Source organism: Niastella caeni, assembly GCF_004834005.1.
In the GTDB taxonomy this organism is placed as follows: domain Bacteria; phylum Bacteroidota; class Bacteroidia; order Chitinophagales; family Chitinophagaceae; genus Niastella; species Niastella caeni.
The window spans coordinates 57,672-115,342 of record NZ_STFF01000016.1 but is presented as its reverse complement, the minus strand read 5'-3'; the positions used below and the strand labels follow the sequence as shown (position 1 = coordinate 115,342).

The following is a 57,671-nucleotide window of genomic DNA, read 5'->3' as shown; positions in this document are numbered from 1 at the left end:
TCAAAACGGATCATAGACAAAAATACTGGTATCGCGCAATGGAACTAAATGTTCCTGGAAATACTGGTTCAATACAATCCGGAATGTATTTACCGGCGTTAAGGAATCATGCAGCGACTGATAATTTTTGTCATAAAAATAAATAGCATGTAAGTTCTCAAAGGTCTGGGGGATCTTATCACTGGTACCATAATCCCTGAATCCATGATCACCTGCCACTACGATAATTTTGTTTAAGGTATCTTTTTTAAATATAGTATTGATCGCTGACTTTAAAAGTTGTCTGGCAAAGATCAGTTGATCAAGATATGCTTTTTTTTCGTCGGCAGGTTTCTGTTCGCTATCCTGTACAAACGTTCCATCCCGGTGAAAAATATAGGGACCATGCGGCAACATCAGGTGACAATAAACGAATTTAGGTTTTGTAGAAGGATAGCCGGCGGCGGCTTTGAGCCCATTTAATTTATCGTAAATGTAATCGTTCGAATGCTTTACCATCTGTTTATGGTATTCTTTTGGCGATTGTCCGATAAACGTTCTAACATTCCAGAAAATATCCCGTTGTATTCTTCCCAGGAGCGTTTGACCGCTCAACATTCTTTGTTTCAGGGAATAAAAATAATCAGCACCCTGAACAGGATGGCCGTTTAAATTGAAGATGGAATAGTTGAAAATATTATACCCCTTTCTTTCCAAATAAGGCACCAGCCGGTTAGCGCCAACCGATGTACCGCCCCTTATCCTGTCGCGGGCAGTCATTTCCTGGGCAGTGACTTCATCTTTCAGGTAAGAAAAATTCAGGAAGGAGGCAATAGAATAAGGGGTAACCGGATAATTGCTTTTTGAATTGGTAACAATATAAAATCCTTTCCCGGTTAAAAAGCTGTCTAACCCCGCATTGTCATAATTAAACTCTTTCTTTAAGCAGGAAGAACTTGTAAAAGCATCCAGGATAATAAAATAGATCGATGGAGATGATTGGGTTGAATCATATGCAGGATGTAACTTTTTATCGAAGCTGGTATCGGCAAATAAGATGTTATTTTTATTTTCTTTGGAAACGACATTAAAACCAAGATGTAACAGCTCCCAGATACACAGCACCCCGAATGTAATAAACAGGTACCTGTTTAAGGATAAAAACTCTTTGGCCGACTTTCTAAGAAAAATGATCGAGCCTATTACTATAGCCGATAAAAAAGGCAGCCAGAAACGGTATTGCTTAAAAAGATCAGGAACGGATAGTTTCTTTACAAAATCGTGCATGGCCCCGAAAAATAAAAGAATAATAACAATAAGGGCTGTAAACAACAGTGACTTTGTAGCTTTATTAAAATACCAGGAAGCAAGCAGGAAAATAACCAGGGTAACAAACAGGTAACAAAATGCAAACCATACAGAAAATGGAACCGGTATAAGTCCAAAGTTGGCATTACATTCATGCAAAACAAAATATAGTACGATCAGGAATGGATACAGATAAACGGGGGAAGAGGATAGTTTTTGAAACAATGGAAAATATTTCCTGGTGATAGTATTGTTCACTATTTGTTTTATGGTTTATATTGAAAACGGTATAATTTTATTGCCAAATTTAGCTTTTCCTTATTATAATCGATATGAAAACAGGCATTTTTGAAATGGAGCATTTTGAAGGGTCGTACCCGGTCATTCAATTGTTTGATATGCCTGCCAACAAAGTGGTCATTTTTACCAATGCCGGTACCTATGAGCGCTTTGCCGATCTGTTTAAACAGGATGTAAACCGGTTTCAATGGGAAATATTGGATAATAGCGGCGGCAAATGGCGTTTTTTCAGGCAATTGTACAAAGCGGCCAAAAAACATCAACTGGATCTTTTCTATTTAAATACCATCAGCAATAACCACCTGTTTTATGCCTGGGTGATCGGCCTGCTTCGCATTGCCCGCGTGGTAATAACCGTGCATGATATTAATTGCTTATTCAAATCCCGCTGGTCGTTCCGGGTGCGTGAACTCATTCATCACATTGGGAAAAAAGCCCTGGTAAAACGCGTGAAAGAATTCAATGTGGTATCTGATACCATGGTGGATTATTTACGCGAAACAACACAAGGAAAAAACCAGATCCATAACATTCCCGGCGCCGTGTTTGAAAGCGAACAATGGTCATTGCGCATCGGCGAATATATACACCTGGTAGTACCGGGTTCACTGGATAAAAAGCGGCGGGATTATCAACAGGTGCTTGAACTGCTGAAAACGGCGGAAGCAAGCCAGTTACGCTTGCATATTACGTTGCTTGGCGGGCATTCAGATGATTATGGGAAAGCCATTATACAACAGGCAGCCGCTTTCAAAACGGTTTTCTCAAAAATAACAGTATACGATACCCACCTGGTGCACCAGGATGAATTTGACAAACAGTTGAACAACGCCCACTTTATTTTTATTCCTTCCGTGGTAGATACGGCCATTTGTTTTGCCATTCCCGAAACCTATGGCATTTCCAAATCATCGGGCAATATGTTCGATGTCATTAAGCATGCCCGGCCTTTTATCACCCCGCAATCGTTGCGTATCTCGGCTACACTGGAGAGTAGTTGTTTCCGGTATGCGTCCATCAACCACCTGGTTGATTTTCTACAAGGTCTTTATCAGCAAAAAGAAGATTACGAAAACTGGCAGCAGCATGCGCTGGCCAACTCAAAGGAATATACCATTGCCAAAGTGCGGGCAAGAAATCCTACACTTTTTGCCAGGCATTAATGCCCGCGTGTTGCAGAAAGGCGGCATATACCTCATCAACTGATATGGAATCAATAACAGCCTGTGAAAAATGGGTCTTGTAAAATGACTGTTTTAACAGCGGGCTTACTATTTTTCGCAGGGAGCCGTAATCGTAAATTTCGGCGGGACTGGTACAGTTAAAAATAGCAATGGAGGGAATCTGGTAAGCCATAGCCACGTGCATGGCCAGGGTATCGCCGGAAATAATAAAGCCACAGCCGGCAATATCATCTAAATATTCAGTAATGTTATCCCGCTCTTCAAACAGCCTGCATTCGTATCCCAGGTGCTGCAGCCTGTTTATCAGTGCCGGATAACCGCTCCAGCCTTTATTGGGCCAGCGCGCTCCTACCCTTGTTTCAATGCCAATAAGCCGCTGATCGCGTTTTATTTGAAAGTTGCGGTAAATGCAATAAGGTTCGTTGCTAAACGAAAGCCCGAACATGCTCAATAATAATTGCTGAAAAGTAGCGGTATTTTTCTTCTTGGCCTCATTGGCGGCTGTAGGGCCGAGCGTGGAAACCAGGCTCAGATCGTACCACCCCGCGGCATCATTGGTGTACACGAGATGTTTGTTCTCTACATAAATACCGGTGATCTTTTTGGTAGGTATTTTGCTGGCGAGCAAGGCACAGGCCATGTCTTCTTCGAGGGAAATTGTGTGATCAAAGATTTCATGCTGCAGGGCGGTCTGCGCTTGCTCTAAAGTAACCACCCGGTGCAAATTAGGATGCCGGATTGGTAAAATGGCTTCGTATCTGCTGTCGATTACCCAGGTAACAGCGCCTTGCAGGGCATTCAATAAAACGGTTGTACGAACAACGTCACCGGCAGCTCCAGTCTTGATCAACAATATTTTTGTCATCATGCAACTCAAAAATACACTTCCATTTTATTAATGGAAACACATAACAACAAAAGATAATAACAAAGAATGCAGGCAATTATGCCCGTTTGTGCCTACCTGGCTATTGCAGCCAGGGACACATTGAGTTGACTTAGTTCTTGTTGAGGGATATCTTCTTCCATTTTTTTGAAGATGAACTCATCTTCAAAATGGCTGTGCTGATCAACCAGCTTTATGAAGGCTTTGTATAAATAATAATCTTCGTCGTGGCGGGTGAGGCGTTCAGCCAGCAAGCGAATGGTATCGTGTTCCCGCTTTAATATATTCATGAAACTGTAGGGGAAATGATGCTTCTGCAAAAAAGGAAATAATATCGCCTCTTCTGCATCCACATGCTTTTGCAGCTCATTCTTCCAAAATTGAACAATACGCTGCCGGATGGCGGTCTTATCGCGTTGCTGTTGGATGTCTCGCATTAATTCGCGGCACTTCAGTCTGTCTTCTTTATGTTGCCAGGATAATACCTGTAATGCCCTTGTATGTTCCATAACAATTCCTCCCGGTATATGGAATCAATAATCAATCCACAACCCGATTATGGGGAAAAATCAAGGATTATTTTAACATGGCATTGGCAATTTTAGAAAGCAGCAATTGGAAGTATATCTTACGTATGATATTTTGAGATTTCGGGATTTTGAGATTTTGAGATTAATCGAAAAACTCAAACCAGGGCAAATCCCAAAATCACCCAATCCCGAAATCAGCAATTATTTCTTACTTCGCAAAACTATCATCTGGGAAGTCCCTATTTCAAACTATTGATAATTGTAATAAACTCCCCGGCATTCAAGGAAGCGCCTCCAACCAATCCGCCGTCAACATCAGGACAAGAAAACAATTCTTTGGCATTATTGGCTTTTACGCTGCCGCCATATAAGATAGAAATTTCATCGGCAGTAGCAGCGCCATATTGTTTAGCCAATACACTGCGCAGGTAGGCGTGCATTTCCTGTGCCTGGTCAGACGTAGCTGTTTTACCGGTGCCGATGGCCCAGATGGGTTCGTACGCGATCACGATACGCCTGATATCTTTTTCTGATAAATGGAACAGCGATTCTTTCAATTGGGCTTCAACAAAACTGTTTTGGGTACCACCTTCGCGGATGTTCAACGGCTCCCCACAGCAAAAGATGGGCGTAATATCGTATTGCAGGCAAAGGTCTAATTTCTCGGCCAGCATTTTGTTCGATTCCTGGAAGTATTCGCGGCGCTCGCTATGCCCCAGCACACAGAATTTAATGCCGATGGATTGGAGCATTTCTGCGGACACTTCACCGGTAAAGGCGCCGGATTTTTTATTATAACAATTCTGGGCAGCTACAAAGTAGTTTTTCTCTTCTTCGGTTTCACTTTTTGCCATGATCAAATAGGGAAACGGAACAGCAAAAATGGTTAGCTGATGATCTTTTAATGCAATGTTGGCTGAAAGGATCTCGTCTAATAACTGTTCACCCTGTTGGTAGGTACAATTCATTTTCCAGTTAGCCGCAGCAATTTGTTTGCGCATAGGTCGACGTCTTTTTTAATGTGAAGGCTTTTTTATGATTGCCCAAAAATATGCTTCAATTGATTTATTTCTTCTTCCCCGAGCACCTGATTTTTTAATTTTTTCCAGTTGCTGATATCGGCCAGCGCTTTTTCAAATTCATACAGGCTCAACCCCTTGTTGCCCCAGGTAAAACTGGGCACGAATTTAGGCGGCATGCCTTCTCCAAAAATATTGGCGCAAACCCCCACCACCGTACCGGTATTGAAAGAGGTATTGATGGCGCTGCGCGAATAATCGCCCATCAGCAATCCGCATTTTATGCCAGCCCGAATATATTCCCGGGTTTGATAATGCCATACGTTCACTTCGCTGGCCGTGTTTTTAATATTTGAGTTGGAAGTGCCCGCCCCCAGGTTGCACCACTCGCCTATGACCGAATCGCCCAGGTAGCCATCGTGCGCTTTATTGGAATACCCGAATAGAATGGAGTTTTTGATCTCGCCACCGGCCATACAATACGGACCAATTGTGGTTGCTCCGTATATTTTGGCGCCCATTTTCACCACAGCGCCTTCGCCCAGCGAAAATGGTCCCCGAATGAGCGCCCCTTCCATGATCTCGGCATTTTTACCTATATAAACAGGACCGGTGGAGGCATTCAGGATGCAATGGTTTAAAACAGCGCCCGGCTCAATAAAAATGTGGGCAGCGTTGGCCGTTTGAACGGTCTCCGGTATTGGTTCCGAAGTGCGGTTTTGGGTGATCAGCAGGTAATCTTCCCGCAACGCCCAATCGTTCCATTGAAATATATGCCAGGGGTATTGCAGAATTTTCACCGAACTGTAATCGGGCTGGTTCGTTGCTTCGCCAGCCGGATTAAAGATTGATTTTATAAAGGCGGCGGTTGGAATGATATTGGCGGCGAAGACGATGGCGTCGTTGGGCGGCTCTTCGTCTTTTTTCAGCACTTTTATGGGTTGTTGTAACAGCTTTTCCCATTTTTCGCGGATGGTAAGCATGCCAACGCGGATATCGGCCACCGATCTTGTTTGTGTAAAGGGAAATAAATGATCAGCCACTTCTTTATCAGAAAGAAATACCCGTTTGTTCATAGTTCTTAGTTAGGTGTCTGCAGTCAAACTTAGTTCATTTTCAAAAGAGCATCATAAAACGATTTAACAAAGTTAAATGGGCAGGTATAACCGCTATAAACAAAAATCCCCTTCCTGAGAACAGGAAAGGGAAAGTATAGCCATGAAAAACAAAAATGTTTGTATTGAAATTACGCTTTTTATTTTTTCTTTTCGTAACGTTTCTTGAATTTATCAATACGACCCGCTGTATCTACCAGTACATTCTGACCGGTAAAGAAGGGGTGCGACATATTAGAAATTTCCAATTTAATGAGAGGATATTCATTACCATCTTCCCATTTAATTGTTTCTTTTGTAGGAGAAGTTGAACGGCTGAGGAAACTGTACCCGTTACTCATATCTTTAAATACTACGAACCGATAATTTTCGGGATGAAGCCCCTTTTTCATAACTCTTTGATTTTTAGACTGTACACCGATTTTGCGGTGATAGCTGTTATTGTATTTGTTGTGCTGGTTTTATCAGCAAAGCCGCAAAATTAGCTCTCCCGCATAACTCCGCCAAATTAAATTTTATTCCTGACTTTTTTAAAAATTAATTAAAGAAAAAAGGAAAATTAATAAACTAGCAGGCAAAATTAGATTTTTTCAGGCAAGAAAATAAAAAAAGAAAGCACCGGATCCATTTTATACCTGCTACGAGCACGTATAACCTGTTTACCCAATGCTTTCCACTAATCGCATTGAACCATTTTACTAGTCTACTGCGATTTTCTATTTCTAAGATACATATTATATCACATTTGTTCCAAATTTCAACAGGTCATATTATGCACCTGTTCTGCACCTAATTATCCACATCATGGTTACCAGTTGCCGGGTTTCCAGTTTCCAGGATTGAATATCAATCACCCGAAAAATAATCAGGTGCTCCGAATTTTTTGCCCGGTAACCGGGACCAGGTAACCGGTAACAAAAACATTCACCATCTAACAATCAACTCCGCATATTCTCATACTGCAGCGGAATGCCCAGCGACGAGTTCCGGCAAAGCTGTATTACTTCCTGCAGGTCATCGATCTTTTTACCGGTTACTCTAACCATATCGTCATTGATCTGCGCCTGCACTTTCAAGCCGGATTCTTTGATCATTTTTACGATCTTCTTGGCATCTTCCTGTTTCAGTCCGTTTCTAACGATCACTTCCTGTTTTACTACTTTACCGCTTTGATAAGGTTCCTTGCTCAGGTCAAATGCTTCCGGTGCAATGTTCTGTTTGTGCGCCCGGCTGATCAATACATCAATCAACTGGCGCATTTTCATTTCATCATCGGTTTCAATGTTGATCTTAAACTCTTTTTTGTCGAGGTTGATCGCAACATGTGCCCCTTTAAAGTCGAAGCGATTGGTGATTTCCTTAGTGGTAACATTCACTGCATTGTCCAGTGCCTGTCCATCCACTTTGCTAACAATGTCAAACGAAGGCATAGCATTAGTTTAAAGTGCTGAAAGCACGAATGTAAGCAAAAGTTGAAAAGTTGGGAGGTTAATAGTTAACAGGTTAAAACAATGACCAATATGTGGGTTGCCGGTTACCAGTTTCCCGTTGCCAGGTCTTAAGGATCGGCATTTCTCCAAACAATTAAGGTGTTTTTGTCTTTGCCCCATAACTGGCATCCGGTAACTGATAACAAAAACGCCCCAACGAAATGTGCAAATTTGAAAATTTGAAAATGTGCAAATGAAAGCCCGAAGAATAGTTTTTCGATATAGCTTCCAAAAGGAAAAGTAAATGCCCGCTCAGAAAACTGAAGCGGGCTTGTGTGTTGCACATGAAACGGAGAGAAAGAATTTGCTAATATGCTAATGTGATAATGTGCTAATTAAATACAGCTACAGGCTTCAAGCCACAAGCGAAAAACAAAAAAGAAGCACTGAACAGAAGTTGTATTTGCTTACAGCTTGCAGCGTGCAGCTTGCAGCTTGCGGCTTGCGGCTTGCAGGCTTTCAAATATCACCATTACTGCTGCTGTCCTCCTCCTGCCCTGTTCTGCTCCTCTGTAACGCCACTGTTCCGCCTTCTGGCCTGCGCCACCGAGTTTTTACCAAACCGGTAGCTGAACGTAGCCGTAATATTTCGATTATCCCACCGGTTATGCACCTTCACATCTATATCGCTGTACACGGTATGCCCTTTGAATTGCTGCCAATGGAAAGGATCGCGGAAATTCAACCGCCAGGTACCCTTGCCTTTCAGGACAGTCTTTTGTACCCCCAGGTTTAAAAAGTACATTGGGTCGGCAATGGTTAACTGCTCAATGCTTTTACCCCGGTAAAATCCGCTGACCTCCCCACTCCACCCTTTTTTGAAAGTGAGGGTATTACTAATGTTCACCAATGCCGAAGTATAATTTATATCTATGGGATCGTTCTGGCCGGTGAATGAATTGAAGTAAATGCCTTCATACCGGTTGTTGAATACGTTCACAAACAGGTTCACATTCCAACCCTTTACCGGCAAGAAGGGGGCATTAATGGCCAGACCGATATTCTTAAACCGGGCTACATTTTCCGGCGTCAGGAACGTGATCCTTTTTTCGGTATTCTGTTTTAATAATTGCGATATAACGTCGTTTGTTATGGTATAATTGATGGTCGTAGTAAATCGTCCTTTTAGTGTATGCCGCAATTCAATATTGTTGGCATACTGCGGTAACAGGTATGGATTCCCCTGGCGGTATGTTAATGAATCGAGGAACCAGATAAACGGGTTCAGGTCCTGGTAGTTGGGCCGTTCAATACGCCGCCCATAAGATAAAGTGAACGCATGATTTTTATTGACCTCGTAATTCAGGTACATCGTGGGAAACAGGCTGGTGTAATTCCGTTTAAAGGTTGAATCGTTGGTAACCTGTTGGCCTTTGGCAACTGTATTTTCTATCCGCAACCCGGCTTGTCCGCTCCATTTCTTCCACTTCTTATTAATGCTTACATAACCCGCATTGATGTTTTCTTTATAGATAAAATGGTTGGAACGATCGTCCCTTTTCAGGGTGCCATTATCATCCCGCTCATATAGTACTTCGTTATCGTTCTTTACATAGCTCACTTTGAAACCGGCATCCAGGCGCAGGTTGTTTTTGAGCGGATGCACATAGTCGGCTTTGGCCGAATAAATATTGATGTTGCCGGGTATATCGCCGTATAAGAGCAGGTCTCCCAATTTATTTCCGCCAAAGTCATCATAGATATTAGTGAACAAGGTTGTTTGGGAAGTATTGTTGTACCCGATATAATCCAGGTCAGCGGTCAGTTCACGACCTGTTGAATCGAACGTGTGTTTGTAATTGAAGTTGGCAGAGTAATTAAAGAAATCATTCTTATTGATGGTGCTTGATTCCAGTACCGATTCAATGCTGCCATCAGGGCGGTTGATAGTCTGCACGCTGGTTGGTTGCGGGCGGCCAAAAAATCCAAACCCGTTTAATACTACTCCAAACACGTTCTTTTTATTGGCGTAATAATCAAAGCCACCTTTTACAGTATAGTTGTTATTGCGAAAATTAAAATCGGTATGCGAGAAAGAAGTAGAATTCAATGAGCCATTCTTCTCATAAAAACGGCGGGTAAGATCCAGAAAGCCTCTTCCCTCCCGGTAGTTCTGGTTGAAATTCCCAAAAAGATTCCATTTCCCTTTACGGTAGTTGAGGTTTAAACTGCTGGTAGAACGCACGGGCAGCAACCAGGTATCATTGCGTTTGAAAAATCCGAGTGTGCCACCGAGAGTAGCGCTGCCATTCAATCCTTCGGTTAAACTTTTCTTTGTTTTGATGTTGATGATCCCTGAATTACCGCTGGCATCATAACGGGCCGGCGGATTGGTCATGATCTCTATCTGCTCGAGGGCTGACGCCGGTAGATTTTTTAATACGTTAGCAAGATCGGCCGGTGATAAATACGTTGGCTTTCCATCGATCATTATTCTAACGCCTTGCTTTCCTTTTAAACTGATCTCGCCTTCATTGCTTACGGTAACGCCGGGCGATTTCTCCAGCACTTCCAAAGCCGAAGCGCCGGCATTGGTAGGCGCCGCTTCTACATTCACTACCATGCGGTCGATCTTATTTTCGATCAGCGGTCTTTTGCCTGTAACGGTTACCTGGCCGAGCGTTTTAGCTGCAGCTTTTTGCAATTGAAAAGTGGGTAATTTATAAGGTGAGGTAGCTGAAACAGTAAAACGTTTGCTGCTGTTTTTTGCATAACCAACTGCCGTAACTATGACAAAATATTCTCCTTCTGCCAAATTATCAAAGTCAATCTGTCCGTATTTATCAGACACAGCTACTTTCACCAGGGAAGAATCTTTTGCCCGTTGCAACGATGCGGTGGCAGACTCTACAGGCTGGGCATCACTATCAGTAATTACGCCATGAATTTTACCCGACCTGTTTTGTGCTATTACAACAATTGAAAGAAAAAATAATATACACGTTAACCATGTAGATTTATATTTCATGTGCGATCGTTGAAGGGTTCTAACGGTAGGAATCTCTGGCGAAAGTTCCGATCAATTTCCGGAATTAAAAACAGATTAATGATAATCCGCACAAAGGAATTACAGGGGGGCCATATTCGGTATCAATACACCAGCGGAAAAAATTAAGGAAGAAAGGCATCAGGCAGAATGATTGATCTGGATTACCTTTTTTGAGGCGAATGATCTACATACTTTTCAGCTATTAAAAAGTAAAGGCCCCATAGAAATGGGGCCTCGTTAACCAAAACTAACTGCTTATGAGAAAAACTGTATGACTGCTATTTATGAAGAAAGTTTATGTACTTAATTATTTGCGTTTTACATATAAGAAATTCCACATCCTACCAGGTAAACAAGTGCTATTGCTATTAGTATTATTTTTCTCATTGTCCATTCTTTTTAATTATTGCCGCTTTATATATAAGACGTTTAAACGGTAAAAAGGTTTCATTGAACACTGTTAAAAAAATCTAAATACTCCAAAATGCTTAACGCTTTCTCCCGGATTTGCCTTCCCGCTTTTTTGCGTTGGGCGTTTTGCATTTCGTTTCAAACAGCTGCTATTACTTATTCAGAAATTGTGCCACAATAACAAATCAATTTCTTAAATACTTTTTGTTCTTCTTTTTTCTTTCTCCTCTCGTTCCGGTCGGTTATATGACTGCTGCCGCTTGTAATAGTTTAACGAATGTACTTACTCCATTTGTTAACCACCTGTTATCATCTACGAGAACGGCAGTTAGATAGATTTACCCGTTAATTTCCCATATTAACGCGGTTTTGTTCTTCGCTGGCACTGCCCTTTTTACGCTGGCCGTTCGTGCTTTTTATTGGCTTTCCAAAGCGATAGCTAAACGTAATATTAGCCACCCGCGTATCGCGTGAATTTCTAAATCGCGCCTCGGTGTTTTTAAAGTTGATATCACCATGCGGTATTTGTGTATACAAAATATCCCGCACGTTCACTTTCACCGTTCCTTTTCCTTTTAACACCTGTTTCGAAACACCGGCCGTCAGTTGTCCCATAGGTTGTAACAATATCTGCCCATCTACACCCTTGCTTCGGTACCAGCCGCTTACTTCAGCCCCCCAACCTTTTTTGAATGTCATTTGGTTGTTCAGGTTTATCATCCATATACCCGCTTCCACGTTCAACTCTTCACCATATAAATTACCTGAGTAACGGGTGTAATTGTAATTGGTGTACAACATGCTGGTAAGCCATTTGGCAGCCTTGATCTGTGCATTCACTGCTATGCCGGCATTTTCGCGACGACCAATATTACCGCGTCTTACAATGGTTGCATAGCCCGACTGATCGAACGTTTCATTGAACAGGTCTTTGGTACGACTGTAATTCAACGTGGTTGTAAGCCAGCCTTTATAAATATGGGTTAGTTCAATGTTGTTTGAATACTGGGGCCTTAAATAAGGATTGCCAGATTCATACGTATATTTATCAATGAAGAACATGAACGGGTTCAGGCTTTGATAACCCGGGCGATCGATGCGGCGGCCAAATGACAAACCAAACTGATTGTCTTTATCGGCCCCATAACTGATATACACAGTCGGGAACAGGCTGTTGTAAGAACGTTTAAAAGTAGAATCGCCTTTTTCGGGGTTGCCATGCTGATGCCCTTTGTAATTCGTATTCTCGAAACGTAAGCCGGTTTGCAAACCCCATTTTTTAGTCAGTTGTTTGTTCAGGCTTACATAAGCGGCATTGATGTTCTCATTGTAATCGAAATGATTTGTTTTGCCATAATCCGTTGCCCACTCGCTATTGTCATACAGATAATAATCGGCTTTATTTTGGGTTTCAACATAACTTGATTTCCAACCCGCTTCTATGCGGGCGTTGTTTTTCAATGGATGGGTATAATCTATTTTAGCTGCATAGATGTTCACGGTTACCGGAAGTATGCCTTGTAATTGTTCTTCATACCGCTTGATCCAGTTAGGCTCAAAAGTGGTATTGATAAAATGCTGTTTATTGGTGTTATCATAAACGATATAGTCGAGGTCGGCTGTCAGTTCACGGCCGGCAGAATCATACTGGTGGCGCATATTCAGGTTCACACTGGCATTCTTCCAGGTACCTTTAATATTAGAACCGGCAGTGGCGATGGAGTCAACCGCATAATCGGGGTTTTGCAGGTAACTGGTGTTGGAGTTGATGCTGCTTTCGGGGTTATAATTACCGCTTACTACAATACCCAGGGTGGTTTTGCTGGTTACATAATAATCCATGCCCAGTTTCAGGTTATTGCTCATGTTGCGGCGTTTCATAAACGCTACCTGTTCAAATATGGCATTGGTTGATCCGTCATCATTTTTATACCGGCGAAAGATCTCCAGTTCCTGAAAATTATTATTGCGATTGAAGCTGTAGCTGCTGAAAAGGTTCACTTTTCCATTGCGGTAATTCAGGCTCAGGCTTTCGTTGGTTTTAAAGTATACCCCCTGCCCTATACCGGCGCTTACGTTTCCATTGAAGCCTTTGATCTTATTCTTTTTTGTTTTGATGTTGATGATGCCCGCATTACCTGCTGCATCGTACCTGGCCGGTGGATTGGTCATTATTTCAATTTGTTCCAGTTGAGAGGCCTGCATGCCTTTTAACATGTTGGCCAGTTCAGCGCCGCTTACATAAGCCGGACGGCCATCAATGAGCACTATGACATTCTGTTTGCCTTTAAGGCTGATGTTACCGTCTTTATCAACCTGGATGCCGGGCGATTTTTCCAGGGCTTCCAGGGCATTGGCGCCTGTGTTGCTGATGAACGCATCTACATTTACCACCATACGATCGATCTTTTGTTCAACCAGGGGTTTGCGTGCGCTTACCGTTACGGCTTTCAGGTCCTTCGTGCGCGGGGTGAGTACGATAGTGGTTAATTCTATAGTTGAGCGCTCGGGCGATACGGTGAAGGGGGCAGAATATTGTTTATCGTACCCCACGGCTGATACTACCACCAGGTACCTGCCCTGCGGCGGATTATCGAATGAATACCGGCCTTCCTGGTCTGATACCAACATTTTTACCACGCTCGAATCCTGGGCCTTTAAAAGGGTTATGGTGGCAGCAGATAAGGCGGGTTGGTTGGTTGCGCTTACTTTTCCACTAAGCTTTGCGGCAGTTCTGTTTTGTGCCCTGGCTATAAAAGATACTGTTAAAAGTATGATTATAAACAGGTTGGGAAGCGTTCTCATGGCTTTACTTGGTTGTTAAAATACTTTGTTTAATTAATTACAGTCCAAAAGTAAGTACTATGCAATGTAAAGTACCTTATTTTGTGCTGAATGGTGCATTTTGCTGATGTCTGGAAATGTTCAAAGCGGAACGCAGAAGGCTTAACACTTAACGCTAATGCAGAAAGCGCCATTCTTTCGTCTCCGTCCCCGGGTAGGACGATATTCCTGGCAGGATGTTACAGGAAGATGGGTATATGGGATGGGTGGCAAGGAATACGGGTGAACGGAAGAGCTAATTTGATAATGTGATAATGGAATAATTAATTATATGAAAATGCAAGTCAACTGTGGTGGAATTCATAATTACAGGTAAGGGCAACTGTTATCGCTTAACCCGCGTATAGGAGTAAACGCGTTTCGACTTAAAAAATCAATCTGGCCAATCCGGTATGAACTTTATATTAGCCCCCTGTTTTAATGAACAGGTCACTATTTGTACTTTTTTAAAAAAACTGGAAGAAGTTTTAACCCCACTGAAAGAGGAGTTTCGGGTAGTTATTGTAGATGATTGCTCGCAGGATAATACACTCAATCTGCTTTCTACATTTAACTTCAAGGCTCAGCATATTCAACTCAACGTCCTCCACCTTAAATTCAATATCGGCCATCAGGGAGCTATTTATCAGGGGTTGCTTTATATCGGCGAACAATCGCCGGCGGCTGTAATTATTATGGACTGTGACGGTGAGGATGACCCCGCTGCTATTCCTGAATTGTTACAAAATAAAACTTATGATATTGTTGAGGTAAAGCGGGGCAAACGAAGCGAAGGTATACAATTCAGATGCGCTTACTTCCTATATAAAATGCTCTTCAGGTTTGTAACCGGGAAAACAATTGACTTTGGTAATTACTGTTTGATCAATAAGAATATTATAGAAAGAATAAAACATACATCCTTTGTCCACCTCCCGGCCTACCTGCTCAAACAAAAAGCGTCAACAACTTTTATTACTTACAACAGAGGTAAACGGATCGATGGCCGGTCAAAAATGGGATATAAAGGACTTTTGTTACATGCCTTCAAATCGATGATCGAATTTGCCGAAGACCTTCTCCTGCTTTTCTTCCGGTTGTTTGTTGTGTTAATGATTATTTTCCTGCTCGTTTCTTCTAACGTTCTTTATCAAAAATTCATAACACATACGGCCATTCCCGGATGGTTTAGCACCCTGGCCATCAGTTTAATTATTCTGGCTGTTCTATGCATGGGATTCTTTATTACCGGCATTCTGCTTTTAAATCTGATGCACCAGCAAAATATAAAATCCTTCAAAGAGATATACGCCGTTATTCCAAAAGCCGAATTATGACCAAAGTTTCAGATCCAATACGTAGCAACTGGTTTATTTATCTTATTGTTTTATTTGCTTTCATCCTGAGAGCCTGGAACCTTACCAGCCAAAGTTTATGGCTCGACGAACTGCACAATATGATTGAAGCAGACCCGGCTATTTCCTGGGGCCAGCTATTTTCTTATTTAAAATGTTGCGATCAGCATCCGCCATTATATTTTATTATTGAGCGTTTAGCCTTCACCATTTTTTCACATACAGAAGGAGTAGCCAGGTCAATATCTGTTATTGCAGGAACAATAAGCGTATGGTGTATGTGGCTGTTGGGAAGGGAAGTTTTTAGTAAGCAACTGGGCTATATAGCAGCCATATTAACCTGCGTAAACTATTATAACATCTTTTACTCTCAGGAAGCAAGAGGGTACATTTTTGCTTTCCTGTTTGCAACATTATCCTTCCTGTATTTTATTAAGTTGATCAGATCTCCTGTAAGAAGGAATGTTATTTTATATGCAGTGTTTACCTTGTTGCTGCTTTATAGTCACTACTATAGTTTATTTGCTGTAGCCTCACAAGGGTTGCTGGCATTGCTTTTCATTTTCCTGGAAGAAAAGAGAACCGAAAAAACCAGGCTTTTTAAAGCCTTTTTATTCAGTGGCATTATAATATTGGTTGGATATGCTCCCTGGGTTCCCTTTCTGCTGGAAATGTCCAGGATCAAATCGTTCTGGATTGGCAACGTATCGCATGATTTCATAATTGCCTTTTTCAGGAATTATTTCGGAGACGCTGAAACATTGATACCTGTGCTTACGCTGCTATTGATCGTATATATAGTGCATATTTCTTTGGGCAGTAAAGAGGCAGGCGCCCCTCGCAACATTAAGAATAATCCTTTGCAATTTAGTTTCATCGTTATCCTGGGATGGGTCTTTATTACTTATCTCATTCCATACCTGAGATCAATGCTTGTTGTGCCTATACTTTACCCTCGTTATACCATTGTTGTGTTGCCGGCCATATTGCTGGCATTGGCCTTGGGGACAGATAGTTTTAAAGCGCCGGCCATAAAATACAGCATTGTAATCCTGATTGTAGCGCTATCGTTTATTGACCTTGCTGTTGCCAAAAAATACTATACGGCTGCTCATAAATCCCAATTTAGAGAGATGACCGCCTTCGTGGTTCGTGAAAACAAGGACAATTATCCTGTTGTTAATCAGCTAACATCCTGGCACCAGTCATATTATTTAAAAAAGTTTGGATCAAAGGCTAAATTAATGGCCCGCGATAAAGAAGCACTAGTGGATTCTATTGTAGCAGGCATTGCACCCCAGTGGGCATTAAACGGGTTTTGGATTGTGGGAGCACACGGTGAGCAACCTATTAGTGAAGAACGTTTAACGAGGTTGGATAAAGAGTATATGCTGCTTAAGCAGGAAAAATTCTTTGATGCCTGGGCGCAATTATTTGTTTCAAGGAAAAAATTGTCAGCCAACAATATTATTATCAATTATACAGATTTCCCAACAGGAGAAGGTACTGTGCTAAACGATCAAAAGGCCATCGCCATATGGACAGGAGCTATCTATACAAAGCCCATACATCTTGAAAAGAGAACTTACAAACTTACCATTATTGCAATGGGCACTTCATGTAAAGATGAATTCCCCCATCTGAACATTTATAACTCAAACAAAAAAATAGGTGATTTTTATGCTAAGGATCAATTCGCAAACAAGGAGTTTACGTTTGAGAATGTGAATGACAGTACTATATTGAAAATAGAAATGGATAATGATCTTATGCAGGAAGGTGCAGGCGACAGAAACGCTTTTATACAAAGAATAATGCTGGAAAAGCAATAAGCATAACAATGGGGTTGACTGAAAAGGTTAGCCTCATTATTTTTGGATTGTTTGATGGCTACAGTGCTTGATAGTTGATCGTTGAATAATTAGCTTTTAAGTATTTGCAGGAAACCCCAATACCCTCAGGCCCAGCCATCTGGCCATCTAACCATAAAAAAGAGGCTAACTTTTTGATCAGCCTCATATTTAGTGTTGGGATTTGCAGTTTCACGATTTCACCGGAATAGAACCCGCATATTTCTTCTTGCTAATAAAATACACTGCAGCGCCGCCGATGACCAATAATACAGCGATGATCTCTGCCTGGGTGGGGTGAAACCCGAAAATGGAGTACTTGGTATTCACGCGGATCTGTTCTACAAAAAAGCGTTCTATACCATTAACGATAAGATATACCCCAAATAAAGTACCCGGTACTTTCAGCTTCTTACGCAGCGACCATAAGAACAGGAACAGGAAAAAACTGACCACCGTTTCATAGAACGGGGTTGGAAAAACCGGGATGGGCAATTGATTGCAGAACTGCTCTTCTTTACAACCCGGAATGGGCGCGCCTTCGTTCACCACGTTGTGCGGGTAAGAATAAGCAAACAACCAGTTGGGCAACCAGCCGGGTGCCTTTACACTGGCATGCGGAATTTCCCCAACATTATTAACCTGGAAAGTGCGCAGGTATAAACTGCTGTGCGCCTGTAAAGTATTTTGAAAACGGGCCGTATCGGCCAGTTCAACTTTTGATTCGGAAGCAGGCACCGTTACATAGGCGCTGTTTAAAATACCCCAGTCGCCATCGCCAGCCACCTGGCAACCAATACGACCCAAAGAATAAGCCAGAATAAGTGCAGGCGCAATGGCATCGCACAAATGGCGGAAACCAATTTTATGCTTACGGGAATAAAAATAAATAGCCACGGCAGCGCAGATCAAGCCGCCATAAAAGGTAAGACCGCTGAACGACAACAACGCCTCTATGGGGTTTTGTTTGAAGTCGTTCCAGTTTTCGAGGTTATGAAAGATCTTCGCACCCAGAAAACCAAACAACGCGGCATAAATAACCAGGTCGCCTACCCTGTCGTGCGGCCATATACGAATAGTGCGCTCTTCGGGTTTGTCAAGCTTTTGCTTGTGCTTTTCCCACCATTTTAAACCCGCGAACAGAACGCCCAGCGATAAGCCCATGGGCCAGCTTCCTTCCGAAGAAAATATGAATTGTTGCGGATCGGCCGTTGCGGCGCCGCCCGAAATAAATAAGCCTATTATTTTATACCCCAATAAAAAGCCCAAACCAAAATTCAACAGCAACTCGCTGATGCTGGCCTGCTTTCCTACAACCATCTTCACATCCTGACCTGTCAATAACCCTGCTCTTTCTTTCCGTTTTAACTCCAGCGTTAAAATATAGGCAGCAGCCAAAAAAGACAGCGCTACAAAAAAGCCAAAGGAATTGATAAAACGAAGCCCGTTCCAGCTAACACCAAAAAGATCCTTAAAAGCGTAATAAAGGTTTGGATACATGTATCAGGAATAGATTTTTGTAACTGTCAATATTAAATAAAGGTGCAATGATAAGCATTATTTTGTTTGTAGTTTGTGGTTTATGGTTTGTTGTTCTTTATGTGAATCTTCTACAAACCACTAACCATAAACAAACAAAAAACCCTCCCAGGAATGAGAGGGTTCATCACTATGAACAAAGCTGAATTAATCAGCTAAGAAATTAACAATATTCTTCAAATGCCGCTATCAGGTTGTGAGCGATCAATTGCGCGGGTCTTCCTTCGATCATATGTCTTTCGATGAAGTGAACCAGTTGGCCATCTTTAAACAGGGCTATAGCCGGTGAAGAGGGCGGATAAGGCAATAAATGCTCACGTAACTTCTTTACAGCATCAACATCATAACCTGCGAAGCTGGTAGTTAAATGATCGGGCTTTTTAGCCGAATTGGTTACAGCCATTAATACACCAGGCCGTGCCGAACCTGCCGAGCAGCCACAAACCGAATTGATCATTACCAGTGTTGTTCCTTTTGAACTCAGTTGATTATCAACATCTTCTGGAGTTAACAGCTCCTGAAAGCCATTGTCTGTCAGCTCCTCTTTCATTGGTAGTACTATTTCTGTTGGATACATTCTTCTGTTTTTTAATTGAAACGCAAAACTACGTAAAAAGTTTATCTCTATTCCCGATCGGAATTTATGTCATACCAAAACAACACAAACTGCACTTATGACATATACCAGCATTGATTTTCTGACAATTGGTTACGCTTTTTGGCCTTTTTCGGCAATGGTACACCGTTTGGGAATACTTACCCGAATATCAAAAATTCAAAAAACAATAAAAATTATAATTATGACAGTCAGACTGCACCATCCCGCTCGTAAATCATTCGATTCTGTAGTTGATGATTTCTTCAATTCTATTCCTGGTTTATGGAATGAAGGGTACAGCGGCATTAACCTGGCTCCTGTAAATATTTATGAAACAGCCGAGGGCTATCAACTGGAATTGAGCGTTCCCGGTATCAACAAGGAAGACATTAACGTAAACGTAGAAAAGGGGTTACTCGCCATCAGCTACGATAAGAAAGAAGAAAACAAACAGGAAGGGTACAAGACCATTCGGCGCGAATTTGGCCATCGTAGTTTTAAACGCACTTTTACGGTAGCAGACCAGGTAAATGTGGAGGCTATTCAGGCGAAATACGAAAATGGCATTCTGAAACTGTTCCTGCCGAAGAAAGACCAGGTAAAAGACAACCCCAAACAGGTTATTATACAGTAAGAAAGTAAAAGAATTATTAAAATTTTAGTTTCATAAGCAGTTGGTTTTGGTTTAGAAGACCATCCGTCGGTTGGCGGATGGTTTTTTTTATGGTTTTGTCCTAACTTCGGCCCCCATGAGAGAACTTACTTTCTGTATCCGAAAGACGTTGGGATTGATCGTGCTATGCACCTTTTCGGGTGTATGGTCTTTAGCACAGGATCGGCAACCGGGAGATAGTGCATTTCACAGCCGGAAACATCTTGACACGTTTCCGTTCTTGGTTGATTCTGCCGAAGTTACGCTGAGGATCAAAAATCTCAATCCTTATTTCAGTCTACACGTTGATTCTTCCCTGGCTTATAAATTAGAAATTAATAAGGACCAGTCGAAGTATTATTGGTTCCTGCGCAATCCGCCGGTAGGCCTGCGCATTAATAAAGACAATGGGCTGTTAACTTTTAAAGCCGAAAAGTCCTATTTCCTGTCGGGCAAACTGAAATACGATTACCAGTACAGGGTAAGCGTGGGCGTTCAGAACCTGGAGCGGGCCAGCGATCACATCGACACTTCTTTTTATATTACTTTCTATAATACCGACATCGTTCAATCGAAAGTAAAGCCTACGGTGAATTCAACCCTGGTGATCGATGAAGGCGATACGGTGGCGTTTAAGGTGCAATGCGAGAACGGTAACTTCCCCATTGAAACCATTACTTTTTTCGCCAATATGCCGCTGAAGGGCGTTACCCTGGTAAAAAAATGTGATGATGATTTTATCTGGTCGCCCCCATTTGATTTCGTGAAAGAATCTGATCCGGGCAAGGAAAGGACCGTCATACTGAGTTTTGTTGGCGCCAATAAATTTATGGTACGCGATACTGCGCAGGTGAAGTTAGTGGTAAAGGATGCGCTGAATTACCCGTTGACCGTGGAGGATTATAAACTGACGGTGAATGTCATCAACAGTTATGTATTGCGGTTGAAATATACCTTCCTGCAACTGGATAGAGGGGTTAAAAAAACCAAATCGACCCGCACTACATTTGATATCACAGGTTCTACCACAGCGTTAACCGGTAGTATATTGTCTTCTTCTTCCAGCGCCAATTCGCAAAGCATAGGCAAAGTAATGCCGAGTGTGGGCGTTTCGCTGGTGCCGGTTAAAGAGGCTATAGCGCCGCAGAAAGTAACGGAGCAGAACCAGGCTTCGGGCATCAGAACAGCTATTAAAAGGCTGGAATATATGGTGAGCGATAATGCCCTGGTGGGTGAACGCGATCCGGATATTGCCCGTAAAACCAACAAGCTGAAAGAAGAATTAAAACAAATACAGGTTCAGTTAGTAGATATTCCCATTGAAATTTCCAGTGATATGAGCGAGAAGGAGCTGAATCAGTATTTTAATAGTCCGAAGGTGAATAAGAAGTATCGAACGAAGAAATAGGAATGTACAAATTAGCAAATGTGAAAATGAGTTTCTATTTGCACATTTGCTAATTTTCCCATTTGCACATTGGCTACATTTACCTACCAAGGATCACTAATTACTTAGGGTCACAATTTTTGCGCCTGGTATCCAATAAGTATTGGATCCTCCACCCCTCTTCCAGCCTCACTAATTGAAATGAGTTAACGCCACAGTGGCGGAATTTGCCTTTATAAAAAAACTGATAGGGCGCCCATACCATTGCCATCGGGCCATCGATGCGGATGGTCTCAAACTCAACCCGCTCATCGGCCTCCCCTGCTTTCTGCTGGCCAATAAATTTCACGAAGTTGCCAAACTTTTCGTTTCTGATATAGATCTGCTTTTTCTTATTGGTAGCAACGGTCTGCAATATAGGATCTTCTGCAAAAGCCGATTTCAACAAAGTGGTGTCGGCATTTTTCATACCCTCAAACAACCGGTTAATGATTGCTTTCACCGAATCCTCGGTTGTTTGCGCCTGTGTGGTACAGGCGATGGCTACTACGGTTAATAAAGTTGCAAATCGTTTCATTTGATAAGTTCAGAACACTAATCTACTAATATCCCAGGATCTTCAACATACTTTGAGCGGTTTGCTCTTTTGCATATATCCAGTCTACCAATTTTCCATTTTTATCGTGCCCCACGATCACGTGTTTGGGCGATGGAATAAGACAGTGTTTGATTCCGCCATAGCCACTGATCTGGTCCTGGTAAGCGCCCGTATGGAAGAAACCCAGATACAGCGGCTCGCCATTGTTGATCTTGGGCAGGAACACCTCATTGATATGCTCTTCGGAGTCGTAATAGTCGTGACTGTCGCACGTAATGCCGCCTAACACTACCCGCTGGTATTCCTGGTCCCACTTATTTACCGGCAGCAACAGGAATTTTTCACCAATACCCCAGGTATCGGGTAAGGTGGTGATGAAAGAAGAATCGATCATGTACCAGATCTCGCGGTCATTCTGCACTTTTTGTCCGATAACGCTGTAAATATGCGCCATGCTTTCGCCCACCGTATAGCTACCGAATTCGGTAAAGAGATGCGGCATGGGGACGTTATTCTTTTTGCAGGCTTTTTTGATGTTACCTACAATTTCATTGATCATGAACTGGTAGTCGTATTCAAAACCCAGGGAGTGCTTGATGGGAAATCCGCCACCAATATTAATAGAGTCCAGTTCGGGACAGATCTTCTTAAGCTGGCAATACAGGTTGATGACTTTATTCAGCTCGCTCCAGTAGTAGATATCGTCTTTAATGCCTTTGTTCAAAAAAATATGCAGCATTTTTAGCTGGAAGCGGTCTTCATTGCCTTCAATTTTATCAACATAAAATTCCAGTACATCTCTTGCTCTGAAGCCGAGGCGTGAAGTATAAAAAGGAAACGTTGGTTCTTCTTCTGCTGCTACCCGAATGCCGAGCTTGAATGGACCTTTCACCGACTTTTTATAATGCTGCAGTTCTTCTCTGTTATCCAGGATGGGAATTACATTTTTAAACCCGGTATTCAGCAAATTGGCAATACGGCTGGTATATGTTTTTTGTTTGTACCCGTTGCAGATGATAAAGGTATCCTTGGTGATCTTTTTACGATCGTATAGCTTCTTGATGATCTCTATATCGTACGCGTAAGACGTTTCCAGGTGAATGTCGTGCTTCAGGGCTTCCTCCACAACAAATGAAAAGTGAGAGCTTTTCGTGCAGTAACAATAGTTGTATTCACCTTCGTACCTATGCTTTTTTATGGCATTGGCAAACATCTTTTTTGCCTTTTTGATCTGCATGCCGATCTTGGGCAGGTAGGTAAGTTTCATGGGCGTGCCATACTTGGCAATAAGCGCTTTCAGATCAAGCCCGTTAAAATGAAGGTAACTGTCTTTTACATCGAACCCTTCCTGGGGGAAATTAAAGGTTTGTTTCACCAGGTCGGTGTACGAGTTGTTCATGAACTGGTTCAGGTTGCTGATGGTCGTGAATTTTAATGGTCAGAAAAAAGTTTACCCAAACTGAAAAAGTATTGCAAAAGTAATAGTTTGAACAATTTTTCAAATAAAAAAACATGCCCGAATTAAAATTGTCAATATTGTGTTGATTTATGGTTACCAGTTGCCTGTTACCAGTTGCCGGGTTCCGGTTGCCAGATGCCGGTCACTTACCACTCACCATTCACCTGTATTATCAAATTGTTACCGGAAAAAAGAGGCCCCACACGGTGAAGTGCAGGGCCTCAATATATTGATGCTTTGTAAGCTTACTTTACAGAAACGATCAATTGTTTGAAGGTTTCAGGCTCATTCATAGCCAGATCAGCCAGCACTTTACGATCGAGGCCGATCCCTTTCTGGTTCAGCTTGTGGATGAATTCAGAATAAGTTAAACCTTCTTCGCGTACAGCGGCGTTGATACGAGCGATCCACAGCGCACGGTATTCTCTCTTCTTCAGTTTGCGGCCTACATATTTGTATTGCAGACCTTTTTCCATTACGTTTTTCGCAACGGTATATACATTTTTACGTTTGCCGTAATAACCTTTGGCAGCTTTCAGAATCCGCTTGCGGCGAGCGCGGGAAGCTACGGCATTTACTGAACGTGGCATATCTTAGTGATTTGAAAATTTGAAAATGAATTAATTTGAAAATGCGTCGACTGGCTTTATCTGAAAATGTGATCATTTGAAAATAAAACCAACTGAGATAGTGGTTTTTTATCATTTTCAAATTTTCAAATTTTCAAATTAATGAATTATTTCAGTCTCAGCAAACGCTTTACAAAGTCGACGTTGGATTTGTGAACCACGCCATCTTTGTTAAGTGCCCGTTTACGGCGATTAGACTTTTTGGTAAGAATGTGACGTTTGAAAGATTTCTGATGCGTGATCTTTCCGGTGCCGGTTACTTTAAATCTTTTTTTGGCACTGGAGTTCGTTTTAACCTTTGGCATGTTAAAATACCTTTTGCTGTGATACCCTGCTGGCGCTCCCGAACTGACGGGAAACTTTTTGGGCCTTGTGGGCAATAGTGTTTTATGGGTTAAACCAATAAAACGTAAAATGGAGCGCAAAGGTAATCAAAATTTGAATATGGGCAAAAATGAAATTGCCCGAGGCAGGTTACTATTTTTTATTGAAGCTTAATGAGTTAGCATGTTAACTCGCCGGGTTGCCTGCAAAATTAAGGCATTACCGCCAACCAGTTGCACCAGGAAAGTCAGTATCTTCAGCAAGGCGGTATTAAATAAACAGCCAATTTAACCTTCAAAACAATCTTATATGAGAAAAGCTTGCTTTATGGTAGCAACTACTGCTGCTATCACCATTCTTTCCTGTGGTGGGGAAGTAAAAGTAAAAGACGTAAAAATAACTCCAGTTGATGGAAAGGAGGTAGCAGAAGCAATGAGCAAAGAAGTGGAAAAATCAACGGACCGGTGGCAAGAGCGGCGGGCTAAAGGCGATACGCTGGCTATGCCATATAAAGAGCTGCAGGCTTATCTGCCCGAAATTGCAGGATATACAAAGAAAGGCGGGCCAAAAGGAAACCAGGTGAATATGCCGGGCATGGGCAGCTGGTCGCAGGCTGAACAACGGTACGAGAATGGTGATAAAAGAATAGAGGTAAAGATAGTAGACTACAATGCTTCATATGCTGCTTTTAGCGGTATTACGGCCTTATATAAAATGGGCTTTTCATCGGAGGATGATTCAAAAAAACAAGGTTCAGTTGACCTGGGGATGAAAAATGTGGCAGCCTACGAAACAGTGTATAAACAGGACCCCAAAGCGCAGATAGTGCTGATCGTAGCAGATCGTTACTTTGTAGAAATAGAAAGCAGGGGCAGCAATGAAATGGGGCCTATAACAGACATCGCCAAAGGCATTGCTGCTTCAGGGTTAGCGAGTAAGTAGAAAGTACCGGGTTCCGGTTGCCGGTTACCAGGTCAGGCTCGCCCTGTATTTGTTTTTCTGGTAACCGGTAACTGGTAACGGGTAACCAGGAAATACTTCATAAAAAAAGGGTGGGCCACTTTTGAAAGATGACCCACCCTTTATACTTCAATCTTATAATGACCCCTAAGCCTCTTTTTTCTTCTTCTGGCTTTTGGGTGAAATGATCATCAGCATGCGTTTGCCTTCGAGCTTCGGCAACCCTTCGGGCTGGCCTACTTCTGCCAGGCGTTCTGCAAATTTCAATAATACCAGCTCGCCTCGTTCCTTGAACATAATGGCCCGGCCTTTAAACTGCACATATGCCTTTACTTTATTGCCTTCTTTCAAAAAGCTTTCAGCATGGCGTGCTTTAAAATCAAAGTCGTGATCATCTGTACCAGGTGTAAAACGGATCTCTTTTACCTCAGCCGTTTTACTCTTCGACTTCATCTCCTTTTCCTTCTTCTTCTTCTCGTACAGGAATTTATTATAATCGATGATCTTACAAACGGGTGGATCAGCCTGCGGTGAAATTTCAACCAGGTCAAGCTGTTGGTCCTGCGCCATGCGCATCGCTTCCTGGATTGAATATACTCCTACTTCTACATTATCGCCAACCAAACGTACCTGCGGCACGCGTATCATGTTATTGGTGCGATGTTCCTGCTGTTGTTCTTTTCTGAATCGGGGATTGAAATTACCTCTCGGTTGTCGCGGTGGAAATGCCATTTAAATCTTTTAATTAAACAATTTTTTTGAGTGGTAACCAGGCTACTTCTGAGTTACCGGTTTTTGAATGTTGATTTTGTTTTCGAAATATGGTACTAAATAGTCCTAGATTCTTAGTTCTAAGATATGAAATCTATACGAACTCACCAGCACAATCTTATTCGCCTCTGCGTTCTTTTATCTCCGCTTTTGCCTCATTAATAAATTCTTCCAGGCTCTTTGTACCTACATCACCCTTACCCTGCCGGCGGATCGCCACTTTATTTTCATTCATCTCTTTCTCCCCTACTACCAGCATGTACGGCACTTTCATTAATTCAGTATCACGGATCTTTTTGCCTATTTTTTCGTTCCGATCGTCCACTTCTCCACGAATATCCGCATTTTTCAGTGATTCCAAAACACTATTTGCGTATGGCAGGAACTTGTCACTGATGGGTAAAATTTTCACCTGTACCGGTGCCAGCCATACCGGGAATTTACCGGCATAGTGCTCCAGCAAAAAGCCAATGAAGCGTTCATGGGTTCCCAATGGCGCCCGGTGAATGATCAATGGGGTTTCTGCCGAATTTTCTTTATTGGTGTATTCCAGTTTGAACCGGCGGCCCTGCGCAAAGTCAACCTGGTTGGTAGCCAGGGTGAATTCCCTGCCGATCACACTCCAGATCTGTACATCGATCTTGGGGCCGTAAAAAGCAGCTTCATCCGGGATCTCCACATAAGGGATATTCGATTCTATCAATACCTGGCGAACCATTTCCTCAGTTTCTTTCCATAATTCCGGTTCGTTAACGTACTTCTGTCCCAGTTTGGTAGGTTCATGCAACGACAGTCGCATTACATATTTATCTATACCGAATATTTTAAAATATTTCTGGTACATTTCATTTACCGCCCTGAACTCATCGGCAAATTGTTCGCGGGTGCAATAGATATGCGCATCGTTCATATGTAAACAACGCACACGCATCAGTCCGAACAGCTCTCCGCTTTGTTCGTAACGGTAACAGGTACCATATTCCGCCAGTCGTAACGGCAGTTCTTTATAGCTCCTGGGTTCTGCACCGAATATTTTATGGTGGTGCGGGCAGTTCATGGCTTTCAGGTAGTACTTCTGCCCTTCCAGCTCCATGGGCGGATACATGCTATCCTGGTAGTATGGCAGGTGACCGCTGGTGAGGTACATGCTTTCTTTGGCAATGTGGGGGGTAACTACCCGTTTGTAGCCGGCTGCCTGCTCGGTTTCCTTGGCCAGTCTTTCCAGCTCTTCAATAATGATGGTCCCGTTCGGCATCCATAAAGGCAGGCCCGGACCTACATCATCATCCATGGTAAAAATTCCCAATTCTTTACCCAGTTTGCGGTGATCGCGTTTTTTCGCTTCTTCCAGCAATTGCAGGTATTCATCCAGCTCTTTCTGGGAAGGGAAGGTTACACCATAAACACGGGTAAGCTGCTTATTGTTTGAATCGCCTTTCCAGTAAGCGCCGGCAATGGTGGTAAGTTTGATGGCTTTGATAGGCGCAGTGGACGGAATATGCGGTCCACGGCACAAGTCGGTGAAATTACCCTGGGTATAGAAAGTGATCTCTCCATCGGTCAGGTTGTTCAGCAACTCCAGTTTATATTCATCGCCTTTGTCGGCAAAATATTTAAGCGCTTCGGCCTTGGGCATTTCTTTGCGCACATAGCTGTTGTTCTGTTTGGCCAGCTCGTTCATCTTTTTTTCCAGGGCTGCCAGGTCTTCTTCCGTAAGCTTGCGATCGCCCAGGTCCATATCATAATAAAAACCCTGCGGGTTATCAATGGCCGGACCTACCCAGAATTTTACGCCGGGATACAGGCTTTCAACCGCTTCTGCCATTAAATGCGCAGAAGAATGCCAGAAGGTTAATTTACCGTCTTTGTCGTCCCAGGTTAATAAATTCAGGGAAGCATCGTTGTAAATGGGCCGCGTGGCATCCCACACCTGTCCGTTTACTTTTGCGGCCAATACTTTTCTTGCCAATCCTTCACTGATTGACTTCGCTATTTCCAAACCAGTGGTTCCTTCTTTGTATTCCCGTACATTTCCATCCGGGAAAGTAATTTTAATCATTTTATCACTACCTTTTTTTGTGGCGGAAATACACCTTATATCGGCGTTGTATTTCCGGAAGAACGGCAAATTTAACGAACAATTTGCAGACCACCATTTACGATATGTGTCGTAAAAAACTAATTATTAAGTAATTTGCCGGTTGATGAACTTAGTTTCCCGTTGACAGCATGGAGCGGACAGGGTAAAAAATCAGCAAGTCGGATGAAACGCCCATGAAAAAGTTTTCGATATGTTCAATACAATGAAAGTTTTTGCATGGTAAGCCTGCCTACCGGCAGGCAGGTTCCATCAAGGCTAAGAAAAAATTATATTTTCTGATGAAATCAGTTTTACTTTTTGTGTTTTTGGGCATCAGCTTTTGTGTACAGGCCCAGGATCTCACTGGTATTTGGCGGGGGAATTTCAGAAGAACACCAATCTCTTCCAACGGCCGCCTTATGGAGTTACTGGGTGGCGACGAGCGTTATAAATTTGAAGTACAATTAGATCAAAATAAGAAAAATTTTACGGGCGTTACCTATTCCTACCTTACCACTGTGTTTTATGGTAAGGCCACCTGTAAAGGAACCGTAAATCCCATTACCAAACTGGTAAGGCTGGAAGAATTAAAAATTGTAGAAGTACGCATGGCCGGAGGTAGCGATGCCTGCGTAATGACCCTGAGCCTGAAATATACCAAAGAAAACGATGAAGAATTTCTGGAAGGCACCTACACCAGTTTTAATACAAGGGATTCTACCAACTGCGGTAAAGGCAGTGTTTTCCTGCGCAAGGTCATCACCTCTGATTTTCCCGAAGAACCCTTTTTAGCAAAGCGCCGGCTGGAAAAGCAGCAACTGGCAGAGAAAAAACCGGTGATCAAAAAAGTAGATACCACCGCAAAGACCGAGATTGTAAAAACAACACCTAAAATACCGCCTAAGACAACGCCTAAACCAACTCCCAAAACTACCGTCACTGCTAAAAAACCGGTGACAACAACACCAAAACCAACAACTAAAACCGTTGTCAAAACGCCTGCAACAAAACCCAATGTAAAAATTGTTCCCGTAGATACGGCCAAAAAAGCTGAGGTGAAGGTGAATAAGATCCCGCTTTCTTCCATCCCAACGCCAAAAGTGCTGGTTAATCGTGAAAATGAACTGGTAAAAACAATTACTACCAGCGCCACCGAAGTGGAGATTAACATTTACGACAACGGTACCATTGATAATGATACCATTTCGGTATACCTCGATAAAAAGCTGGTGCTTGCCAAAAAACGGCTTACTGAAAAAGCGCTCTCACTCAAAGTAAACCTCGATGAAACGGCAAACTATCACGAACTCGTGATGGTGGCGGAGAACCTGGGTGAAATTCCGCCCAATACTTCTCTTATGGTTGTAAAAGCCGGCAAGCAGCAATATGAGGTGCGGATTACTTCTACTGAACAGAAGAATGCGGTGGTTGTGTTTAAGTACCAGCAGTGAGTTTAATGTGCAAATTAGCAAATTGGAAAATGTGCAAATTGGAATCACCTAACCCTGCATAAATTCTGATATGCACATGAACTCTGATAGTGCTTGAATTTCGAGGCAAATCAGCATAATCAAACGAAAGTATTTGAACATTAGCATATTTGCACATATGCTAATTCCACTACTATTACCGCTTACATAAATTTTCCTGATGATATGGTTTTCGCATGGTAAATTCCCTTAAAATTGATTCATGCGTTTTTTGCTGCTGCCCATGCTGCTTGCATTAACTATGGTTACCCAAGCTCAACTGCTTACGGGTATATGGGGTGGAATTCGAACGCAAAATGCCGGTGGTTGTTTTCCCGCATATTCTACGGAGTTGCATATCATTCATATGCAAAACAACTCGTTCATGGGCAATGTTTACAGCTTTGATAATGACAAATACACTAAAATAAATTTTACCGGCAGGTATAATCCTCTCACCAAACGCATGGTGATCATTGAAAACGCCGTACTTCAATATAATGTGCCCGATAGTTGCATTCCCTGCATAAAAACATACGAGCTCAGTTTTTCAAAAAATGGCCAGGCCGATATATTGCAGGGCGAATGGCGGGGACATGAAATGGGCAATAACAACAATTGCCAACCCGGCAAAATTTCCTTGTCACGATTGGCAAAATCCAACTTCCCGATAGATGTTTACCAGAATGATACAATGGCCAAAGTGCAGAAGAACCTGAAATTACAGAACCGGCAAAAAGACCTGGTGCAAACCATCAAAACAGATACTGCTTTCATAAAAATAGAACTGTACGATAATGCCGAGATCGATGATGATACGGTTTCGGTTTTTCTGAACAACACCTTGCTGTTATATAAAAAACGCCTGACAGGTAAACCGCTTGTGCTTGATGTAAGTGTATTTCCCAACACAGAATATGAGCTGATGATGTATGCCGAAAACCTGGGTCGCATTCCACCCAACACCTCCCTGATGGTTATAACAGCCGGGCGAAAACGCTACCAGTTGCACCTGTCGTCGAGCGAACAAAAAAGCGCGGTAGTTCGGTTTACCTATGAACCTGGTAAATAGTAACTGGCATAAGCGAAACCGCTTGCTTTGAGTTACAAACAATGGGCTGTAAGCTACAAGCTGTAAGCTGTAAGCTACAAGCTGCAAGCTGTAAGCTACAAGCTGCAAGCTGTAAGCTACAAGCTGCAAGCTGTAAGCTGGCTTAAAGCTTTTTCATTTGCACATTAGCCAATTATCACAGCTTTGTCACGATGAAGTCGGGTTATTACATCAGCACATTATTTCCTCGGTATCTTCTCACTCCGCTGCGCCGCCTGGTAAACAAAAGAAGCAATAATAACGGCGGCCTGCTTCAGATCGCCGGGCTGTAAATGATCATAGGAGTCCATATTGCTGTGATGCGTGCGGGTATCGTATTCAATATCGTCCTGTATAAATTGAAAAGCAGGCACGCCAATAGCGTCGAACGACAGGTGATCGGTGCCGCCTGTTCGCTGCAAGGTAATGGTGGTGGCACCCAGGTCCTTAAATGGTTGCAGCCATTTGGTGAATACAGGCTGAGCGGCCATATTACCCTGCAAATACAATCCTCTTATTTTGCCGGTCCCGTTATCGAGGTTGAAATAAACCGATACTTTATCGCCGGCTGCGTTATACCGTTTGGTAAGCGTATCCATGAAATGCTGGCGTACGTAATTCTTAGAGCCTATCAATCCCTGCTCTTCCCCACCCCACAATGCTATTCGAATAGTACGCCTTAGCTGAATGTTCAACGTTTTAAGAATGCGCACCACTTCCATCATCACGGCACAACCGGCCGCATTATCCGTAGCGCCAACCGATGCATGCCACGAATCGAGATGCGCCCCGATCATTACCAGTTCCTGCTTTAATTTTGGATCAGTGCCTTTTATTTCCGCAATGACATTATACCCCTGCAGGTCATTTGTCTGGAATTGAGTTTTTACATCCATTTCCAGCTTAACCGGAATGTGGTGCTGCGCCATTCGTTGCAGCATCATATAATCTTCGTATGCAAGCATAAGGTCAGGAAAGTTTTCCGCGGCATTGCCAGCCCAGGGCCCGCCCCCTTGCACAAACAAAGTGCCGTCACGACCGCGCGGGTTCGTGCTTAAAATAGCTACTGCCCCTTCTTCCCGGGCAAATTGTTTGAGCCTGCTGTAGGTAAGCGCCCCTTTTCGCATAGCGCCCGATAGTTCGTGCCGGCCGGGAGATGGCGTGTATCCTTTGCCTGGTATGTTGTGGCCGTCAGTCTTGTTTGATTGATTGGCTTCGTTATCACCTTTCCAGTCAGCCATTTCTTTCAGGTCCTCCTCACTGTACCGTGAAGCATCGGCAACGTATGCTGGTTCCAGTGAGTCAATGCGAGGCAGTAAAATTACTTTGCCGGTTAACCTGCCTTTATATAATTCAAGGTCTTTGGCATCGCCAACAGATAACAATACAATATCGGCTGTTTGCAGTCCATTAGTGCCTGCCGTCCAGCTTTTGGGAAAAGCAATGATCGGTTTGTAATAGGGCGCCGACATAGCTACATAGCAACGCTTCAACTCCCAACCCTTTCCCCATTCACCCCAGGGTTCAAGGTGGGCATTGGTGAGGCCCCATTCGCTCAATTTATTTTTTGTGTAATTAGCGGCTCTGCGAAAACCGGGCGAATTATTCAACCGTGGCCCACTCACTTCCGTGAGATAAAAAGCAAGGTCCATCACCTGTGAGTGATTAAACCCTTCCTGCCTGATCTTTTGTATCATGTTCAGGTCCGGTTCATCGTTCTGTGCTACTAAATACCCGAATGGTATACAGGCCAGTGTAACAAGGATGATTTTTTTCATGGGTGTAACATTTCATGGAGTCGGCGGGTTGGTAATACCATTTTCGTGCCGACCGGTACCCCATGTTACAACGCAGATCCCAACCCAAGTACATTGCTTTGAATTGAAACGGGTTATACAATAAGCATTGTTTATAAATAGCTATCTTTAATCATAAATTCAGCAAAACGCAATATTTATTATAAATGAGTTTAAAGCATTTTAAACCGGCTCACTGGTTATATAACCTGCTTCATTACAAACAACTTTTGCATAATAAAAAAGCGTATAAAAAATACAACCTCCATAAATCCCTTATCGCATCCGTTTCCAGCAAAGACTTTCCCGATAAGGAATCACGCGCCTGGCTCGATGTAGGCGACTCGGCCCTGCTGGCGCCGCAAAAAGAAGGCTTTCAACAATTCTCACCCGCCATACAACAAAAGATCATTGACTGGAGCGCGAAGGGCTACATGGTGCTGGAAAACTATTTTTCACCGGCTGTCTGCAATACCATTAATGAAGAGATAGACAAACTGATGAAAAAAGGCAACCTGCAATTCAAATGGGGTAACAAGCTGATGTTTGCCAATAAAAAATCAGCGCTTATCCGCCAGGTAACGCAGGATGCAATGATCAGCCAGGTGCTCAACTTTTTGCTGGATAAGGAAATGGTCCCTTTTCAAACCATCAACTTCTTAACAGGCAGCGGACAACGAGCGCATTCCGACAGTGTGCATATGACCACTTATCCGCTGGGCTACCTGACAGCCATCTGGATCGCGTTGGAAGATGTACATCCCGATAGCGGTCCGCTGTTCTATTACCCCGGCAGTCATAAATTGCCTTACCTGCTCAATAATGACTGGAATGCCGACAGTTCGTTTTTGTCGTTGGGAAAACATGATTACCCCGATTATGAAGACATGGTAGCCGAACTGTTGGAAAAGAATAAATTCCCGCGGGAAGAATTGATCGCAAAAAAAGGCGATGTGCTCATCTGGCATGCCAACCTGGTGCATGGCGGGGCGCCCATTCGCAACCCGGCGCTTACCCGTAAAAGTATGGTGGTGCATTATTATGCCAGCGACGTGATCAAATACCACGAAATAACCGAGCGGCCTTCGCTGATGTCGTAAAACGCAAATGATCAGAATTTGAAATTCCAGGTAACGGCCGGAATGATCGGGAACAGCGACACCTGTTGCGTTTCTATAGATAATGTACCATTGTACGGACTTCCTTCCTGGCTGAAATAAATAAAATACGGGTTCAGGCGGCTGTATGCATTATATATGCTGAACACCCAGCTTTGCTGCCATTTTTGATTAGGCTTTGTACGCGGTGTAAGGGTGGCCGAGAGATCCATTCTATGATAAGGCGCCAGCCGGTATTGGTTTATCTTGCTGTATTCCTGCGTAAGCACTCCGCCAACAACATAAAAACGTTCCGGTAAAGAAACGGCATTACCGCTTCCATAAACAAACACAGCAGAGAGCTTCCATTTTTTATTCAACTGGTAGGTACCCACCACCGACAGATCGTGCCGGCGATCGTATTTGGAAGGATACTTAATACCCTCATTCAGCGTATCGAACTGGCGCCAGGTCCAGGATAAAGTATAACCTATCCAGCCGGTAAGCTTTCCTTTGGTTTTATTGATGAACAGTTCCGTACCGTAACTCCATCCTTTTCCAAAAACAAAATCCTCTTCGGGATCTTTCAACGACGGCGTATATCCTTCGCGGTATTCGATCTGGTTATCCATTCTTTTATAATAAAGCTCCAGGGAAGTTTCCAGCATATTATTGCCGAAATTTTTAAAGAGTCCCGCCGCGTACTGCCAGCTTAACTGCGGTTTTACCCGGTAGGTACTGGGAACCCACAAATCGGTAGGTAATGTTGAGCCGGCATTGCTTACAAGATGAATGTATTGAATATTACGGGTAACGGCCGCCTTAATGGAAGTCTGGTCATTAATGGCGTACCGCAAAGTAAACCGGGGTTCAAAGCCATCATAACTTTTCACCGGTTTATTTCTTCCATATGAAATGCTGTCGGTTTTGTTGCCGTTGAAATCACTTGCGAAGATCTTATAGGGACCCAGTTGCACGAAACGGCTGTACCGGATACCCGCATTTACTTTAATGCGATGACCGATCTCCCAGTCATCCTGTAAGTAAACGCCTGTTTCACCAGCGTACTTTTTAGATTCATTATCGGGGGAGAACCGGGTTTCGCCCTGGTTGCCACTGAGGATATTCGGCGTGAAGGTGTGGTAGTTAAAGGCCGCGCCGAAACGCAGTTTATGCTGCGGCGATGCATAGAAATCGAAGTCGGTTTTGGCGCTCCAGTCGTGAATGCCGGATGATAATTTGATAGTGAAATCGTTTTGCGTGGCGCCAAACGAAAACCCATAATCATTATACACCAGCGTAGTATTGGCAAATAACTTTTGATTGAATACGTGGTTCCACCGCAAAGTGGCAGTAGAATTGCCCCAGGGAATATCGGCTTTGAACGCCCGCCGCGAATTGCGATAGGTAAAAACATCTCTTCCAAAATAACCGCTCAGGTACAAACGGTCTTTTTCAGAAAAGATATAATTCACCTTGGCATTAAAATCATAGAAATAATAACCCGACCCGTAAAAATCACTTTTGGGAGAAATAAAAGGTTTGGTTATCACATCGATGTAGGTACGACGGCCAGAAATGATAAACGAAGATCTATTCTTTTTGAGGGGGCCCTGGATGGAAAGCCGCGAAGCGATGGCCCCTATCCCTCCCTCTACTTCAAACTTGTTGAGGTTACCTTCTTTCATGGCCACATCCAGCACAGAAGAAAGGCGTCCGCCGTATTGCGCCGACATCCCTCCTTTTACGAGGGAGATATTTTTAATAGCATCTGAATTAAAGATGGAGAAAAACCCGAAAAGGTGACCCGTATTATACACGATGGCATCATCGAGCAGGATCAGGTTTTGATCAGGACCGCCGCCGCGCACATACAACCCGGTATTTCCTTCACCGGCGTTGCGTACCCCCGGCAGCAACTGCAGGGTTTTCAACAGATCGGTTTCCCCCAGCAACACCGGCACCGATTTTACCTGGGTGATCGACAGGTCGATCTGGCCCATCTGGGCATTGGTTACGTTTTCATCGCGCCGGCGGGTAGCCGCAGAAACGATCACTTCCTGTAATACCGTTTTGGCAGATAAATAGAAATTCTGTTCAATGTTCTTATCGAGCGATATTTCCACCTGGTGCACCTGGTACCCGGCGAAAGAAACCACTATTGCATAAACGCCACGTGGTAAGGTGATAGAATAGAACCCGAACTGATTACTCACAATGCCTTTACCATGGCCATTAACGGAAACGGTTGCGCCAATTAGCGTTTCGCCCGACAAAGAATCTTTGACATAGCCGCTCATGGTGAACTTTTCCTGTGCGCTTGCGCACAGGACACTACACAACCCAAATGCTATTGCAACTAACCTCATCATTGAGTTAACAAAACCGGCTATCGGCTTATTGGTTTATTACTTCGAGTAGTCAAGCGAATCCTCTACGCTGCCGCAAGTCAGCATTTCATTACCGAAGTAAGGATTTTTTATTTCCCGTTCGTAGCTCATCCAGTAAGCGCCTTTATTATCAAAAGCCATGGGGCAATGTTGCCAGTATACCTTTTGACTGGTGTATCGCACGGTACGGGTAAGGTTCCACAAGTTATCGGCTATCATTTCAAATTCTTTCCGTTTGCCTTTCAGATCTTTTTCAGCAGCCAGCGTCTGTGCCAGATCGGCAATGGTGCTGGTAAAACTTTGGGCTGTATTTTTTATATCGCCGGTACTGTCGCCCTTTATTTCATTTAGTTTCAGGCTATCGACAGCCACGCGCAAAGCCAAAGCGGCTGCAGTTGCTTTTGCGGTATCACTGGCTACCAGGGCATCCTTCAGCGTATTGTAAGCATTGAGTAATTGGGTGAACGATTGTTTGAATACATCGGTGTTCTCTGAGATCGATAGGGGCTGTTGTTTGGTATCAGCTCCTTTATCAGTCGGTTTGTCATCGCTATTGCAAAAAAAGGGCCGGGCAACCAACACAATAGCAGCAAGCACAATAACTACGATTAGCGTTTTTTTCATCCTATTAAGTTTAAATACGTTCCTGGGCGCCGAGGCAAGCTTCTACACTGAAATAATCTTGCCGGTTTTCCAGAAACCAGGTCTTTAGGGTGGTTTTTTCGAGCCAAAGATAAACGAATAACCTTACATTACTAGTTCATAAACAAGCGATTTCGCATTCATTGACCCCCAATTATTTAATATCGGCCAACTTTTCCGGATAACTTCCAGAACGGCCCGATTTGTTATATTTTTGCATTCCATTTGATGTAAAATATTATGCTGGCAGGATTAACGAACGTAACTTTTGAATTTGGAGCCCGGGCAATTGTAGAGGATGCCACCTGGCATATTCAACCCAACGAACGTATAGGCTTAATTGGCTATAACGGCACCGGAAAATCTACTTTATTAAAATTGTTAGTGGGCCAATACCAGGCATCTGCAGGCACCGTAGAGCGTAGCCGCGGTACTTCTATTGGCTATTTGCACCAGGACCTGCTGAGTTTCGATACCAGCGATTCCATTTTACAGGTAGCCCTTGGTGCCTTTGAGCGGGTGCGGCAACTGGAAAAGGAAATTGAAGAACTGGGCAAACAACTGGAAAACTCCCCTACCAGCGGCATAAGCCCGGCTGAGACGGATGCGTTGTTGCACAAATATTCCGACAAATTACACGAAATGGATACCCTCGACGGGTACAACATCCATCACAAGACGGAAGAAGTATTGCAGGGACTAGGCTTTTCCAATGCCGATCTGCAACGGCCTTATCGCGAATTCAGCGGGGGCTGGCGCATGCGGGTATTACTGGCAAAAATGATCCTGCAGCAACCCGACCTGTTGCTGCTCGATGAGCCTACCAACCACCTTGACCTGCCTTCCATTGAATGGCTGGAAAAATACCTGGTGCATTACCAGGGTTCTGTAGTGATCGTGAGCCACGATAAATATTTCCTCGACCGAATGGTGACCAAGATCGTGGAAGTATACCAGCGGCAACTGCATATTTACAATGGTAATTATTCTTATTACGAAGTGGAAAAGGTGCAGCGGGTAGAACTGCAGCAACGGGCGTTTGAGAACCAGCAGGATTACATTCGCCAGCAGGAGCGCTTTATTGAACGGTTCAAGGCCAAAGCCAGTAAAGCAGCGGCCGCCCAAAGCGCCATGAAGCGGCTGGAAAAGCTGGACCGGATTGAAGATGTAGCTATTGAAAGACCCAACATTCGCATCAACTTCCAGGTTGATAAAACACCTGGTAAAGTATTGTGCGAACTGAAACATATTACCAAGAAGTTTGGCGACATTGAAATTGTAAAAGACTCGCATGCCGAGATCAACCGGGGCGATAAGATCGCTTTGATCGGAGCCAACGGAAAAGGAAAGTCTACCCTGTTGCGCATCATTGCCGGTACAGAATCGTTCACTGGTGAACGCAAGTGGGGGCATAATGTAGAAGAAAGTTTTTATGCCCAGCACCAACTGGAAGCGCTGGATGTGAACAATACCCTCATCGATGAAATGAAAGCGGCGGGCAGCCAGAAAACCGAACAGGAACTGCGAACCCTGCTGGGTTGTTTCCTGTTCAGCGGCGATGACATCGATAAAAAGATCAAGGTATTGAGCGGGGGTGAAAAAGCCCGCGTGGCCCTGGCCAAGACCATCATCAGCAAAGCCAATTTCTTAATGTTGGATGAGCCTACCAACCACCTTGACATTCACTCCGTAGAATTATTGATTGAAGCATTGAATAAATACGAAGGCAGCCTTATATTGGTAAGCCACGACCGGTATTTTGTATCGAAGGTGGCCAATACCATCTGGGAGATCGATAACCACCAGATCAAAACATTTGCCGGCGGCTACGAAGAATGGGGCGAATGGAAAGAAAGGCAAAGGCAAAAGGAAGCCGCTGAACAGAAGCAGGAAGTGAAGGGCCAGAAGACAGAGACAAAAAATCAGAAGCCGGAAATAGTAGAGCAGAAACCGGTGGTGGTGGTAGAAAGCAAACCACCCGTGCAGGGTCCCATTAATAAAGAGCTGAAGAAAGAGTTGCAGAAACAACAAAAAACTTTTCAGCAGCTGGAGGAAAAGATAGCGCAGTTGAACAACCAAAAAGCAACGCTGGAAGTGCAGTTAACGGCGCCCGATACGTATGCAGACAGGAACAAGTTTGTACAAACAGAAACCGATTATAAAAAAGTGAGTGAGGAATTGCAGCGTTTGAACAAAGAATACGAGGAAGTATTTGAAAAAATTATGGAGCTGGAAGCTAAATCATGATGTCGGATGTCAGAAGTCGTGGGTCGGAAGATATTGTTTTATCAGACCTCTGACTTCAGATCTCAGACTTCAGACCTCCGTTCTCCCCCTTTAAAAACCATCCCATGAATAATATCACTATCCGTAAAGGAACTGAAGCCGATTACCCGGCTATCCTTAACCTGATCAATGAATTTGCTCTTTTTCAAAAAACACCAGAAAGGGTAACAAATACGGTGGAACAAATGAAATCAGACAACAATTTGTTCCAATGTTTTGTTGCTGTAGATGAAAATAACAAAATCGTTGGTTATGCAGCCTGGTTTTTTGCTTATTTCTCCTGGACAGGCAAAGCGCTTTATCTCGACGATCTGTATGTAGTAGAACGGGCCCGCGGGCGAGCCATCGGTACCCGGCTGTTACAAACTGTTATAGACCATGCCGGAGCTACGAATTGTATAAAAGTGCGCTGGCAGGTATCTAACTGGAATAAAGCGGCAATTGCATTTTACAGGAAAATGGGCGCCTTGATAGATGATGTGGAGATGAATTGTCATTTTGAATTGCACTAGGGTTTTTGATTGGGTGATGTTGAGATTTTGTGATTTTAAATCCCAAAATCCCGAGATCGCGAAATCTCTAAATCCATTTTTAGGGAGAATTTAAGATTTAACAATTTAGAATTCAGGAACTAACCAACTATTTTGAACAGGAAATATTCAGCGCTCATTAAATCGCTTATTCCCATAATCAATTCTGGGGGCAAAAGATGGTTACTTTCAATGGATACAAACCAGCCTTGGTTGGGTTGTTTTTACTGTTTCAAACAGCTACTGCGCAGCCACCGGCGCAACGTCCTAAAATTGGCGTAACACTGAGTGGCGGCGGTGCAAAAGGACTGGCGCATATCGGTATTTTAAAAGCTATTGATAGTGCCGGGCTGAATGTTGATTATATAACCGGTACCAGCATGGGCAGTATCATTGGCAGTTTATACGCCATTGGTTATTCTGCCGACAGTATTGAAAAAATTACCCGGGCCATCGATTGGGACCTGCTGTTAAGCAATCAATCTTCGCTGCGCAGCATTTTCATGGAAGAAAAAGATGAGTATTCAAAATATGTAATAGAGCTCCCCTGGCAAAATCACAACTTCCGCCTGCCCAGCGGATTGCTTCAGGGACAGGAACTGTGGCAGAAGTTTTCTGAATTGTATTTCCCGGTACACCAGCAAAAAGATTTTTCCAAATTCAGTATTCCCTTTCGTTGTATAGGCACCGATGTAGGAAATGGCGAAGCCATCGTAATGAAAGAAGGTGAAATTATTTCTGCTATTCGATCCAGCATGGCCATTCCATCGGTATTTACCGCGGTTGACTTTAATGGTAAGCGCATGGTAGATGGCGGTATCGTTCGCAATTTCCCGGTTCGTGATGTAAAAGAAATGGGCGCCGATATCGTCATTGGAAGCAATGTGGCCAGTGGTTTATTGCCCTCTGAAAAAGTGCGCAATGCGTTGCAGATCCTGTTACAGATCGCTTTTTTCAGAGAAGCCGAAGACGCCAAAACCGAAGTGCCGCAATGTGATATTTACATTCCCTTTAAAATGGAAAAATTTAACATGGGCAGCTTTGGTGAGGGTAAGGCCATATTGGATATGGGTATTGAAGAAGGACGCAAATTATATCCGCGGTTTAAGCAGTTAGCCGATTCATTGAATGCCATTTATGGCCAGGCTGAACTAAGAAAAAACCGGTTGCCGCATGTAAATTCAACCATTATCTCTTCCTTTGAAGTACATGGCATAGAAAGAACGTCTACCGATTTTTTTGTGCACACCATAGACCTGCAATTGAATAGGTCCTATACGGCGCATAAGCTGTCGAACATGGTGCGCCAGGCTTATGGTACGCGTTATTACAGTCGCATTATATATTCGCTGGTGCAACAACCCGATGGCACCTGTAAGATCGTATTCGATGTAACGGAGAACCCGTTTACGTTTGCCAAGCTGGGCATACATTATAACCGGTTTACCGGTGTTGGCATCATTGGTAATTTAACGGCCAGGAATTTCTTTATAACGAACTCCCGCAGCCTGGTAACCATCAATATCGGAGAAAGCTTCCGCATTCGAGGCGAGCACCTGCAATACATTGGGCGGTTGAAAAACTTTGCCCTGATCGCAGAGACGCAGTTCGACCGGTTTGAAGTTACTACCTATGATCAGTACAAGCAGGATGGCTTGTATAAACAAACCTTTTTTAAAATAGGTGAACGGTTTCAATATTCTCCTTCGCGAAGCTTTTCCATTGGCGCCGGCCACCGGTTCGAATGGGTGCATTATACGCCCAAAATTGCAAAAGGACTTGAATTCAAGGGTAGCAACAGTTATAACACCCTGCATAGTTATGTAGAATACAATTCCCTTGACCGGAGTATTTTTCCGAGGAAAGGCGTTAAAGTATACGGAGAAGCCGGCCGGGTATTTGAACAACATCCCCATATCAATTTTCTATCGAATGGAGAACCGCTGGAAGACCCTGATTCAATAAAGATCAGCACCTATCCCTATATGCGAACAACATTGGATGTGGAAAGTTATATTCCGTTTGGCCGGCGCGCTACGTTAATGTTAAACGGACAGGGTGGTATCAACTTTAATTACAGCCGTAATGTATTGAATGAATTTGCCATTGGCGGTTTAACAAAGGTTTTCCGTAACCAGATAACCTTTGCCGGTTTGCAGGAAGGCACATTATATACCCCTTCTGTAGCAATGTTGCAGGGCGGGCTTCGGGTACAACTATTTGCCAATAACTATCTCACTGGTAAGGCCAATGTGCTTTTCACCAATTTTATAAGCAGAAGCGACTTCTTCAATAACCCCGATTTCCTGTCGGGTTACTCTTTAACCTACTCGTATAACTTTGCATTAGGCCCGCTTGAAATAAGTACTATGTACTGCGATCAAACGAATAAGTTGCAATGGTATATTAATTTGGGAATTCCCTTTTGAGAAGCTCAAATTTGATGGTTTTATTGTTTGATTGCTTGATTGTTGAGTTGTTGAATTTCGTGAACGCTGATCAAAACGCATCAATCCCAACCATCAAGCCATATAGCCATCAAACAATCTATAATCATTCCCCATTTCCTTCATGCGCTTTAATAAAATCGCTGACGAGGTAACTGATCAGTTTACCGGTAGTGTCATTGGTGCGCCCATCAGTTAAGCGTGTGGCGCCTTCGCAAATATGTAAATAAGCAACCTGGCTTTCGCGGGCGGCCCATGTTACATACTGGCGGGCATGCACAGGAGAAATGCCTGAAGGCGTAATGGCGCTGGATAAAGTATTCTCTATGCAATCCATATCCAGTTCAATACCGGTAAAATTCTCTTCGGTAAAACTGGTGGCATGGGCTACCGACTGAATGAAATTCCTTTTCTCCAGAACAAAAATATCTTCATACGTTATGAAATCCAGGAAAGGATTGTTCACAATATCTAACCACACATTTTGCGGCAGGTAATTCTCATGCAATCCAACCACACAATATTTCTGTAAGTAGCCGTCTTCTTCTGCATACCGGAACCCGTTGCCGCTGTGCCGCCCTTCAGACGGACGAAAATCAGCATGTGCATCCAGATTAATACAATTTATTTGAGCCAATGGCAATACACCGGATTTGTGTAAACCTTTCGCCGAACCTTTTATCAGCGGATAGGCATTGTTGTGTCCGCCGCCGATGGCAATCGGAATCTTGTTATGCGATGTAATGATCTTTGTGAGCTCCTCTACTTCCTCATCAATTGTAATAACAGCATGCCGGTAGGCATCAATTTTTTCTTCATACCCATAAGCATTCTGCTCTATGAGCTCATTGGCATCGCTGAAATTAAACTGACCCAGCAGAATGATCTCTTCGCCATTCAGGAAGTCATTGCTTTGCAGGTTTAAAAAAGCCGATAAAAATGGTACCCAGGCAGAATCGGCGCCACCGGTACCATGATTGGCACGAATACCAATATCTTCAGGAATACCAAACACCACATACTTTGCCGGGGATTGTTGCAACCCGGTTTCCCAGGTGTTTTTATCAGGAAGCACGTGTACGCTTTCGCCCAATTTTGTTTCGAACCGGCGTATCCTTGTAAGATTTAATACATCGTGTTTATTGTAGAATTTGAAATGCTTCATACTATTGTATTAATGAGTAATTGGTATTAGTTCTTAATTCTGCACTTAATGCAACCTGGTCAACTTGTTAACCTGCTTCCTGCCTCCGTTTCCTCGGCCTGATGAAATCAAGCGGATGGCTGCGAAAATACTTCCAGAGAATTTTTAAAAAACCGGGATAATCCTTCAATTTAATTCCCCTGGAACGCACTGCTACTGTAAAGGCCAGGGAAAAGCTTACCAGGAAGTTCAGGAACCCGATACCCAATACGCCCGCAAAAGCATTTCCCAGGTACCGGTAATTAATATGCTCCCACCCTACTCCATACGCACCTAATGATGTATTGGCTGCTGAAATGGTAATGTGCCTGATATCGAAAGGTATACCAAATATCTTTCCCACGATGCCGGCCATGCCTAAAAAAAATCCCAATGCAATATTACCGGCCAGGCTACCGCCATTCCTGTTCAAATAGGCCGCTATTTTTTGTAACCGGTTTTGCGGAAGCGACAATCGTAAAACCGGATGTTCGGTAAGCCGTTTATCGATGCGCCCGTAATTTATTTTGTTTTGTACATACCCGGCAATAATGCCGCTGAGAAAAAGAAAGAAGCCGGTATTGCAGGCGTATAATAAAGACAGGCTTTGCCAGGGATGCTGGTCCTGCAATAAATGCGCGGCCTTTTCGCCCTGTACCAGGGGATGCCCAACGGCCCAATCGTATAACCAGGCCAACAGGTAGGTACCGGGAAATACCACGATCAGGTTGCCGATAAAGGAAGCGATCTGGCTGCGGCTTACTTTGGATACCGTTACTGCCAGGTTGTATAAATTGGGTGGTTCATCTGTTTTACTCGTATCTAACGAACTGGCAACAGCGCTTGCGGTAAATGCGGGTTGTTTGGTAGCCAGCGTTGCTTTGGTTTCTTCAATGGCTACAAAACCAAGGCTGTAATTGATACTATAAACAAAGCCACTCCAGAAAGGCGCCAGGTGCAATAACCCAAGCAGGTTTTTAAAGATTGCAACAAAGCAGATGATCAAACCGCCCCACATGGCGCTCCCGATCATCTGAAAGTATTCCAGTGGCGAGGAGGTAATGTACTTATTCCCTTTCTTTCCTTTATGTTCTGCAATTTGATAGGCCAGGTAGCCGGTGGTTTGTGATAAGAATTCCCGGATACTGTTCTTCCTGTTTTCATTGCGTACAACCGTAATGAACAGGTTGGCAAAACGGGCGAGGTTGATCTTATCATCGGCATCGGTAATATCCAGCAACAAACTCATCCGGTTCAACTTCTGTTCTATCTGAAAAAGAATAAACGTCTGGGACAAACTGGTGCCTTTTTCAGCCGTTTCATTGCGAATTAGTTGAACCAGTTCAGCACATTCACCCAATACATCGCCTAATTGTTTTGCCAGTTCCTGCACCGCCTCCCGGCTTTGATTATGCCGCAACACCTGTTCCTTTATTTCATACACCAGATGTTGTTGTATGGAAAAGGGATTATTGGGCGGTTGCCATTGAGGCGGTGTATTATGGGTGATCTCGTTTTCCCAACCCAGTTGCGCCACCCGGGCGCTTAAAATTTGTAAGGAAAGAATGACCTGTTTAATAATAGCCGGCTCATTACCCGAAAAGGAAAGTCCGATCAGTTCGAATAGATGCATCCATTTATCGCGGCCGATCTTCTCTACCCACTCGTAATCATTATGCTTAAAAAAAATGCGGTTCAACAGGTATAAAAAATCGTTGGGGTCCTGGGCAGCAGGCAACAACTTATGTTTTAACCGGGCATACAACTCACGGCCGGCACCACGCGAAACGGTGATCCCGCTTTCTGTAAGCATAGGCACCAGGTTGCTGTTGATCAACTGCGCCATAATGGCAACGCGCAGGTTATTCAATACCGAGGGATGCTGGTGAACAAATTGTATCGTTTCTGCAAACTTCTTATTGGCGTTTTCAAACTCTGACAAGCGCGGACGGATCATAGCCACAAAAGCTACCAGGTAGTTCATTGCCTCTTCCCGGTCCTTGATAGAAACGGTACGCCCTTTTTCAAGGAAATCTTTTATCAGGTTTACTTTTTTCTTTATTCTGATCATCGTCAATGGTGAATGGTCGATGGTGAATTGGTGTTTTTCATTCTTCATTTCTAATTTCAAACAACCCGTTCTCCTTTTATTATCACCTGCTCTATTAAATTCGATCCAAATGAATAAGGTAGATATGCAAGGGAAGGTACTGGTTTTGTAATGATCAGGTTGGCTATTTTACCGGTTGAAATGCTACCGAGTTCCCGGGCACATTCCATAGCCCAGGCGCCATTGAGGGTTGCCGCATTGATCGCTTCTTCAGGCAGCATTTTCATTTGTATACAACTCATATTAACAACCATATTCATGTTACCGCTGGGCGATGAACCGGGATTAAAATCAGAAGCCAGTGCTATGGCGCATCCTGCATCAATCAGCGCGCGTGCCGGCTGAAACGGCATTCTTAAAAAGAAGGCTGCCGTAGGTAATAATGTTCCAATGGTTGATGAACCGGCCAGGGCCCTGATCGCCGCTTCATCCATTGTTTCCAGGTGATCGACACTTACAGCGCCCAATGCAACCCCGGTTTGCACACCCCCTGATAAATTCAATTGGTTGGCGTGAATTTTTGGCTTTAGTCCATATTGCATTCCCGCCCGGCAGATCATTTCTGTTTCAGCCGCCGAAAAGAAACCCGTTTCACAAAACACATCAATATAATCGGCCAGTTGTTCGCGGGCAATAACAGGCAGCATTTCCTGTATGATCAAATCAATATATCCCTGGTGATTCTCTTTATATTCCACCGGGTAGGTATGCGCGCCAAGGAAAGTAGCTTTGATAGTAACATTCGATCTTTCGCGCAACTTTTTTATTACCCGCAACATTTTAAGTTCACCCGGCACAGTTAGTCCGTACCCGCTTTTAATTTCAATAGCGCCGGTACCTAATGCGCTCAGCTCCTGCAGGCGTTTCCAGGCCAGGTTGAACAGTTCGTCTTCAGAGGCGTCATTTAATTTACGGGCTGAGTTTAGAATGCCGCCGCCCCGCGCTGCAATCTCTGCGTAACTAAGTCCTTTTAACTTATCGATAAATTCGTTTTCCCGGCTTGCAGCAAATACCAGGTGGGTATGGCTATCGCACCAGGCGGGCAGTACCAATTTTCCAGTGGCATCTATGCTGTCTGCGGGCAATGCAGAATGGTTGGAAGCCAGTTGCTCCATGGGCCCATAATCAACGATGGTATCATCTTCAATAAGTAAATATGCGTTATCTATACACGGAAGTTCGGCTAGTTCTTTTCCCCGCAATACGGGCCATTGCGCCCGCACATTAACGAGTTGTTTGATATTGGCGATCAGCATTCCTGGCATGGAGTGAAGATAGTGTAATTTGAAAATCTGTGAATGAATTATGATGGCTGACCTCCTTAATAGGCGTGGCACGGTTTGAAACCGTGCCACGCCTGATTGATACGTCGGACATTATCTGAAATTATTATTTATGTTCCCGCATATTGTTTGTTACCAATTGGTAACATGAGTTTTTTTAATAATTGCAACACCTTTTGTTGCGAGAAAACCGTGTATTGCGCCGCAGTTGGGCCATTGCTGACTTTAATGCTATAGGCCCGTTCACCCAGCGCTTTAAACATATCCTCATCGGTAGTATCATCACCCATACATAATACAAAATCCGGTTGCAGATCGTTCACTATTTTCAGGGCCATAATGCCTTTATCAAATCCCGACATACGAACTTCCACTACTTTGTTGCCATCCACTACCTGAAGCATGGTGTTCTGCAGGAGCTGTGTCAGGTTATTGATCAACTCCCTTGACCGCGTAAAACCCAGGTCGGGGTGCGTATTGCGGTAATGCCAGGCCAGTGTATTGGTTTTTTCTTCAATAAAAGAACCAACACAATGGGTCACGAACATTTGCATGATCGGGCGGATCTCGTTTTTCCATTGGTCGGGAATAGATACCGTCTGCTGCCATTGTTCGCCTTTGGGTTTGAAGCTGGCGCCATGCTCTGCCACGAGCATTAAAGACAGATCGCCCAGCCATCGCTCCAGGGTATCAGCTTCACGGCCGCTGATGATCACCACGTTATTTTTAGGATCAGCCGTTAAATTGGTCAATATATCTCTCAACTCTTCATTGGGCCTGGCCTCTACCGGTAGCCGCGCATAAGGTACCAGTGTACCATCGTAATCCAGTAACAGGCACCGGCTGCCTGCCATCTGGTAATGCAAATGTATTTGCGAACCTATGCGATCGTCGAGCAATTTTGATTGTTGTTTTTGTTGTTCCAGTTTAACATTCGACAATTGATCCAGGAAATCACTTACCCATTTTATAACATCATAATCCGACAGCCGCTGTTGCATCAATACCATGCGGTGTTGCTGCTCTTCCGGCGGCATGGTCAATGCCCGGTTGATGGCATTGGCTACTTCAATGGTATCGGTAGGGTTTACCAGCAGCGCTTCATTGAGTTCGTTGGCGGCGCCGGCCAGTTCACTTAAGATCAATACGCCTTTTCGGGCAGAACAACTGGCTACGTATTCTTTGGCAACCAGGTTCATGCCATCGCGTAATGGTGTTATCAACGCTACATCGGCCGATTTATACAATGCGGCCAGTTCACTGAATGGAAGATGGGTGTATCGATAGATGATGGGCTGCCAGGTGATGGTAGAAATTTTACCATTAATGGTGCCGATCTTTTGTTCTATTTGTTGTTTCCGCTCGGTATACGCCTGAATATCATCGCGGGAAGGCACGATATTCAAAATAAAGACTACATTTTCACGCCATTCAGGATATTGCTCCAGGAAATAATCATAAGCGTTCAGGCGGTCCATCAATCCTTTGGTATAATCCAGTCTGTCGACAGAAAAAATGATCTTCTTACCTTCAAAATTATTTCTGATCTCGTTATAATATTGTTTTGTTTCCGGATCGTTACAGGCCGTATTAAATTTTTTATAATCGATGCTGATCGGGAACAGATCGGCCTTTATTAAACGGTCCTGGTATTGTATGTTGTGAAAATTACTATCCACCCCAAGGATCATTTTTACCGATTGCAGGAAATGCTGCGCATAATCATGCGTGTGGAAGCCTATCAGGTCGCTGCCCAATACACCCCGCAATATAGAGGCCTTCCAATCTGTCGGCAGTGTTCTGAACAGCTCATACGATGGAAATGGAATATGCAAAAAGAAACCAACTGTAATATCCGGCCTTTCTGTACGCAACATGTCAGGCATCATCATCAATTGGTAATCGTGGATCCATATTGTATCGTCGGGTTGTAAAATAGGAATTAACTTATCGGCAAATAACTTATTGACCTTTACATACGCGTCATAATAATGCGCCTGGTTTTCAACCAGGCTGGGAAAATAATGGAATAACGGCCATAATACGGAGTTGGAGAACCCGTTGTAATAATCTTTGTATAAGATCTTATTGGGAAATAATGGAATAATTTGAAAATCACGACCCTCTAATTGTTCAGACACCATACTCCATTCATTTTGGGGAAAATCTGCTACACCTAACCACAGTTTTTCTGTAAATCGTTTAGAACTATCACTTTCGAAGTAACTTTTAATAGCAGATACCAGTCCTCCCGAGCTTTGCCGCAACGTAAGCTGATCGCCCTCGTGATCAATAGAAAATGGTAGCCGGTTAGATATAATAATCAATCGTCCCATAGAACAAACAGTTAACCAATGAATAATAAAAAGCCTTACCAGGTACGTATGCACCAGGCCTGTTTTATAGTAGTATTACTAAAGAAATTATAGTGCCAATGAGGGGGAAATGGCTGATTTGGAGATTTTTAGGGAGCAATAAAAAAAGAAAGGGAGATGAAGTGCAGCAACTTCATCTCCCTTTAATATTGTATGTTCCTTTGCTTTACTTAAAATTCAGTTTCATCCGCTGGCGGTACAATTCTCTTACTACACCTCTTTGGTTGTACGGATTGGTTACCAGGAAAAACAAGTATAGCGGTTCGGTGAACTCAGCTACTTTTACTGTTTTTTCCTTAACAGGAAAATAAACCTGCTCAACAGTTCTTGTGGCAACCATAGTATTGGCATCCACTGTTTTAATATCTCTGTCGAACCGGTATTCGTTTTTCTCCTTATTGTAATACCAGAATGCCCAGGTGTCTGAATTGATAGCAATTTGTTTGCTGGGGTTGAAATTATCTTCCTTAACAACTTTGTAGGGAATGTCTTGCAGGTCGGGTAAAGCGGCTTTGTCGCCGGTTTTATAAACAGCGTCGGTAAAGTCGGCGTAAACGAATACACCATCATAGTTATTAACGTCAAATGTGAATTCTACAGAGAAGGGGGCTTTCTTTAATTCATATTCTCCGTTAACAGGCGTAACAGGAGCGCCGTTTTGAATAATTTTGAGGCCTACTTTTGTTTGGGAAAAAGCGGTGCTAGCGACTAAAGCAAAAAAGAACAAGGAAAGGGTTGTTTTCATATTTCGGATTTTTCATACATGTTTATCTTCATATCTGCTACAACGCACAGAATAGGGAGATATTTTGTCCATCGTATAAATACCATTTTATCCGCGGTTGGGTCGGTGGTATCCGTAGCAAAATAGAAAAATTATTTTATCTATGAAACCGTTTTCTTAAATCCAGGTCAAATTTTATAGAAGTTTCTTTTGCTACGTCATATCCCGCGTCTGCATGTCGTATAACTCCCATCCCCGGATCATTTCTTAGAACCCGCCCTAATCGTAAAGCTGCTTCTTCTGTTCCATCGGCAACGATCACCATGCCTGCATGAATGCTATAACCCATTCCTACGCCACCCCCATGATGCAAACTCACCCAACTGGCGCCGCCTGCCGTATTTACCAATGCATTTAAGATGGGCCAGTCTGCCACGGCATCACTTCCATCGGGCATGGATTCTGTTTCCCGATTGGGTGAAGCCACTGAACCGGTATCCAGATGATCGCGCCCGATGACTATTGGTGCTTTTACTTTTCCAGATCGTACAAGTTCATTGAACGCCAGTCCGGCTTTTTCTCTTTCTCCCTGTCCCAGCCAGCAGATCCGTGCCGGTAATCCCTGAAAGGCTATTTTTTCTTTAGCCAGTTTTAACCAGCGTTGCAATGAGGTATTTTCCGGGAACATACTACCAATAACATCATCAGTTACTGCTATATCGTGCGGATCGCCGCTCAATGCCGCCCAGCGGAAAGGCCCTTTGCCCTCACAAAACAAGGGACGGATATAAGCCGGAACAAACCCCGGAAAATCGAATGCGTTTTTCAATCCTTTCTCCTGCGCCCGCGCCCGGATATTGTTGCCATAATCAAACGTGATAGCGCCTTTTTGTTGTAATTCCAGCATCAATTGCACATGGCGGTACATGCTGTTGTATGCATACTCAATATATTGATCGGCATTTTGCTCACGCAAAACCTTTGCCTGCTCATAGGAAATTTCATGCGGCCAGTAACCGATCAAAGGATCGTGTGCAGAGGTTTGATCGGTCAATGTATCGGGAACAATGTTTCTCTCAACCAATCGTTGTAGCAAATGAACCGCATTACATAGCACCCCGATTGACAATATTTCGCCTTTTTCTTTTGCCTTTAAAGCGCGATCGATAGCGGCATCAATACTTGTCATTTTTACATCGAGGTATTTTGTTTCGATGCGTTTGTCAATCCGCCACTCTTCTACTTCTGCGACCAATGCTACGCCTTCATTCATGGTAATGGCCAGGGGCTGCGCTCCGCCCATTCCGCCTAAACCGGCTGTTACATTCAGTGTGCCTTTGAGCGAACCGCCAAAATGCTTATTGGCAGCAGCGGCATAGGTTTCATACGTGCCCTGTACAATACCCTGGCTGCCTATGTAGATCCAGGAACCGGCAGTCATTTGCCCGTACATCATCAGGCCTTTTCTTTCCAGTTCATCGAAATGTTGCCAGGTAGCCCATTTGGGTACGAGTTGTGAATTGGAGATCAGTACGCGGGGTGCATTGGGATGTGTTTGTAAAATACCTACGGGTTTGCCGCTTTGTATCAGCAGGGTTTCGTTATCATTCAGGTCTTTTAACGATTGAATGATCATATCCAGCGCCTCAAAATTACGTGCTGCTTTTCCGCGCCCGCCATATACGATGAGGTCATCTGGCCGTTCTGCTACGGCAGGATCGAGGTTGTTCAATAACATCCGCAATGCCGCTTCCTGTACCCAGCCTTTGCAGGTAAGTTGTGAACCGGTGGGGGTTTTGTATTTTTTTATATCGTATTGTGAAGTGGTTGAATTACTCATATTGTTCTTTTTTATCTGAGACCCTTTTTGACATTCTTTAAAGTTACAAAACTTCACCCATCACACTTCAAACGTCTCGTACCCCTTATTTAAATTGATCTTTTTCAAGCTGGCCAGTTCATTACAATGCCCCACAAACGAAAAATCACTGATGATGCGCTTTATTTTGTCTATATCATCTGCAAAAATTCTATCCTCTTCGGCAAAACTTACAAACTGGCGCACATAATCATGTGCCGACTCCAGGATCTCACTGCTTTTTAATGGCCGCCTGAACTCAATGGCCTGGCAGGCACTCAACAATTCAATAGCTAAAATGTATTCCAGGTTATCCAGCACCTGGTTCAATTTTCGACCACTGATGCTGCCCATGCTTACATGATCTTCCTGCCCCAATGAAGTGGGAATACTATCTGCGCTTGCAGGAAAACACAAGGTCTTGTTTTCTGTGACCAATGCTGCAGTAGTATACTGCGGGATCATAAAGCCACTGTTCAACCCCACATTTCTCATTAGTAATACAGGCAATCCCCATTTTCCTTCCAACAACAAATACGTTCTGCGGTCAGAGATATTGCCCGCTTCCGCAGCCGCTATACAGGCATAGTCGAGCGGCAATGCCAACGGTTGTCCGTGAAAATTGCCGCCGCTGATGGTATCATCAGCGCTTAGGATAATAGGATTATCGGTTACTGAATTCAGTTCTGTTTCGGTAAGCTGCTTCAGGTGCAGCCAGGCATTGCGACTGGCGCCATGTACCTGCGGCATACAGCGCAAACTATAAGGGTCCTGCACCCGGCCGCAATCAACATGGCTTTGCATAATATCGCTCTGGTGCAATAATAAGCGTAGTCGTTGCGCCACCAGTTCATTGCCTGCGAATGGGCGTAACCGGTGTAATCGTTCATCAAAGGGCGCTTTGGTGCCGGTCAATGCTTCCAGGCTCATGGCGCCAATGATGTCTGCGGCTTCCAGGCAATAGTGCATGCGTTGCACCGCTTTTACTGCAAACGACAAGATGAATTGCGTACCGTTGATAAGCGCCAGGCCTTCTTTTGGTCCCAGTTGAATGGGTGGCAGTTCAAACTGCTGCAATACTTCCTGAGCCCTGTATCTTCTTCCTTTATAAAATACTTCACCCAAACCTATCAATGGCAAAAACAAATGCGCTAATGGAGCCAGGTCGCCCGAAGCGCCAACGCTACCCTTTTCGGGCACAACCGGAATTATATCCTGTTCAATATGCCACATGATCCGTTGCAGGGTGGTCAATTGCGCGCCTGAATAGCCCCGGGCCAATGCATGCACTTTAGTGATGAGCATGAGTTTGGCAATTTCAACCGGAATGGGTTCACCTACACCTACACTATGGCTTTGCAGGATCTTATGTTGCAAAATGCGGGTATCCGATTCCGATACCGGCGTGGTGGCCAGTACGCCAAAACCGGTATTCACGCCATACACGGTTATATTGTTCTCCACAATTTGCTGCACATGCTGCTGGCTTTTTTGAATGTTGGCAATAGCCGCATCATTCAACACGCCTTTTTGCCGGCCCTTCGCTATGGCCAGGGCATTGCCAATCGTTAATTGATCGATACCGTAAAAAAAATCCTGTTGCATATAATTTCTTATTGTACCTGGTGTAAAATGGCTTGCACCCGGTTATAAACAGATTCGTTTTGCAAGCCCTGCTCTATTTCGCCAATGGCCGTTAAAATGGTTTTACTGTGCTTTCCTTCCTGCGTAAGGGCTTCCATAGCCTGTTGCAATGCATCCCATACCGGTTGCACCTGTTGTTGCAATTTTTTTCCTTTGGTGGTGAAGGCCACCACTTTTTTGCGGGCATCATCATTGGCCGTTGTGGTTTTGATAAGCCCTTTTTGTTGCAGGCTGCTTACCAACTGGCTTACCGCCGAATGCGAAATACCCAGCTCTTCACTAATGTCTTTAATAGAAACCGTTTCCTGGCGGCTCAGAATATAAAAGACCGGGAACCAGGCTGCATCGAACGATAACTGGTGCGATGCATAGATCTTATTTACATCAGCCAGAAAAGCTTCGCTCAGCCGCCGCAACCGGCTTCCGAATACAAGAAATCCCAGTGATTGATAAAAGCTCATAAATTATATAAGTACTTATACAAATGTACAATAACTGGAAATAATTCAAAATTTATATTACAACAACGTTCACCTTGCCACTTATTCTTTTTAATAACCGATACATATGATTTTGTTGTAATTTTCAAATTGCATCATGCAATAGTTATTTAGCAATCTAAAATATGTTTTGAATAAGCAGAAACAATATCTTTAAACCGAAAACTAAACGGTGAAATAAATTAACCTGCAATTATGAAAGCTTCGTTGTATGTCCAATTTTCTATAATGATGTTCCTGGAGTTTTTTATCTGGGGTTCGTGGTATACTTCTATCGGTGTGTATATGAGTAATCACGATATGGCCAATTTAACCCACTGGCCGTATACAGTGAACCCGGTTGCGGCTATCATTGCTCCCTTCTTTGTTGGCTTAATTGCAGACCGTTTTTTTGCTACGCAAAAAGTACTGGGCACATTACATATTTTAGGCGCCATTTTTATGTTCCTCACACCTTCTGCAACTGGCAACCCCGTTGTATTTATATTGTTATTGCTGGCGTATAACCTGTGCTACATGCCAACCATGAGCCTGGCCAATACCATCTGCTTTCACAAAATGACCGACCAGGAAAAACAATTTCCGTTCATCCGGGTTTTTGGTACCATTGGCTGGATCGTAGCCGGCCTGATCATCAGTTTTGTTTTAAGCCGTTTTGTAACGGATACTATAAAACCGGAAGAAACTTCCATGCCATTGTATATGACAGCTACTGCCAGCCTGCTGCTAGGTATTTACAGTTTCTTTCTGCCCAATACACCGCCACCTGCTGCAGGCAGAAAAGTATCGGCCAGCAGTATAATCGGCATCGATGCTTTTAAACAACTGGCCAGTCCTTCGTTCTTTATTTTCCTGATCAGTTCTTTCCTGATCTGTATTCCGCTGGCTGCGTATTATAATTTTACCCAGATATTTTTAGAAGGCTTGCAATTTAAAAACATTGCGGCTACTCAAACCGTTGGACAGGTTTCTGAAACCCTGTTCATGGTGCTGATGCCCTTCTTCTTCTTACGGTTGGGCGTTAAATGGATGCTGGCGGCGGGTATGTTTGCCTGGGTACTCAGGTATGCGCTGTTTGCATTGGGCGCACCCGACCAGGTAAGCTGGATGGTTCTTACCGGTATTGCCCTGCATGGTATTTGCTATGACTTCTTCTTTGTAACCGGACAGATATACGTTGATAAAAAAGCAAACGCCCTCATCAGGGCACAGGCACAGGGCCTCATTGTATTTGTTACGTATGGCGTAGGTATGCTGGTAGGCGCGCAAACAGCCGGTGTGGTATACAATAAATTTTTGGGTTCAGACAAAGCACTGTCTTTGCAGCAATGGCAAAACTTCTGGTGGTTGCCCGCAGGGTTTGCCGCTGCCGTTTTACTGTTTTTCATTGTAACGTTTAAAGAGAAGATATCGAGGCAACAAGGCATAAAGTCTTGATGTAAAAGTGAATGTTGATTTTTGCGAGCCTGAAATATGCTCGTGAATTTCGAATAAAATAACCACAAACAATAAACAACAAACCATAAACTACAAATATGGCACGTATCGCAATGCTAGGCTCAGGCTTTATTGGCCGGTTTTATGCCGATTCGCTTCAGGGATATAGAAGTCGTGATAAAATTGTAAGTATCTATTCGCGCCGCGAAGAAAGCGCCCGCAAATTTGCACAGGACTACCAGGTGGCGCACTTCACAACCAATATGGAGGAAGCCATTGCGCATCCTGACGTAGATATTGTTTGTATTTCGCTGCCCAATAACCTGCACGAAGCGGCGGTGATGCTGTGCTGCCTGCATAAAAAAGCCGTAATGACCACCAAACCGCTTGGCCGCAACGGTGAGGAAGCAAAGCGTATGTTGCAGGCCGTTGAACAGGCTGGTATTTTTAATGGTTATCTCGAAGACCTCGTATATACGCCCAAATTCATTAAAGCATTGGAGAGCGTTAAAAACGGAGCGCTCGGCCGGATCTTATGGGCCAAGTCACGCGAAACCCATCCTGGCCCGCATAGCGACTGGTTCTGGGATATTGAGCAGGCCGGCGGTGGTTGTATCCTCGACCTGGGATGCCACTGTGTTGAAATAACCCGCAGCTATATTGGAAAAGATATAAAACCGGTAGAAGTGATGTGCTGGGCCGATACCCAGGTTAAACCAATCGATGCCGAAGATCATGCTATCGGTTTGGTGAAATACGAGAACGGCGCCATCGGGCAATTTGAAGTGAGCTGGACTTTCCGCGGCGGTCTCGACCTGCGCGATGAGGTGATGGGCTCTGAAGGCACCATCTGGATCAACAGCTTTTTGCGCACCGGTTTCGACATGTTCACCTCCGGCAAAGGGGCAGATTACGTGGCCGAAAAAGCCGAGAGCAATACCGGCTGGCTGTTCCCGGTAGGCGATGAACTGAATGAACTGGGCTATAATCATATGTTCATGGATATGTTCAACGCCCTGGAGGCAGACAAAGAGCCTAAAGAAACCTTTTACGACGGTTACGTGGTGAACTGTATCCTCGACGCGGCTTATCGCTCAGCTAAAAGCAAGCTGTGGGAACCGGTTCAGCTCGACATCTGGCGCGGCAGAACAGGGGTTACCAAAGACAGCCATCTTACCGAATACGATGCCGACCATTACCTGGTAAAGGAGGAAGTGACGCATTACGGCGCCAAAAAAGTGATCCTGAAGGACAAAAAGACAGGCAAAATCAGCGAAAAAGTACTGGGGTAAAAGTGACTAAATAAACCCCTGGGATTTTTCTCCGGAAGCAACGAATTCCGCTATTTTTGCGACTCTATAACTCTAAACCCACCATTATGAAAAGGTACTTTGTAGCAGCGATCACTCTTGGTCTACTGGTTATGGCCAGCAAAACAAACGCACAAAACGCACAAAACAAAATTGGATATATAAGCCTGCAGGAACTCATCAGCGCAATGCCGGAATACAAGAAAGCCGCCGCTGAAATGCAGGAATACCAAAAAGCCTTGATCCAGCAGGGAACCGACTATCAACTGGAATTTATCCGCAAGGATAGCATTGCCAGAAGTGCTGACACTTTAAAATGGACGCCAGCCCTGAAGGAGATCAAAAGGAAGGAATTGAATGAGCTGTATGTTAAATGGACCAACTTTGTTAACCAGGAAGCTCAGCAATTGATGAACAAACACGAACAGGACCTGCTGGCTCCTATTCAGCAAAAAGCGGTTCAAACATCACAGGCAGTAGCAAAAGAAAACGGGTATGCCTATATTCTGCCCAAAGAGCAATTGATCGCGTTTCCTAATGCCGACGATATTTTATTACTCGTGTTCAAGAAACTGAACATTGCACCTCCTGCGAAGGAAGCTGCAGCTACAGCGCCCAAAGCTGGTAATTAAGAAAACTACTATAGAAAGAAAAAGGAACAAAGCAGATATAAAATCAACTTTGTTCCTTTTTTTATTTGTATTTCTTACTTCCTACTTCAACCCCATATCACTAATAATCCCCTGGATCCGCTTATCCAGCTCCCCATGTACCTGAATTGAATCAAACTCTGCGGCGCTCTTTATGGTGGTATTTACACTGAAATAGAATTTGATCTTAGGCTCTGTACCACTGGGGCGGGCAGAGATCTTACTGCCATCGGCCAGTATAAATTGCAATACATTGGATATAGGCAACGTGATATCCCATTCTGAGCCGGTTTGCAGGTTCTTGCCTTTGCGCAATTCATAATCGAGCAGGTGCACTACCGGTGAACCGTTAATGGTTACAGGCGGATTGTTGCGATAGCCATCCATCATGTCGGCGATTTCCCGTTGTCCGTTCATGCCTTTTTTAGTGATGGAGATCAAATGCTCTTTATAATAACCGTATTGCACATACAGGTCGATCAGTTTTTCATACAGGCTTCTGCCTTTGTCTTTTTCATAGGCAGCCATTTCGCACAGCAGCGCCACCGCCGAAACGGCGTCTTTATCGCGCAGCTTGTTACCGATCATCAAACCATAGCTTTCTTCACCGCCTA

The 57,671-nt window shown here is 43.7% G+C and carries 44 protein-coding genes (1 of these 44 only partly in view); 15 read left to right on the top strand and 29 right to left on the bottom strand.

Annotation, left to right across the window (positions count from 1 at the left end):
- A complete protein-coding gene (locus FAM09_RS30230; protein ID WP_136580914.1) occupies positions 1-1,545 on the bottom strand; it encodes a sulfatase-like hydrolase/transferase in 1,545 nt (514 codons plus the stop codon).
- Between the two features lie 74 nt (positions 1,546-1,619).
- On the opposite strand from FAM09_RS30230, the gene FAM09_RS30225 reads away from it, so the two are divergent.
- Positions 1,620-2,750: a glycosyltransferase gene (locus FAM09_RS30225; RefSeq protein ID WP_136580913.1), complete on the top strand. Its 1,131-nt coding sequence runs from the start codon at positions 1,620-1,622 to the stop codon at positions 2,748-2,750.
- Here FAM09_RS30225 and FAM09_RS30220 read toward each other — a convergent pair.
- From FAM09_RS30220 to FAM09_RS30185, 8 genes are all read right to left on the bottom strand, one after another.
- Positions 2,728-3,639 (bottom strand): glycosyltransferase family 9 protein, encoded by a 912-nt coding sequence (locus tag FAM09_RS30220; protein WP_136580912.1) that lies wholly within the window; start codon positions 3,637-3,639, stop codon positions 2,728-2,730. The genes FAM09_RS30225 and FAM09_RS30220 overlap by 23 nt on opposite strands.
- Positions 3,640-3,731: 92 nt before the next feature.
- Positions 3,732-4,166 carry a hemerythrin domain-containing protein gene (locus tag FAM09_RS30215; protein WP_136580911.1) on the bottom strand — a complete coding sequence of 145 codons (435 nt, stop codon included), beginning with the start codon at positions 4,164-4,166 and terminating at the stop codon, positions 3,732-3,734.
- A 260-nt stretch (positions 4,167-4,426) separates the two neighbouring features.
- Positions 4,427-5,188: a triose-phosphate isomerase gene (gene tpiA, locus FAM09_RS30210; RefSeq protein WP_136580910.1), complete on the bottom strand. Its 762-nt coding sequence runs from the start codon at positions 5,186-5,188 to the stop codon at positions 4,427-4,429.
- A gap of 32 nt (positions 5,189-5,220) precedes the next feature.
- Positions 5,221-6,282, bottom strand: coding sequence for a putative sugar nucleotidyl transferase (locus FAM09_RS30205; RefSeq protein WP_136580909.1), 1,062 nt, complete (start codon positions 6,280-6,282; stop codon positions 5,221-5,223).
- A 179-nt stretch (positions 6,283-6,461) separates the two neighbouring features.
- Positions 6,462-6,713, bottom strand: coding sequence for a type B 50S ribosomal protein L31 (locus FAM09_RS30200; protein ID WP_136580908.1), 252 nt, complete (start codon positions 6,711-6,713; stop codon positions 6,462-6,464).
- A 546-nt stretch (positions 6,714-7,259) separates the two neighbouring features.
- A complete protein-coding gene (locus tag FAM09_RS30195) occupies positions 7,260-7,751 on the bottom strand; it encodes a YajQ family cyclic di-GMP-binding protein (RefSeq protein WP_136580907.1) in 492 nt (163 codons plus the stop codon).
- 532 nt (positions 7,752-8,283) lie between these two features.
- Positions 8,284-10,779, bottom strand: a complete 2,496-nt coding sequence (locus tag FAM09_RS30190) for a TonB-dependent receptor domain-containing protein (protein WP_136580906.1) — start codon at positions 10,777-10,779, stop codon at positions 8,284-8,286.
- A 777-nt stretch (positions 10,780-11,556) separates the two neighbouring features.
- Positions 11,557-14,016: a TonB-dependent receptor domain-containing protein gene (locus tag FAM09_RS30185; RefSeq protein ID WP_136580905.1), complete on the bottom strand. Its 2,460-nt coding sequence runs from the start codon at positions 14,014-14,016 to the stop codon at positions 11,557-11,559.
- A 431-nt stretch (positions 14,017-14,447) separates the two neighbouring features.
- On the opposite strand from FAM09_RS30185, the gene FAM09_RS30180 reads away from it, so the two are divergent.
- Positions 14,448-15,371, top strand: coding sequence for a glycosyltransferase (locus FAM09_RS30180; RefSeq protein WP_136580904.1), 924 nt, complete (start codon positions 14,448-14,450; stop codon positions 15,369-15,371).
- Positions 15,368-17,221 (top strand): glycosyltransferase family 39 protein, encoded by a 1,854-nt coding sequence (locus FAM09_RS30175; RefSeq protein WP_166437319.1) that lies wholly within the window; start codon positions 15,368-15,370, stop codon positions 17,219-17,221. Before FAM09_RS30180 ends, FAM09_RS30175 begins: the two co-directional genes overlap by 4 nt.
- A 210-nt stretch (positions 17,222-17,431) precedes the next feature.
- Here the strand turns inward: FAM09_RS30175 and FAM09_RS30170 are convergent, their stop codons facing one another.
- Both FAM09_RS30170 and FAM09_RS30165 read right to left on the bottom strand, forming a co-directional pair.
- Positions 17,432-18,739 carry a prolipoprotein diacylglyceryl transferase gene (locus FAM09_RS30170; RefSeq protein WP_136580902.1) on the bottom strand — a complete coding sequence of 436 codons (1,308 nt, stop codon included), beginning with the start codon at positions 18,737-18,739 and terminating at the stop codon, positions 17,432-17,434.
- A 202-nt stretch (positions 18,740-18,941) separates the two neighbouring features.
- Positions 18,942-19,355 carry a BrxA/BrxB family bacilliredoxin gene (locus tag FAM09_RS30165; protein ID WP_136580901.1) on the bottom strand — a complete coding sequence of 138 codons (414 nt, stop codon included), beginning with the start codon at positions 19,353-19,355 and terminating at the stop codon, positions 18,942-18,944.
- 223 nt (positions 19,356-19,578) lie between these two features.
- On the opposite strand from FAM09_RS30165, the gene FAM09_RS30160 reads away from it, so the two are divergent.
- A complete protein-coding gene (locus FAM09_RS30160) occupies positions 19,579-20,010 on the top strand; it encodes an Hsp20/alpha crystallin family protein (RefSeq protein ID WP_136580900.1) in 432 nt (143 codons plus the stop codon).
- Positions 20,011-20,125: 115 nt separating this feature from the next.
- Complete coding sequence (locus FAM09_RS30155; RefSeq protein ID WP_136580899.1) at positions 20,126-21,436, top strand: hypothetical protein; 1,311 nt, start codon at positions 20,126-20,128, stop codon at positions 21,434-21,436.
- Positions 21,437-21,536: 100 nt separating this feature from the next.
- On the opposite strand, the gene FAM09_RS30150 is transcribed toward FAM09_RS30155, so the two are convergent.
- The 4 genes from FAM09_RS30150 to rpmI all read right to left on the bottom strand — a co-directional run bounded on the left by FAM09_RS30150 (position 21,537) and on the right by rpmI (position 24,406).
- The gene (locus FAM09_RS30150; RefSeq protein WP_136580898.1) at positions 21,537-21,992 is read right to left on the bottom strand and encodes a nuclear transport factor 2 family protein; all 456 of its coding nucleotides are present in this window, start codon (positions 21,990-21,992) and stop codon (positions 21,537-21,539) included.
- A gap of 25 nt (positions 21,993-22,017) precedes the next feature.
- Positions 22,018-23,412 (bottom strand): type III PLP-dependent enzyme domain-containing protein, encoded by a 1,395-nt coding sequence (locus tag FAM09_RS30145; RefSeq protein WP_136580897.1) that lies wholly within the window; start codon positions 23,410-23,412, stop codon positions 22,018-22,020.
- Positions 23,413-23,717: 305 nt separating this feature from the next.
- Positions 23,718-24,062 (bottom strand): 50S ribosomal protein L20, encoded by a 345-nt coding sequence (gene rplT, locus FAM09_RS30140; protein WP_136580896.1) that lies wholly within the window; start codon positions 24,060-24,062, stop codon positions 23,718-23,720.
- A 146-nt stretch (positions 24,063-24,208) separates the two neighbouring features.
- Complete coding sequence (rpmI, locus tag FAM09_RS30135) at positions 24,209-24,406, bottom strand: 50S ribosomal protein L35 (protein WP_081148928.1); 198 nt, start codon at positions 24,404-24,406, stop codon at positions 24,209-24,211.
- 328 nt (positions 24,407-24,734) lie between these two features.
- Between rpmI and FAM09_RS30130 the strand changes: the two genes are divergently transcribed.
- Positions 24,735-25,367, top strand: a complete 633-nt coding sequence (locus tag FAM09_RS30130; protein WP_136580895.1) for a hypothetical protein — start codon at positions 24,735-24,737, stop codon at positions 25,365-25,367.
- A gap of 165 nt (positions 25,368-25,532) precedes the next feature.
- Here the strand turns inward: FAM09_RS30130 and infC are convergent, their stop codons facing one another.
- Positions 25,533-26,117: a translation initiation factor IF-3 gene (gene infC / locus FAM09_RS30125; protein ID WP_136580894.1), complete on the bottom strand. Its 585-nt coding sequence runs from the start codon at positions 26,115-26,117 to the stop codon at positions 25,533-25,535.
- Between the two features lie 157 nt (positions 26,118-26,274).
- Positions 26,275-28,215: a threonine--tRNA ligase gene (gene thrS / locus FAM09_RS30120; protein ID WP_136580893.1), complete on the bottom strand. Its 1,941-nt coding sequence runs from the start codon at positions 28,213-28,215 to the stop codon at positions 26,275-26,277.
- Between the two features lie 320 nt (positions 28,216-28,535).
- Here thrS and FAM09_RS30115 point away from each other — a divergent pair, with 320 nt between their 5' ends.
- Entirely contained in the window at positions 28,536-29,687 is a 1,152-nt protein-coding gene (locus FAM09_RS30115; RefSeq protein ID WP_136580892.1) for a hypothetical protein, read from the top strand.
- A gap of 241 nt (positions 29,688-29,928) precedes the next feature.
- On the top strand, positions 29,929-30,777 hold the full coding sequence (locus tag FAM09_RS30110) for a hypothetical protein (protein WP_136580891.1): 849 nt from the start codon (positions 29,929-29,931) through the stop codon (positions 30,775-30,777).
- Positions 30,778-30,995: 218 nt separating this feature from the next.
- On the opposite strand, the gene FAM09_RS30105 is transcribed toward FAM09_RS30110, so the two are convergent.
- Positions 30,996-32,573 (bottom strand): M20/M25/M40 family metallo-hydrolase, encoded by a 1,578-nt coding sequence (locus FAM09_RS30105; RefSeq protein ID WP_136580890.1) that lies wholly within the window; start codon positions 32,571-32,573, stop codon positions 30,996-30,998.
- 185 nt (positions 32,574-32,758) lie between these two features.
- Here FAM09_RS30105 and FAM09_RS30100 point away from each other — a divergent pair, with 185 nt between their 5' ends.
- Entirely contained in the window at positions 32,759-33,691 is a 933-nt protein-coding gene (locus FAM09_RS30100) for a phytanoyl-CoA dioxygenase family protein (protein WP_136580889.1), read from the top strand.
- 11 nt (positions 33,692-33,702) lie between these two features.
- Here the strand turns inward: FAM09_RS30100 and FAM09_RS30095 are convergent, their stop codons facing one another.
- The gene (locus tag FAM09_RS30095) at positions 33,703-35,988 is read right to left on the bottom strand and encodes a TonB-dependent receptor (RefSeq protein ID WP_243751813.1); all 2,286 of its coding nucleotides are present in this window, start codon (positions 35,986-35,988) and stop codon (positions 33,703-33,705) included.
- Between the two features lie 108 nt (positions 35,989-36,096).
- Positions 36,097-36,702: a DUF3347 domain-containing protein gene (locus tag FAM09_RS30090; protein WP_136580887.1), complete on the bottom strand. Its 606-nt coding sequence runs from the start codon at positions 36,700-36,702 to the stop codon at positions 36,097-36,099.
- Between the two features lie 258 nt (positions 36,703-36,960).
- Between FAM09_RS30090 and FAM09_RS30085 the strand changes: the two genes are divergently transcribed.
- From FAM09_RS30085 to FAM09_RS30075, 3 genes are all read left to right on the top strand, one after another.
- Complete coding sequence (locus tag FAM09_RS30085; protein ID WP_136580886.1) at positions 36,961-38,967, top strand: ABC transporter ATP-binding protein; 2,007 nt, start codon at positions 36,961-36,963, stop codon at positions 38,965-38,967.
- A 104-nt stretch (positions 38,968-39,071) separates the two neighbouring features.
- Positions 39,072-39,518, top strand: coding sequence for a GNAT family N-acetyltransferase (locus FAM09_RS30080; RefSeq protein WP_136580885.1), 447 nt, complete (start codon positions 39,072-39,074; stop codon positions 39,516-39,518).
- Positions 39,519-39,754: 236 nt separating this feature from the next.
- Positions 39,755-41,965 carry a patatin-like phospholipase family protein gene (locus tag FAM09_RS30075; protein ID WP_166437318.1) on the top strand — a complete coding sequence of 737 codons (2,211 nt, stop codon included), beginning with the start codon at positions 39,755-39,757 and terminating at the stop codon, positions 41,963-41,965.
- A 124-nt stretch (positions 41,966-42,089) separates the two neighbouring features.
- On the opposite strand, the gene FAM09_RS30070 is transcribed toward FAM09_RS30075, so the two are convergent.
- The 8 genes from FAM09_RS30070 to FAM09_RS30035 form a co-directional block, all read right to left on the bottom strand.
- Entirely contained in the window at positions 42,090-43,148 is a 1,059-nt protein-coding gene (locus tag FAM09_RS30070) for a formimidoylglutamase (protein WP_136580883.1), read from the bottom strand.
- Between the two features lie 67 nt (positions 43,149-43,215).
- Positions 43,216-45,285: a site-specific recombinase gene (locus tag FAM09_RS30065; protein WP_136580882.1), complete on the bottom strand. Its 2,070-nt coding sequence runs from the start codon at positions 45,283-45,285 to the stop codon at positions 43,216-43,218.
- Between the two features lie 8 nt (positions 45,286-45,293).
- Positions 45,294-46,541 (bottom strand): imidazolonepropionase, encoded by a 1,248-nt coding sequence (gene hutI / locus FAM09_RS30060; protein ID WP_136580881.1) that lies wholly within the window; start codon positions 46,539-46,541, stop codon positions 45,294-45,296.
- Positions 46,542-46,669: 128 nt separating this feature from the next.
- Positions 46,670-48,895: a bifunctional alpha,alpha-trehalose-phosphate synthase (UDP-forming)/trehalose-phosphatase gene (locus FAM09_RS30055; RefSeq protein ID WP_136580880.1), complete on the bottom strand. Its 2,226-nt coding sequence runs from the start codon at positions 48,893-48,895 to the stop codon at positions 46,670-46,672.
- Positions 48,896-49,100: 205 nt separating this feature from the next.
- Positions 49,101-49,679, bottom strand: a complete 579-nt coding sequence (locus tag FAM09_RS30050; protein WP_136580879.1) for a hypothetical protein — start codon at positions 49,677-49,679, stop codon at positions 49,101-49,103.
- A gap of 136 nt (positions 49,680-49,815) precedes the next feature.
- Positions 49,816-51,498, bottom strand: coding sequence for a urocanate hydratase (gene hutU, locus FAM09_RS30045; RefSeq protein WP_136580878.1), 1,683 nt, complete (start codon positions 51,496-51,498; stop codon positions 49,816-49,818).
- 60 nt (positions 51,499-51,558) lie between these two features.
- Positions 51,559-53,121, bottom strand: coding sequence for a histidine ammonia-lyase (hutH, locus tag FAM09_RS30040; protein ID WP_136580877.1), 1,563 nt, complete (start codon positions 53,119-53,121; stop codon positions 51,559-51,561).
- 8 nt (positions 53,122-53,129) lie between these two features.
- Positions 53,130-53,621, bottom strand: a complete 492-nt coding sequence (locus FAM09_RS30035; protein ID WP_136580876.1) for a MarR family winged helix-turn-helix transcriptional regulator — start codon at positions 53,619-53,621, stop codon at positions 53,130-53,132.
- A gap of 234 nt (positions 53,622-53,855) precedes the next feature.
- Here FAM09_RS30035 and FAM09_RS30030 point away from each other — a divergent pair, with 234 nt between their 5' ends.
- The 3 genes from FAM09_RS30030 (at position 53,856) to FAM09_RS30020 (ending at position 57,039) form a co-directional block, all read left to right on the top strand.
- The gene (locus tag FAM09_RS30030; protein WP_136580875.1) at positions 53,856-55,097 is read left to right on the top strand and encodes an MFS transporter; all 1,242 of its coding nucleotides are present in this window, start codon (positions 53,856-53,858) and stop codon (positions 55,095-55,097) included.
- 98 nt (positions 55,098-55,195) lie between these two features.
- Positions 55,196-56,389, top strand: a complete 1,194-nt coding sequence (locus FAM09_RS30025) for a Gfo/Idh/MocA family protein (protein WP_136580874.1) — start codon at positions 55,196-55,198, stop codon at positions 56,387-56,389.
- 86 nt (positions 56,390-56,475) lie between these two features.
- Positions 56,476-57,039 (top strand): OmpH family outer membrane protein, encoded by a 564-nt coding sequence (locus tag FAM09_RS30020; protein ID WP_136580873.1) that lies wholly within the window; start codon positions 56,476-56,478, stop codon positions 57,037-57,039.
- Between the two features lie 81 nt (positions 57,040-57,120).
- Here the strand turns inward: FAM09_RS30020 and FAM09_RS30015 are convergent, their stop codons facing one another.
- Positions 57,121-57,671 carry the final stretch of a phospho-sugar mutase gene (locus tag FAM09_RS30015; RefSeq protein ID WP_136580872.1) on the bottom strand. It continues 1,183 nt past the right edge of the window, so only the last 551 of its 1,734 coding nucleotides appear in the window; the start codon falls outside the window, past its right edge; it ends in the stop codon at positions 57,121-57,123.

Bases quoted from the DNA above. Each gene is read 5' to 3' on its own strand.
- FAM09_RS30200 (WP_136580908.1), bottom strand. From the start codon at position 6,713: ATGAAAAAGGGGCTTCATCCCGAAAATTATCGGTTCGTAGTATTTAAA.
- FAM09_RS30150 (WP_136580898.1), bottom strand. From the start codon at position 21,992: ATGAAACGATTTGCAACTTTATTAACCGTAGTAGCCATCGCCTGTACC.
- FAM09_RS30195 (WP_136580907.1), bottom strand. From the start codon at position 7,751: ATGCCTTCGTTTGACATTGTTAGCAAAGTGGATGGACAGGCACTGGAC.
- FAM09_RS30170 (WP_136580902.1), bottom strand. From the start codon at position 18,739: ATGTATCCAAACCTTTATTACGCTTTTAAGGATCTTTTTGGTGTTAGC.
- FAM09_RS30225 (WP_136580913.1), top strand. From the start codon at position 1,620: ATGAAAACAGGCATTTTTGAAATGGAGCATTTTGAAGGGTCGTACCCG.
- FAM09_RS30035 (WP_136580876.1), bottom strand. From the start codon at position 53,621: ATGAGCTTTTATCAATCACTGGGATTTCTTGTATTCGGAAGCCGGTTG.
- FAM09_RS30025 (WP_136580874.1), top strand. From the start codon at position 55,196: ATGGCACGTATCGCAATGCTAGGCTCAGGCTTTATTGGCCGGTTTTAT.
- FAM09_RS30130 (WP_136580895.1), top strand. From the start codon at position 24,735: ATGAGAAAAGCTTGCTTTATGGTAGCAACTACTGCTGCTATCACCATT.
- rplT (WP_136580896.1), bottom strand. From the start codon at position 24,062: ATGCCACGTTCAGTAAATGCCGTAGCTTCCCGCGCTCGCCGCAAGCGG.
- FAM09_RS30050 (WP_136580879.1), bottom strand. From the start codon at position 49,679: ATGAAAACAACCCTTTCCTTGTTCTTTTTTGCTTTAGTCGCTAGCACC.
- hutH (WP_136580877.1), bottom strand. From the start codon at position 53,121: ATGCAACAGGATTTTTTTTACGGTATCGATCAATTAACGATTGGCAAT.
- FAM09_RS30220 (WP_136580912.1), bottom strand. From the start codon at position 3,639: ATGATGACAAAAATATTGTTGATCAAGACTGGAGCTGCCGGTGACGTT.
- thrS (WP_136580893.1), bottom strand. From the start codon at position 28,215: ATGATTAAAATTACTTTCCCGGATGGAAATGTACGGGAATACAAAGAA.
- FAM09_RS30160 (WP_136580900.1), top strand. From the start codon at position 19,579: ATGACAGTCAGACTGCACCATCCCGCTCGTAAATCATTCGATTCTGTA.
- FAM09_RS30020 (WP_136580873.1), top strand. From the start codon at position 56,476: ATGAAAAGGTACTTTGTAGCAGCGATCACTCTTGGTCTACTGGTTATG.
- FAM09_RS30180 (WP_136580904.1), top strand. From the start codon at position 14,448: ATGAACTTTATATTAGCCCCCTGTTTTAATGAACAGGTCACTATTTGT.
- FAM09_RS30065 (WP_136580882.1), bottom strand. From the start codon at position 45,285: ATGAAGAATGAAAAACACCAATTCACCATCGACCATTCACCATTGACG.
- FAM09_RS30115 (WP_136580892.1), top strand. From the start codon at position 28,536: ATGAAATCAGTTTTACTTTTTGTGTTTTTGGGCATCAGCTTTTGTGTA.
- FAM09_RS30030 (WP_136580875.1), top strand. From the start codon at position 53,856: ATGAAAGCTTCGTTGTATGTCCAATTTTCTATAATGATGTTCCTGGAG.
- hutU (WP_136580878.1), bottom strand. From the start codon at position 51,498: ATGAGTAATTCAACCACTTCACAATACGATATAAAAAAATACAAAACC.
- rpmI (WP_081148928.1), bottom strand. From the start codon at position 24,406: ATGCCAAAGGTTAAAACGAACTCCAGTGCCAAAAAAAGATTTAAAGTA.
- tpiA (WP_136580910.1), bottom strand. From the start codon at position 5,188: ATGCGCAAACAAATTGCTGCGGCTAACTGGAAAATGAATTGTACCTAC.
- FAM09_RS30215 (WP_136580911.1), bottom strand. From the start codon at position 4,166: ATGGAACATACAAGGGCATTACAGGTATTATCCTGGCAACATAAAGAA.
- FAM09_RS30175 (WP_166437319.1), top strand. From the start codon at position 15,368: ATGACCAAAGTTTCAGATCCAATACGTAGCAACTGGTTTATTTATCTT.
- FAM09_RS30080 (WP_136580885.1), top strand. From the start codon at position 39,072: ATGAATAATATCACTATCCGTAAAGGAACTGAAGCCGATTACCCGGCT.
- hutI (WP_136580881.1), bottom strand. From the start codon at position 46,541: ATGCCAGGAATGCTGATCGCCAATATCAAACAACTCGTTAATGTGCGG.
- FAM09_RS30165 (WP_136580901.1), bottom strand. From the start codon at position 19,355: ATGTATCCAACAGAAATAGTACTACCAATGAAAGAGGAGCTGACAGAC.
- FAM09_RS30190 (WP_136580906.1), bottom strand. From the start codon at position 10,779: ATGAAATATAAATCTACATGGTTAACGTGTATATTATTTTTTCTTTCA.
- FAM09_RS30205 (WP_136580909.1), bottom strand. From the start codon at position 6,282: ATGAACAAACGGGTATTTCTTTCTGATAAAGAAGTGGCTGATCATTTA.
- FAM09_RS30185 (WP_136580905.1), bottom strand. From the start codon at position 14,016: ATGAGAACGCTTCCCAACCTGTTTATAATCATACTTTTAACAGTATCT.
- FAM09_RS30145 (WP_136580897.1), bottom strand. From the start codon at position 23,412: ATGAACAACTCGTACACCGACCTGGTGAAACAAACCTTTAATTTCCCC.
- FAM09_RS30085 (WP_136580886.1), top strand. From the start codon at position 36,961: ATGCTGGCAGGATTAACGAACGTAACTTTTGAATTTGGAGCCCGGGCA.
- FAM09_RS30090 (WP_136580887.1), bottom strand. From the start codon at position 36,702: ATGAAAAAAACGCTAATCGTAGTTATTGTGCTTGCTGCTATTGTGTTG.
- FAM09_RS30100 (WP_136580889.1), top strand. From the start codon at position 32,759: ATGAGTTTAAAGCATTTTAAACCGGCTCACTGGTTATATAACCTGCTT.
- FAM09_RS30155 (WP_136580899.1), top strand. From the start codon at position 20,126: ATGAGAGAACTTACTTTCTGTATCCGAAAGACGTTGGGATTGATCGTG.
- infC (WP_136580894.1), bottom strand. From the start codon at position 26,117: ATGGCATTTCCACCGCGACAACCGAGAGGTAATTTCAATCCCCGATTC.
- FAM09_RS30095 (WP_243751813.1), bottom strand. From the start codon at position 35,988: ATGAGCGGCTATGTCAAAGATTCTTTGTCGGGCGAAACGCTAATTGGC.
- FAM09_RS30055 (WP_136580880.1), bottom strand. From the start codon at position 48,895: ATGGGACGATTGATTATTATATCTAACCGGCTACCATTTTCTATTGAT.
- FAM09_RS30070 (WP_136580883.1), bottom strand. From the start codon at position 43,148: ATGAAGCATTTCAAATTCTACAATAAACACGATGTATTAAATCTTACA.
- FAM09_RS30105 (WP_136580890.1), bottom strand. From the start codon at position 32,573: ATGAAAAAAATCATCCTTGTTACACTGGCCTGTATACCATTCGGGTAT.
- FAM09_RS30110 (WP_136580891.1), top strand. From the start codon at position 29,929: ATGCGTTTTTTGCTGCTGCCCATGCTGCTTGCATTAACTATGGTTACC.